Source organism: Pseudoalteromonas sp. SCSIO 43201 (assembly GCF_023716725.1).
GTDB lineage: Bacteria > Pseudomonadota > Gammaproteobacteria > Enterobacterales > Alteromonadaceae > Pseudoalteromonas > Pseudoalteromonas peptidolytica.
Genome location: NZ_CP072683.1, coordinates 93,516 through 151,186 on the forward strand (window position 1 = coordinate 93,516; position 57,671 = coordinate 151,186).

A 57,671-nucleotide genomic window follows, 5' to 3' on the forward strand; every position below is an offset into this window, starting at 1 on the left:
CAAGTTGCTAATGAGCGTCAAGCCGCATTAAATGAGGGGCGTAATTACTTTATCTTTCAGCATCAAGTCGCCGATGGCAGCATAAAAACGGTGAGCGTGCATTCCACACCTTTTGAAGACTTAAATGGCAACCCCAAGTTACTGTCAATCATTCAAGACATGAGCGAGCAGCGCAAATTACAACAAGACCTATGGCACTATCAAGCTAACCTTGAGCAACAAGTCCTGTTGCAGACGGAGAAGATCAAGAAAGCCAATATGGTACAAGTGGTGCTGCTAACAGCCGTAATTGCGGTTTTGATCCTCTCTATGGCGGTGTTGATGGCAGTATTGGTGAGGCTTAAGCGTTCTAATCAGCGCTCACAAGCGCAAGGGGCAAAGCTTAGTGCTATCTTCGATAGCATTAACGCCTACTTGGTTTTTACTGATGAAACCCATCACATAGAGGCCGTGAATGGCGCGGTACTAAAAGAGTTGGGAGAGTTTGATAGTTTAAAATCCCAATCTATCTATACCTTATTTGACGTGCTGGATTCCGAGCGCCTATTAGAAGAAGGCACGATAGAGTGTAAGTTAGATGAGCGCTTTGACTATTTAAACGTAAGGGTATTGTGTGCACCTGTTGTGAGTGAAAATCAGGCTAGGCTCGGGTTTATCTACGTTATACAAGATATTACCCTAGAGCTTGAGAATGAACGTGAGCAACGCTTAGCCAGCACAGTATTTGCCACAACATCAGAAGGTGTGCTGGTATCCGACAAACACAATCATATTCAGATGGTAAATCGTGCCTTTACTGAGATCACCGGCTACAGCGTAGACGAAGTTATCGGCCAGACACCGTCATTATTAAATTCAGGCAGGCATGATGATAGATTTTTCAACGGATTGTATGAAGACTTAATTCATAAAGGTCATTGGGAAGGGGAAATTTGGAACAAGCGTAAAAACGGCGAAATTTATCCAAGTTGGCTACAAGTGTCTTCTGTATTTAACGAAGCGCGAGAAATTGATATGTATGTTGCGCTTTTCAGTGATATTACGTCTAGAAAGCGCAATGAGCAGCTAATGTGGCAGCAGGCTAACTTTGATAGTTTGACGGGGCTGGCCAATCGTCATCATTTTCATGTGAAGTTTGACCTAGCGCTAAAGCGCGCTGCGCAATTAGACGAACGGATTGCGATTTGCTTTATCGATCTCGATCGATTCAAAGCTGTTAATGATACCCTTGGTCATCATATCGGTGATTTATTGCTAAAAGAAGCAGCAAGTCGTATCCATAAGTGCGTCCGCAGTTCTGACACGGTAGCGCGTCTCGGTGGCGATGAGTTTGCATTGCTACTGCAAGATGTCAGCTCAATTAGTGACTTGGAGCATATCGCGACAAAAATATTGCGGGCATTGGCAAACCCATTCCATTTGGAGGGACATGAGGCCTATGTGTCCGGCAGTATGGGGATCACTTTGTACCCTGATGACGGGGCTGATCGTAAAGTGCTATTGCGCAATGCCGACAGTGCGATGTATAAAGCAAAAGATCATGGTCGTGACTGCTTCCAATTTTATACCTCGGCTATGCACCAACATGCAAAGGCAAGAAGTGTGCTGGAAAGCGCCTTACACAAAGCGCTGTCAAACAGAGAGTTATCATTAGTATACCAACCGATTTTCGCCCAACTAGGCAGCGCAGAAGTAGTGGGCTGCGAGGTATTACTGAGGTGGAAAAGTGAATTATTAGGACATGTTTCTCCTGAGCAGTTTATTCCGGTATGCGAGGAATTAGGACTTATTTTACCCATCGGTGAATGGGTGCTTTATCATGCTTGTTCACAGGCTAAAGCATGGCAAGACAATTATGGCAATCCTCTTTTTATTGCGGTTAATGTGTCCAGCATTCAATTTAAACGTCAAGATATGGTTGAGCTTGTCAAAAAAGTATTGAGAGACACAAAACTGGAAGCAAAGTATCTGACATTAGAAATTACCGAATCGGTGTTAGTTGATAATTCAGATAAAATATTGGCACAGTTAAAGGCGCTGCGAGCGTTGGGAGTTGAGCTGGCCATTGACGACTTTGGAACGGGGTACTCCTCTTTGAGCTATTTAAAGCGATTCCCCTTATCTAAGTTGAAGATAGATAGAACTTTTATCCGCGATCTGCCTGAAGACGAAGAGGACAAAGCGTTAGTTAGTGCTATTATTTTGATGGCACATAAACTCAATCTGAAAGTCATCGCTGAAGGGGTCGAAACTCCAGCTCAGTGCATGTTCTTAAAAGGGTTGCTATGTGATATGACACAAGGATATTTTCACTCTAAGCCGTTAAACCAGTCGGACTTTGAAGAAAATATACTGACAACTGCCTATCATAAGCAAAACCACAACTAGTTATTCGTAGTCTGGCAGTGATGGGTTTTACACAGCGTATCTAACGCAGCTTTGGCCTTGTGATTTCCTTGCTTTGCGGAAAGCTGTAACCAATGGATTGCCGCTGGAATGTCTTTAACACCTCCTTCACCATCACGTAGCATAGTTGCGTAGTTATATTGTCCCCATGGATTGCCAGATTTAGCTGTATCGGCAAACCCCTGTCTTGCGGCTTCAAATTCTTCTCGATGATAAGCTCGAATCGCATCTTGGTTTTGTGCCGAAATGTTTGGCCCATGGTAAAGCGGTTTAGGCTTTTTAAATCTTGGCCTGACTACGCCGCCTAAAACATGAATACCAACAGGGCGATAGACTGACATTATCGTTTCATTATCTAGTAAATCCAGTAATTTACTTTTTTCTAGAGTCTGCTTTTGTGGTTTAAAGTAGCGGTCTGTCATTAGCATACTGACACGAATATCACGGGTAATATTGCGCATGGTACGGTAGGTAAATGCACCTGCTTTTACTTCTATATGGTCATCGGATAATGCGGTAACTTGCAGCACTTGGAAAGCTGGTTCATAAAGGTGCTTAGACCGCTTTGCAGTATCAAAGATAATAATATCATCCACCTCAGGTGCGTTTAATAAAGAACGATAACTAGAGATTTCCTGTTGCTGTCGGTGGTAAAAGTAAAGGCAAACAGTTAAAGCGATAAACACGGTGACAACCAGCTTATTGCGACTGATAAAGTCGAAGAGTGTGTCATAAACCGAAAATAATAAGTTTTTGATTTCCATATACTAATTATAATTGCATCAAAAGGTGTTGTTAAAATAGACAATAGATGAGAAAGGAACAAGCCTACTTGTCCCTTATAAGTGTAAAAATTTATTTCCCCGCCATCTTGGTTTTGGCATCTGCCGCCATCAAAGCAAAAACGGCGTAAGTCGCAGTATTCTGTTTCAACTTGGCTGGATCGACCTTATCAAGTGTGTCGTCTGCGGTATGATGGTAATCAAAATAATCTGTGCCATCTTGATGCAGTGCAAAAATAGGCGCCGAGGTGCTATTTTTTAGCGGGATAAGATCAGGCCCACCATGTGCGCTATTTTTACCTATGTATTTCACACCTAAAGGTGCTAGCTGCGCTGCGATTTCTCGTACCACTGGTAATGACGCTGCATTCACATTGGACTCAAACGCATACACCACATCCGCCCCAAAGTCGGACTCAGCTGCTGCAACAATGTTATCTAGGTCTGCTTTATGTTTTTTAAAGTATGCTTTTGCACCCCAAAGGCCTAGCTCTTCAGCGGCAAATAACACGACACGAATACTACGTTTTGGACGCTTAACATCGGCAATATGCTTGGCAGCAGCCATGGTAAGCGCAACACCTGCACCATCATCCAAAGCGCCAGTGCCCAAATCCCAAGAATCCAAGTGACCACCGATCAGCACATATTGTGCAGGAAATTCAGTCCCGGTAAACTCACCAATGACGTTGTAACTAGTACCTTGTCCCAGATCTTCAGTTTGAATATTCAGTGATACCTTCACGTCGTGACCGGCATTAATAAGTCGTGCTAATTGATCTGCATCTGGATTGGCAACAGCCGTTGCAGGGATCTTGGTTACCCCAGTCTTATAGTGGCTACCTCCGGTGTGAGCAAAGCGATGGTGGCTAGTACTTACGGAACGCATCATATACGCAATGGCACCTTTTTTTGCAGCTTCAACAGCACCACTATTACGGGCTCTGACAGCAGGGCCGTAACCGTTGCCATCTATATCGCGGTTCATACGGTAGTTAATGAAGGCTATTTTCCCATTTAGGCTGCCAGCGGGTGCTGCAATGAGTTCATCTAATGTTTCAAACAGTACCACCTCAGCGCTTAACCCCTCAGTTGGCGTGCTAATGCTATTTCCCAGTGCTGTAAGGTGTAGTGGTTGCTCACTTGGTAGAAGAATTTTTGCTGACTCATGGTAGCGACGCCACTCTGGGAAAGTCGCTTCTTCGACCCAAACCTTGTCAAAGCCTAGTTGCTCCAAATGTTTCTTTGCCCAGGCAACTGCTTTTTTATCGTTTTCAGTACCTGGTAATCTTGGTCCAACTTCCGTAGTCAGCGACGTTAACAGTTGCCAGCTCAGATTGCTTTGACTTGCCGCTTCTCTAACTTGCTTAACCTGCGCCAGTTGCTGTTCGCTGAACTCTTGGGCTTGAAGTGCCGAGCTTAAGCTCATCGTCAAGACAGCTACCAGTAGTGATCTAAACTTCATGATGATCCTTGATAAAATGAAATGTGCGCAAGAATTAAAGCATATATTGGCGTATAAATCCGATTATTACGGTGATGAAATTGGCAGCAATGGCAATAAGCGATTAGAGAATCTATGTAATTGGTATAAAATGCTAGATTAAGATAGCGAATAGGAAAGCACAGTGTCGATAACCTCTTTTTCTCAACTTCCTTTAAACCCAGCCTTAGCAAAACGCCTTATCGATCTTAACTATGTCATACCAACGGCCGTGCAATCTGCTAGCTTACAGCCGGTGCTTGAAGGGCAAGACTTGGTTGTTAAAGGGAAGACGGGTTCAGGTAAAACGTTGGTTTTTGCATTAGCTATATTAAATAAGCTACAGCTACAGACCAGTGATGTGCAAGCACTCGTTCTGTGCCCAACCAGAGAGCTGGCCGATCAGGTAGCACAAGAGATTAAAAGTGTGGCAGCAATGATCGGTAACGTGAAAGTACAAACGCTATGTGGTGGGGTGTCTATTGAACCACAAATGAGGTCACTGCAGCATGGTGCTCATATTATCGTTGGTACGCCTGGTCGAGTGGAAGAGCATGTACTGAACGGCTCACTCATACTGACAGAAGTGCAGACCCTAGTGTTTGATGAAGCTGACCAAATGCTGGATATGGGCTTTACTGAAACGTTAGAAAGCATAGCAATGTACCTGCCGCAAATGCGACAAACTCTGATGTTTAGTGCAACTTATCCAGATAAAATCATGAAGTTGGCGACGCAATATATGCGCTCGCCGGAGCTGGTTGAAGCACAAGAAGAACAGGTGCATCACAGTATTAAGCAAACCTTCTATCGATTAGATAATAATAAAATGCGCTTTAACGCCCTGAGAGTTTTATTGATGCAGCACCAACCTCAGAGCTGTATTGTGTTTTGTAATACTAAAGCTGAGACTAAGCGATTATTTGAAGAACTGCGTCAGACCGGGCTCGCATGTGTTGAATTACATGGAGACTTAGACCAAGGAGAACGAGAGTGGTCTTTGCTTACCTTTGCAAATAAAAGTGCCAATATACTGGTGGCAACGGATGTAGCAGCCAGAGGGCTAGATGTAGATGAAGTTGAACTGGTCATTAATTATCATTTGGCACTAGAACCTCAAACACATGTGCACCGAGTGGGGCGCACAGGTCGAGGAGAGCATAAAGGCGTCGCACTGTCACTGTATGGTGAAAAAGAGACGTTTAAAGTGGATCAGCTTATTGAGCTCTATGGTCAGGCACTAAAGCATGGCACTTTACCGAGTCATTCACTGTTAGAAAAATCAGCTTATAAATCTAATATGGTTACCTTAATGATTGAGGGGGGCAAGCAGCAGAAACTGAGAAAAGCAGATATTGTTGGTTGTTTAACTGGTGAAGACGGCATAAGCTTTAAGCAAATAGGTAAAATTAATATATATGACGTTCAGGCATTTGTCGCGGTAAAACGTGAAGCTGCAAAGCCTGCACTGCGCAAGCTTAATAACAGTAAGATCAAGAATAAGCGTTATAAGGCACTACGTGCTTAGGGCGTGCTTAAGTATTTCGTATTCATTCATTAAGCATTTAAACGTTTCCTCATCACCTGACTTATCTGGGTGGTGAGCAAATGCTAACTTTCTCCATGTTCTACTTAGTTGTTTACGGTCATAATCTTTTGGTAATTGCCACTTGATGATGATGCCTGCCAGTTCATGACTAGAGACTGCGTATGGCTGCCCAGCATTTGTAGATGCAAATTTGCGCCAGAAGCTATCTAGGAGTTGACTCACCTCTTCACTGCTTGTTTCATAGTGCTGCCAATCTAAATAGTAGCTCCTGAGAGGGTCATGTTGTGCGAGTTGATGGCTATCGCAAAGTGGTGAGAGGTGAATATTCAGCGCTTCAATATGCAAGTACTGGCCGTCCTTAATAAGCTCTTGCTGCAATTGATACAGTGCATTCATAATTAGGAAGTTTCGTTTAAACAAGTCTTTACTATCATCTTTATCCAAGCGAGGAAGTACCTGTTGTGATAACAGTTCTGCTGCAATGGTATGGACTTTCCAAGACCTCTTTTGACAAATTAGTCTAAAAATAACATCTGTAAGCGGATTGAACATTGTCGCCTCATGAGTCTTGGTGTATCTTCACACTACCACGCAGAGTAAATGATAAGCAATGGAGAGCAGCAATGAATTTATTGGGGCAGATTACGTCTTGGTCTGCGATCGCCTATTTCGTTTGTTTCTCCGCTACATTCAATGCACAAGCAACTTTAAATAATGCCAGCCTATCTGAGCGAATTATTGAAATGAAGCGCAGTGCAGATTGGCAACACATGCAAATATTAGGTATGGAGTTGCTTCGTGAGCCGACTTTAAATGGTGCGGCCAAAATAGACGTACTTTTAAGCTTAAGTAAAGCTGCTTATGATAGCAATCAATTTAAAGACGCTCTAAATTACTTATCTCAATTGGAACTTGCTACTAGAACAAAAGTACTGAGTGACAATCACTTCAAAGCGGTTAAGCTACAAGGTATCAGTAATTTTTACCTCGGCCATTACCAACAAGCTATTGATTTTTATACTCGTGCTTTGGCATTAGCAGAGCAAAGAGATATGCCAATAGAAACTGCTAACTTACACAGTAACCTTGGCTTAGCTTATTTCAAAAACTTTTCACTAGACTTGGCATTGCAGCACTATTTGAAAGCGGATGAGCTGTATCAAGAATTTGGAAGTGCACAAGATCATGCTGATATTTTGCTAAATATATCAGGTGTCTATATTCGCCAAGCTGCTTATGAAAAAGCTGAAAGCATGCTACTTACAGCACTTCAAGCCTTTAACCAATTAAACGATGAATATGGTGCAGCATTGGCTCATGCTGATTTGGGCGTGTTGTATACCGAAACTAAGCGGCCTGAAATGGCTCAAGCCTCCTATCTAGCAGCGATTGATTACTATGAGGCCAAGAATGATGTCAGACATTTATCCTATGAGTATGTCAATCTTGCATTGCTAAGTTATTCACTAGGGCAGCTGGAAGAGGGTGAAAAGAACGCCAATTTTGCGCTTTATTATGCGGAAAAAGCAAAAAATCCAGCAAACCTAATGGAAGCACAGTTTGTATTGGCGAAGATATTGTTTGCTCAAGGTAAGTTGGAAGATGCTTTCACGAATGCCGAGCAGAGTTTGATAGCAAGTCGAACCATGCATGAACAAGAAAAAGAACGCACAGCATTGCGACTACTCGCGTTAATTGAAGCTGCTAGAGGTAATATCGATAAGGCAAGAAACTATGACTCGCAAAATATAGAAGCACAAAAGCGTTTGATGAATGAAGATGTGCTCAAACGCTTAAATGACTATCGGGCTAAATATGAAGCCAGTGAACTGAGTCGTGAAGTCGAAGTGCTAAAACAAGAGCAAAGGCTACAACGACTTAAAGAAGAGCAGCGCAGTCAGTTGCTATTACTCGGTGGTATTATTGCTGTACTTACTCTGCTCACTGCTTTTGCACTATATCGTCGTAAAGTAGAACAAAAAGCAAAGTTGGAACTCAGTCAAAAAGTGGCGCTTAGGACGTCAGAGCTGCAACAAAAGGCAGATGAGCTTAGAGCTGCGAACCAAGTTAAAAGCCAGTTTTTAGCTAATATGAGTCATGAGATTAGAACGCCACTGACTACAGTGCTGGGTCACGCTGAAGACTTACTTGCAGAGCAGGATCTCGGTACTCAGGTGCAAGCATCCGTGCAAACTATCTACAATCAAGGCCTCCACTTAAGAGATTTAGTCAATGATATTTTAGATCTAAGCCGTATCGAGGCTGAACGGTTGGCGCTTGAGGCGACTGAATTTTCAGTCTCAAGCTTAGTGGCTGATTTATGTGATATGTTTCAACAGAACATCCACAGTAAGCAACTGGAGTTTATTGTCTGCGATCAAGTGAGAAGTAAGGCTTATGTCAGGCTGGATTATATTCGAGTAAAACAGATATTAATAAATCTGTTGAGCAATGCACTGAAATTTACAGAGCAAGGTCGCATAGAGTTTAGCGTTTCGGAAGTGCCGCATGGATTGCAGTTTAAGGTTGTAGATACTGGGATAGGCATGAGTGAGCAGCAAATAGCGCGAATTTTTGAGAGCTTTCAGCAAGCAGACAATAGTATAACTAGACGTTTTGGTGGTTCTGGCCTCGGATTGAGTTTATCTAGCCAGCTGGCCAACATGATGAATGGTGAAATCACAGTGCAAAGTGCACTAGAGCTTGGTAGTACCTTCTCATTCTTTGTCCCCTGTACTGTTTATCTTAACTCGACAGTCACTGATATTCAGCAGCCACAACAGGCACAACCTCTACTGTCAGGGAACGTGTTGGTAGTTGAAGATCATGCAGAAAATCGACAGTTATTTTCACGTATGATTGAGCGTACAGGTGCTACGGTGACGGTAGCAGAAAATGGCGCGAGGGCGGTTGAGCAGTGCTTAAGCGACTTTCCAGATCTTGTGCTAATGGATATTCAGATGCCGAGGATGGATGGGGTGGAAGCGTTAAATATTATTCGTTCAGCGGGATACTCAGGGCCCATTTATGCGCTAACGGCAAATGTGCTCACAGAGGAAGTAAAGTCATATATTGATTCGGGCTTTAACGGCCATATTGGCAAACCAATTAATAAAAACGAGCTATTAAGCATACTTAATATTCATCTAAGTAGCGATCATGCGAGCAGTACACAGCAATCGATTAATATTGATCTCACCGATCTGCGCGATAGCTTTGCCAGTACTTTTGAACAAGAGCGGTATTTATTGATTGATGCTTGGCAAAATAAAGACTTTGTTGCGCTGCAAGCGAGTTGCCATAAGTTAGCGGGAGCCGCTTCTATGTTCGAATTCCCAGAATTGGCAAGCATTGCAATTGAGTTTGAAAAGGCACTTAAGCACCAAAGTGAATCACAGTATCAATCCCTATTCTTGGCGCTGTGTGATCAGCTCAAGTCTCAAGAATCGTTAGCGTCTTAAAATAACTCAATGTCGCCAGAGTCATCTTCTGGTGTATCCTTGTTATGCTTGTCGCCAACTGTGGTGAGTCGAGAGGTATCTTTTCTTAGGTCAAGCTCGGGGGTAAAGTCAGAGATTTTAAAAATTGACAACTTTTCATGGATGCTTTGTGACAGAGCAATAAGATCTTGATTAGAAACTGCTTGTATCTTTGTGCTGGATAGTGCATCTGAGTTGAGTAACACAACGGACTCTATACTTTCTTGTGCGGCATCTGATGCTTGTTTTTGTTCACCTACTTGCTGATGAATATCGTGAGACATCTCATTGATAAACAACATCGCATTTTCGATTTCATCCACCTCTTTTGTCGAAGCTTCGCTGAGCTTGACGGTGTTGTCTGTCTCTTTGAGTGCGGCCTGCATTAAAGCATAGACAGAATCTGTCCCGGATTGGATTTTACTAATAACTTGGCTAACCTCCCTTGTAGAGTGGCTGGTTCTTGCTGCAAGATTTCTAACTTCATCAGCTACTACGGCAAAGCCTCGGCCAAGCTCGCCTGCCCGAGCAGCCTCTATTGCAGCGTTTAGGGCTAGCAGGTTTGTCTGCTCAGCAATACCATTTATGACTTCAAGAACAGAGCTTATTTCATTACTATCAGTTTTGAGGATCTCAATTTGTTCACTGGTTTTTTTTATATTTTCAGCGAGGATAAGCAAGCTATCTTGGCTTTTGTCTGTATCTACTCGGGTTTTCTTCACCGCTATAGTGGCATTTTCAACAGACGTATAAATTTGCTCTAAACTGGTATCTAAACGTGCCGATATCTCCAGCATGGACTGAATCGAAGTGGCTAAATATTCACCGTGCGTATGCTGTAAGGTGGCTTTTTGTGTCATCGACGCATACGTGTCTCGTAAACTATCTGCCATCGGGTGCAGTCGAGCTGAAGATGCGTAAACCTCACTGATAATGTGCTCAATTACAGCAAAGCAGTCATTCATTAACAAGCAGGACTTGGGCGTTTTTTGGCTTTTTTCATCAAATCGATAAGTTAAGTCAACGCAGTTGTCATGCATGAAATTGCTGACAAGGTGATCCATATGCTGCTCAGCCGAGGCAATGTTTTTGAGTAACTGAAGCTGGACAAAAGCACTGCACAGCAGCGCAGAAAATATCACCATAATTTGCATGATTGTAGAGGTGAGCAGTGTCATTGCCAGGCTGACAGAAACGAGATTAAACGCTGTTATAGCTGCAATAGTACGACCAAGCTTCATGTTTGTCCCTAGATAATACCAATTTGCTTAATTAAGTGGTTTGTTCTAAATGAGAAATTTTTAACGCTGTTAGCGTCAGATTTACTCCTTCAAATTGAGCAAGTATTAAGTCAAATTGGTATAGTCACGCCGATAAATTTTTATAGCATGTGGTAGGTATAGAACAAAAACAGGAAGTTGGCGAACCAGAAACGTAAAAAGCCAGCATAAGCTGGCTTTTCAAAAACAAGACTACGAGTCTACTTACTTACGACGCATTGAGTCAAAAAACTCATCGTTTGTTTTGCTCATGGAAAGTTTATCAATAAGGAATTCCATGGCATCGATCTCGCTCATTTCATGCACAATCTTACGCAAGATCCACATTTTTTGAAGCTCATCAGTTTTCGTCAGCAACTCTTCACGACGAGTACCAGAGCGGTTGAAGTCGATAGCTGGGAATACGCGCTTTTCCGCAATCTTACGGTTTAAGTGTAGTTCCATGTTACCTGTACCTTTAAACTCTTCGTAGATAACTTCATCCATCTTAGAGCCGGTATCGATAAGCGCTGTTGCGATGATGGTTAAGCTACCGCCTTCCTCAACATTACGCGCAGCACCAAAGAAACGCTTAGGTTTGTGTAGAGCATTGGCATCAACACCACCAGTTAATACTTTACCTGATGAAGGGATAACAGTGTTGTACGCGCGGGCAAGACGTGTAATTGAATCAAGTAGAATGATGACATCCTTCTTATGTTCAACTAAGCGTTTTGCTTTTTCGATTACCATTTCTGCTACTTGAACGTGACGGTTAGCAGGCTCATCGAAGGTAGAGGCAATAACTTCACCTTGAACAAGACGCTGCATCTCAGTAACTTCTTCTGGACGCTCATCAATGAGCAGTACCATCAATGTCGCATCAGGATTGTTGTATGTGATTGACTGTGCAATGTTTTGTAGCAACATTGTCTTACCCGCTTTCGGTGGAGCAACGATAAGTGCGCGCTGGCCTTTACCGATTGGAGACGCAAGGTCTAGTACTCGAGCGGTAATGTCTTCTGTACTACCATTACCTCTTTCCATCACCATACGCTCGTTGGCATGGATAGGGGTTAGGTTTTCGAACAGGATCTTAGTACGAGAGTTTTCAGGCTTATCGAAGTTAACTTCATTAACTTTCAATAATGCAAAATATCTTTCGCCATCTTTTGGTGGTCTGATTAAACCACTGATGGTGTCACCGGTACGCAGGCTGAAACGTCTAATCTGGCTTGGAGAAACATAAATATCATCAGGGCCAGCTAGGTAAGATGCTTCTGAAGAACGTAAAAAGCCGAAGCCATCTTGTAAAATTTCTAAAACACCGCCGCCGTATATATTTTCGCCGCTTTTCGCGTGCGCTTTCAAAATAGCAAAGATAATATCTTGTTTTCTTAAACGAGCTACGTTTTCAAGTCCCATGGACTCAGCAAGTTTTACAAGTTCATTGATTGACTTGTCTTTTAATTCGCGTAAATGCATATTGGTGGGTTCTTTATTACAGTTGTCATTCTCGTTAGTTTTACGAGAGAGGTTGATTTGATAAAGCTTAAAGGTTTGTGGCTTTATAAGTTAGCAGCTAGGCGTCGGGTCGTCCAGTGTTTATACAAATTTTATTCTATTTAAAATGATACAGATCAGGCCGACAACTGCGGCAGTTACGCCGCAGAATGTCTAACAACCTGAATTATAGGTTGTTTTCTAGGAACTCAATAAGTTGAGTCTTAGATAGAGCACCAACTTTAGTTGCAGCCACCGCACCATCTTTGAATAGTAATAACGTTGGAATACCACGAATACCAAACTTAGGTGGAGTCGTACCGTTTTGATCGATGTTTAGTTTACCAATCGCTACACGGTCGCCATGTGACTCTGCAACTTCATCAAGGATAGGCGCAATCATCTTACAAGGACCACACCATTCAGCCCAGAAATCTACCAGTACAGGTTTATCAGATTTGATTACGTCAGCCTCAAAGCTGTCATCAGTTAGTTGGATAATTTTGTCGCTCATTACGCTCTCCGTTAGAATTAGGCGAAATATTTAATGCGTATTTAAACACTCTTGTTTCTTATTGCAAGTTTAAACGTTATGCTTTATTGCTATGACTAAGACACATTTGACCAATAAAAAATTCAATGACTTTGCTTTAGCACCGGAAGTGGTCGCCGGTTTGCAGGAAAATGGCTTCGAATTTTGTACGCCAATCCAAGCAAAGTGTATACCTTACATCTGTGAAGGCCGCGATATAGCAGGCCAAGCACAAACTGGTACGGGCAAAACCCTTGCGTTTTTGACCGCGACCTGTCATCGCTTATTGCAGACCAAGAAGGATAAAAAAACGCAACCTCGTGCAATTATTATGGCACCAACACGAGAGTTGGCTATTCAAATACACAAGGACGCGCAAGTCATTGCGCCACGTTGTAATCTTAAACTCGCTCTTGTATATGGTGGCGAAGATTATGAAAAACAACGGGGGCAATTGGAAAAAGGCGCGGATATATTAATTGGAACAACAGGGCGTTTGATCGATTTTTATAAGCAAGGTGCTTATAACCTCAATGATATCGAAGTGGTTGTGCTCGATGAAGCAGACCGAATGTTTGATTTGGGCTTTATTAAAGACATTCGTTATTTGTTCAATCGCATGCCAGGTCGTGAAGAGCGATTAAACCTACTATTTTCAGCAACCCTGTCATATCGAGTGCAAGAGTTGGCATTCGAGCACATGACAAATCCCATCCATGTACAAATTGAACCGGATGTCAAAACGGGTAAACGTATTCAAGAAGAGTTATTCCATCCTTCAACTGAGGACAAAATACCTTTACTACTTACGCTGATTGAGGAAGAGTGGCCAGAGAAAGCGATTATTTTTGCTAATACTAAACACAGCTGCGAAAACGTATATGAATGGCTAAAAGCAGATGGTCATCGAGCGGGCTTGTTGACCGGTGATGTAAATCAAAAGAAACGTCAGTCAATCCTTGCGCAATTTACACGTGGTGATGTTGATCTTTTAGTTGCAACGGATGTTGCTGCTCGTGGATTACATATTCCAGAGGTTAGTCATGTTTTCAATTTTGACTTGCCAGATGATAGAGAAGACTATGTACACCGTATCGGTCGGACGGGTCGAGCAGGTGCATCTGGTCATGCTATCAGCTTCGCCTGTGAGCAGTATGCGTACAACTTACATGAGATAGAAGAATACATAGAGCATGCAATTCCTGTGTCTCATTATGACAAAACAGCACTATTGAGCGATTTACGAGCTCCGCAAGTAAATAAACGCCGCCACTCAGGGCACGGCAACAATGGTAATAAACAACGTGGTGGTCGCCGAAATGGTGGCTATAGAAAGCCACAAGCCAAGTAAACTTGGACGGTAAAGTAGTAAGCGCTTAAAGCGATTTATTGAGGTTTTAAAAGTGGCAAAGACTGCTTCGAAGGAAGATATTTACGCTGTAATAGACTTAGGCTCTAACAGCTTTCATATGTTGATAGCAAAGCATATGGCGGGCGGTATCCATACGATCGGTCGTGTGAAAAGGAAAGTACGGCTGGCATCAGGGCTGAATGACCAAAATGAATTATCGTTGGAAGCAATGCAAAGAGGGTGGGAATGTCTAGCCCTATTTGCAGAGCGTTTACAGGACATCCCAACAAAAAATGTGAGTATTGTCGCGACAGCGACGCTGCGTTTAGCTGTTAACGCTAATGTTTTTATCGAAAAAGCACAGCAGATCCTTAACCATCAGGTAAATGTGATAAGCGGTGAAGCAGAAGCTAAAACTATTTATAAAGGTGTAGCTCACACTTCAGCATGCCAAGGGAAGCAGTTGGTGATTGATATCGGTGGTGCGAGCACTGAAGTTGTCATTGGCAAAGGCTTCAATGCTTTACTTTATAAAAGCTTGAATATGGGGTGTGTGACATACCTTGATAGATACTTCAGTGACGGCTTATTAAGTATAGAAAACTTTGATGCAGCAGAGCGAGCTGCAAAGCAGGTAATACAACCAATTCAAGCAGAGTATAAGCAACTAGGTTGGGAGCTGGCTATCGGCGCCTCTGGTACTGTTCAAGCGATCCAAGAGATTTTCGCTGCTATGGGCGAAAATGAACAGTTGACTCTCAGTAAACTTGAAGAAGTAAAGCTCAAAGCGATTACATGTAAAACCGTTGCGGCGCTTAGCTTGCCAGGGTTAATCGAAGAGCGTCGCTTGGTCTTTGTCTCGGGCCTGGCAATTTTGATTGCACTATTCAAATCATTGGATATTCAATCAATGGGCCTTGCCGGTGGGGCGCTTCGTGAAGGAGTGCTTTATAGTATGATCCCTGACTTTCAGGCTGTTGATATCTGCCAACGTACATTAGATGGTTTTACTCAACGTTATCATGTTGACACCGAGCAGGCGCAGCGCGTTTACGAAGTGGTATCTGAGATCATTGCTCAAGTATCGTCGAGCTGGAAGCTCGATGAGCAAGCTTGCCTTCATTTAGCAAAGGCTATCGCATTCCTTCACGAAATAGGCTTGTTGATTGACTATAAACAGTATCATAGACATAGCGGTTATATTTTGGCCAATACCTCAATGCCTGGATACAGTAAAGCGCAAAAGGATATTATTGTGGCTATAGTCAAAAATCATAGAGCCGATCTGGTTGCTAAAGATTTTGAGCAGCTAAGTTGTCATCTTGAGTATACTAAGCTGCTATGTGTCATAGTGCGCTTGGGGGTTCTACTCTCTATGCGCAGAAAAGATGATGTGCTACCCAAGGTGACAGTGCAAGCCAGTAGTAAAGAGAAAAAGTCTTTGGTTATGCAAATGCCTGATCCATGGTTATCCCTTCACCCCTTGATGCTAGCAGAGCTTGTCCAAGAAGCAGCTTACCTATCCCAATTTGGCTGGGAATTAAAAATAGAGCGCGTTTAGCGCTCTTTTTGTATGTGAAACATACAAAAACAACAGTGATAGAGTGATTTTTGTGCGAACAACGTATTTTTTGCAATTTTCTTCAAAAAAAGGGTTGCACTTAAATCGGATCTCCCTATAATGCGCATCCACCGACACGGGGAGCAGCGCTGAAAAGCAACGAGCCAACGAGTCGGGAGTCAAATAAAACTTGAGTTTGAATACTTCGAAAGAAAATCAAAATTAAGTGTTGACAACAAATGGGAAATGCTTAGAATGCACAACCCTCAGCGCTAACAGCGCAGCGATGATGAGTCATCGCACCGGGTAACCGGAACTGTTCTTTAACAATATGAAGCAATCATCTGTGTGGGCACTCGTACAGATTGAGTTCTAACAGCAGAGTCTAGTTCGCTAGATGACGCAAACAAATTTAGAGTCTCAATTGAACTGAGTGACCAACAGAATAAACATAGTTTATTCAGCACAGTCAATTCGATACCGAAAGGTATCAAAATCAGAATTCAATGAGCATGAAACTTAGGTTTCAAAAAACTTTTAATTGAAGAGTTTGATCATGGCTCAGATTGAACGCTGGCGGCAGGCCTAACACATGCAAGTCGAGCGGTAACATTTCTAGCTTGCTAGAAGATGACGAGCGGCGGACGGGTGAGTAATGCTTGGGAACATGCCTTGAGGTGGGGGACAACCATTGGAAACGATGGCTAATACCGCATAATGTCTACGGACCAAAGGGGGCTTCGGCTCTCGCCTTTAGATTGGCCCAAGTGGGATTAGCTAGTTGGTGAGGTAACGGCTCACCAAGGCGACGATCCCTAGCTGGTTTGAGAGGATGATCAGCCACACTGGAACTGAGACACGGTCCAGACTCCTACGGGAGGCAGCAGTGGGGAATATTGCACAATGGGCGCAAGCCTGATGCAGCCATGCCGCGTGTGTGAAGAAGGCCTTAGGGTTGTAAAGCACTTTCAGTCAGGAGGAAAGGTTAGTAGTTAATACCTGCTAGCTGTGACGTTACTGACAGAAGAAGCACCGGCTAACTCCGTGCCAGCAGCCGCGGTAATACGGAGGGTGCGAGCGTTAATCGGAATTACTGGGCGTAAAGCGTACGCAGGCGGTTTGTTAAGCGAGATGTGAAAGCCCCGGGCTTAACCTGGGAACTGCATTTCGAACTGGCAAACTAGAGTGTGATAGAGGGTGGTAGAATTTCAGGTGTAGCGGTGAAATGCGTAGAGATCTGAAGGAATACCGATGGCGAAGGCAGCCACCTGGGTCAACACTGACGCTCATGTACGAAAGCGTGGGGAGCAAACAGGATTAGATACCCTGGTAGTCCACGCCGTAAACGATGTCTACTAGGAGCTGGGGTCTTCGGACAACTTTTCCAAAGCTAACGCATTAAGTAGACCGCCTGGGGAGTACGGCCGCAAGGTTAAAACTCAAATGAATTGACGGGGGCCCGCACAAGCGGTGGAGCATGTGGTTTAATTCGATGCAACGCGAAGAACCTTACCTACACTTGACATACAGAGAACTTACCAGAGATGGTTTGGTGCCTTCGGGAGCTCTGATACAGGTGCTGCATGGCTGTCGTCAGCTCGTGTTGTGAGATGTTGGGTTAAGTCCCGCAACGAGCGCAACCCCTATCCTTAGTTGCCAGCGATTTGGTCGGGAACTCTAAGGAGACTGCCGGTGATAAACCGGAGGAAGGTGGGGACGACGTCAAGTCATCATGGCCCTTACGTGTAGGGCTACACACGTGCTACAATGGCAGGTACAGAGAGCAGCGAGCTAGCGATAGTGAGCGAATCCCTTAAAGCCTGTCGTAGTCCGGATTGGAGTCTGCAACTCGACTCCATGAAGTCGGAATCGCTAGTAATCGCGAATCAGAATGTCGCGGTGAATACGTTCCCGGGCCTTGTACACACCGCCCGTCACACCATGGGAGTGGGTTGCTCCAGAAGTGGATAGTCTAACCTTCGGGGGGACGTTCACCACGGAGTGATTCATGACTGGGGTGAAGTCGTAACAAGGTAGCCCTAGGGGAACCTGGGGCTGGATCACCTCCTTATACGATTTAGAACTTATTTGTTCGAAGTGTCCACACAGATGATTGTTGCTTGGCCTGATGGCTAAGTAATATTTGCTCTTTAAAAATTTGGAAAAGCTGAAAAATTAAATTCTGATAGATAACGTAAAGTTATTTATCGAGTTTTCGAAAGAAAATGCCGATTAATCATTTATTTGATTAATTAGCGTCTACTTTAGTATTCAATATTAACTTCTGGCGAAGTTAAACTGTCTTTAGCAGTACAACTTAAAACTATTTTGGGTTGTATGGTTAAGTGACTAAGCGTACACGGTGGATGCCTTGGCAGTTGGAGGCGATGAAGGACGTACTAACTTGCGATAAGCCTAGTCAAGCCAGTAAGAGGCGCTTGAGACTAGGATTTCCGAATGGGGAAACCCACCTGCTTGCAGGTATCGTTAACTGAATACATAGGTTAACGAGGCGAACGCGGAGAACTGAAACATCTAAGTACCCGTAGGAAAAGAAATCAACCGAGATTCCGAAAGTAGCGGCGAGCGAAATCGGAGCAGCCCTTAAGCTTTAGTGTAGTTAGTGGAACATGTTGGAAAGCATGACGAAACAGGGTGATAGTCCCGTACACGACAACTTATCAAAAGTGAAATCGAGTAGGTCGGAGCACGTGAAACTTTGACTGAATATGGGGGGACCATCCTCCAAGGCTAAATACTCCCAACTGACCGATAGTGAACCAGTACCGTGAGGGAAAGGCGAAAAGAACCCCTGTGAGGGGAGTGAAATAGAACCTGAAACCGTGTACGTACAAGCAGTAGGAGCCTACTTGTTGGGTGACTGCGTACCTTTTGTATAATGGGTCAGCGACTTATATTCTGTAGCGAGGTTAACCATTTAGGGGAGCCGTAGCGAAAGCGAGTCTTAACTGGGCGCTTAAGTTGCAGGGTATAGACCCGAAACCCGGTGATCTAGCCATGGGCAGGTTGAAGGTCAGGTAACACTGACTGGAGGACCGAACCCACTAACGTTGAAAAGTTAGGGGATGACCTGTGGCTAGGAGTGAAAGGCTAATCAAACCGGGAGATAGCTGGTTCTCCCCGAAATCTATTTAGGTAGAGCCTCGGACGAATACTTACGGGGGTAGAGCACTGTTAAGGCTAGGGGGTCATCCCGACTTACCAACCCTTTGCAAACTCCGAATACCGTAAAGTACTATCCGGGAGACACACGGCGGGTGCTAACGTCCGTCGTGGAGAGGGAAACAACCCAGACCGTCAGCTAAGGTCCCAAAGTGTATGTTAAGTGGGAAACGATGTGGGAAGGCTAAAACAGCTAGGAGGTTGGCTTAGAAGCAGCCACCCTTTAAAGAAAGCGTAATAGCTCACTAGTCGAGTCGGCCTGCGCGGAAGATGTAACGGGGCTAAACATACCACCGAAGCTACGGCTGCGTACGTAAGTATGCGGGGTAGGGGAGCGTTCTGTAAGTGGCTGAAGGTGTGCCGGGAGGCATGCTGGACATATCAGAAGTGCGAATGCTGACATGAGTAACGATAATGCGGGTGAAAAACCCGCACGCCGGAAGACCAAGGGTTCCTATCCCATGTTAATCAGGGTAGGGTGAGTCGACCCCTAAGGCGAGGCTGAAGAGCGTAGTCGATGGGAAACGGGTTAATATTCCCGTACTTGGTATGAATGCGATGGGGGGACGGAGCAGGCTAGGCAAGCATGGCGTTGGTTGTCCATGTGAAAGGCTGTAGGCTGGCGACTTAGGAAAATCCGGGTTGCTAAGGCTGAGAGTCGAGACGAGCCACTAAGGTGGTGAAGTTGTTGATGCCCTACTTCCAGGAAAAGCCTCTAAGCTTCAGTTCATACTGAATCGTACCCTAAACCGACACAGGTGGTCAGGTAGAGAATACTAAGGCGCTTGAGAGAACTCGGGTGAAGGAACTAGGCAAAATTGTACCGTAACTTCGGGAGAAGGTACGCTCTTACTTGTGAAGACTTCGCGTCGTAAGCAGGCGAGAGCCGCAGTGACCAGGTGGCTGGGACTGTTTATTAAAAACACAGCACTGTGCAAAATCGTAAGATGACGTATACGGTGTGACACCTGCCCGGTGCCGGAAGGTTAATTGATGGGGTTAGCTTAGGCGAAGCTCTTGATCGAAGCCCCGGTAAACGGCGGCCGTAACTATAACGGTCCTAAGGTAGCGAAATTCCTTGTCGGGTAAGTTCCGACCTGCACGAATGGTGTAACCATGGCCACGCTGTCTCCACCCGAGACTCAGTGAAATTGAAATCGCAGTGAAGATGCTGTGTACCCGCGGCTAGACGGAAAGACCCCGTGAACCTTTACTACAGCTTGGCACTGAACATTGACCCTACATGTGTAGGATAGGTGGGAGGCTTTGAAGCGCAGACGCTAGTTTGTGTGGAGCCGACCTTGAAATACCACCCTTGTAGTGTTGATGTTCTAACTTAGGCCCCTGAATCGGGGTTGAGGACAGTGCCTGGTGGGTAGTTTGACTGGGGCGGTCTCCTCCCAAAGAGTAACGGAGGAGCACGAAGGTTTGCTAAGTACGGTCGGACATCGTACGGTTAGTGTAATGGTAGAAGCAAGCTTAACTGCGAGACAGACACGTCGAGCAGGTACGAAAGTAGGTCATAGTGATCCGGTGGTTCTGAATGGAAGGGCCATCGCTCAACGGATAAAAGGTACTCCGGGGATAACAGGCTGATACCGCCCAAGAGTTCATATCGACGGCGGTGTTTGGCACCTCGATGTCGGCTCATCACATCCTGGGGCTGAAGTCGGTCCCAAGGGTATGGCTGTTCGCCATTTAAAGTGGTACGCGAGCTGGGTTTAGAACGTCGTGAGACAGTTCGGTCCCTATCTGCCGTGGGCGTTTGAGAATTGAGAGGGGCTGCTCCTAGTACGAGAGGACCGGAGTGGACGAACCGCTGGTGTTCGGGTTGTGATGCCAATTGCATTGCCCGGTAGCTACGTTCGGAATCGATAACCGCTGAAAGCATCTAAGCGGGAAGCGAGCCTCGAGATGAGTTCTCACTTTGACTTAGAGTCAACTGAAGGGCCGTTGAAGACTACAACGTTGATAGGCGAGATGTGGAAGTGCTGTGAGGCATTAAGCTAACTCGTACTAATTACCCGTGAGGCTTAACCATACAACGCCAAAGTGGTTTAGCGACAGAAGTTAATAGACTAAAGTAGACAAAAGAATTTAATAAGCTTTTTCCAGATTTATATTAATGAAGGATACTTCATTAATGAACAGAATTTCCTGGTGACTATAGCGTTTTGGAACCACCTGACCCCATGCCGAACTCAGAAGTGAAACAAAACAGCGTCGATGATAGTGTGGGCTTCCCATGTGAAAGTAGAACATCGTCAGGGCCTTATTAGAGAAACCCGTTGCAGCAATGCGACGGGTTTTTTGCATTTGTAGTAAAGTACTTCCATGTAGTATTTCCCCTTCGCGTATCCATGCGCTCACTTCCTCGAACTGGAAGCGTTGCTTCGGTTTCTTGTGACCCAAACTCAGAAGTGAAACAAAACAGCTCGAAGGCGAGCCCGCGAAGGGTCGGTCCCGGTCAATGATAGTGTGGGCTTCCCATGTGAAAGTAGAACATCCTACTTCGTAGCGAGCCAGGGCCTTATAAAAGGCCGATTAACCGCATTCATCCATGAATCTAATCGAAATTAGTGCATCCATGTACGTCAAACCTGTTGCAGCAATGCGACGTGTTTTTTGCTATGTGGGATTTGAAAAGAAACCCTTTGCAGCAATGCAGCGGGTTTTTTGCTATATGGGATTTGAAAAGAAAACCTCGCAAGATAATCAACACCTCGAAAAGCAATCAATACATTACAAAACAATCAACACCTCGCGAGGTAAACTCGCTCCCACCACAATATCAACAAAGTGCAGCACTGGTTTTACCCGCCGGAAAGAAACCCTTTGCAGCAATACAGCGGGTTTTTTGCTATGTGGGATTTGAAAATAAAACCTCACAAGATAATCAACACATCGCGAGGTAAACTCGCTCCCACCACAGCACCAACAAGGTACTGCACTGGTAGGAGGCGGTCCCGCCGAGCTGTTGGCTCTATTAAACAAAAAGAACAAAAATATCCTACATGCGCTCATCTCAATGAGCTGAGGGCTTCGTAGTTTTTAAGCTCGAACATTGCTGTAATACCAATTAGCCTTAATATTTGTTCAATTTGGAGGAATAAATCAGACGTTAACTGCGTTAAAGAGCTCTTATTTAGAAAATCTAAACAAGAGATTTTCTCGCTTCAAATTAGCAAATTAATTATCATAATTGATATAACCAGCTTCGTAGCGGTTCAAAGCGAGTTGATCGGGAAATGGAGTAGCTATTTGATTAATAGGCTCAAATAAGCAAGAATAATCAGACTGAAAGCTCTAAGTTGATTACAGTTCCTAACCCTTTTTTGATAAAGAATGTTATTAATAAATTTCAATTTGTTGCATTTTTCATCTCTCTTTCTGATGTTATAAATCTGTTGTTGTTTTATTAAAAATAAAAAAATTCATATTTTTTATAAAAAATCTTGATCTTTTCCTCGTAAAGAAATAGTTTATGTTGTTGCTTTATCGGGAACGAAGTATATAAAAAAGAATAAGGTCATAAATGAATATAACAAACCTAATAACAAAACGAACTCCTGTGTTTTTTGCCGTAAGTTGTGCCATTGCGTCAACCTCAATGAATGTGCTTGCAGAACAAAGCTCCGGAGTTGATGAAGTAGAAAAAATCCAAGTAACAGGTTCTCGCATTTTAAGAGAGGGTGCGATCGCCCCAGCCCCAGTGACAGTTATCAGTGGAGAGGCATTGTTAGCCAGCGGTGTAACAAGCATCGGTGAAGCATTAAATGATATGCCAGCGTTAGCAAACACCTACTCTCTTGCGAATGCTGGAAGAAGTATTGGTACCGCAGGTCTGAGTTTACTTGACCTACGAGGTATGGGTACTGCAAGAACATTGGTGTTGGTTGATGGTAAGCGCCATGTGTCAAGTAGTCCGGGTTCTGCATCTGTTGATGTTAATAATATTCCTTCAAACTGGATCGAGCGTGTTGAAATTATCACGGGTGGTGCGTCAGCTGTATACGGTGCTGATGCGGTAACAGGTGTAGTTAACTTCATTTTGAAAAAAGACATTCAAGGTTTTGACTTAAGTGTGTCTAAAGGTACTGCTGCGGAAGGGCCGTATGAAAATGAAAAGTTCAGCCTTTCTTACGGCCTAGACTTTGATGGCGGTAAGGGTAATGTCGGTATTTCCGTATCTCATGTGAGCCAAGATGGTATGAATGCTACCGACCGCGCTCAAACTAATAGGCTGATTAGCTCAATCACTAACCCAAATGATGGTGACATCGCCGGCGAAGATGGTAACTATATTCATGATGGGATAGCTGATAGGTTAACAATCACTAATGCCGGTTATTATGATGACTCTGTAAACGGTAACTTTTATCAGCAGGAAAATGGCGAGTTAGTTTGGTATACCTTTAACCCAGACGGCAGTGTTAGACCACAAAAACTAGGTACAACCTATGAAAATGACTGGGCAATTTGTTCTGGCGACTGTGACATCCTTGACCTAACCCGTTATCGAGAATTACAGCCAACGTTTGAAAATACAAACGTAAATATCAAAGCTAACTACGATATTACATCAGATTTGAATGTTTACGCCTCTGCAAAGTACACAAAATCAGAAGCAGATTCTATTGGTCAGCCGTCGTATTTTGAATATGGTGATAGCCGTGGGACGGGTGCATTTGTGATCAAAAGAGATAATGCTTATATGCATGAGTCTTTGGCACAGCTGATGGATAGAAATGGCGTCGATGAATTTAATATGCACCGTTTCATGGAAGATGCAGGCCGTCGCTATGAATTGAATGAGCGTGAGACAACAAGCTTTGTTGCAGGGCTGAGCGGAGTTGTAGCTGAGGACTGGGATTTTGAAGCGTCAGCTGTGTATGGTAAGACAGAGATCACGCAGACCAATGCAGGTAATACGATTAAAGCACGTATTAAGCAGTCAGCTGATGCTATTCGATTAGACAATGGTGATATTGTTTGTCGTGATGAGCAAGCTCGTGCTGCAGGGTGTGTGCCAACAAGTATGTTTGGCTATGGCGCAGTAAGTGATGAAGCCGCAGCTTGGTTCAATACAACAAGTGTCAGTAAGTCTGAGATTAAGCAAACAGTATTGAATGCCAATATCAGTAATAGCGGACTATTTGAATTACCAGCAGGTTATGTGGGCGTATCATTTGGTCTTGAGTATCGAAAAGAAGAAAGTGATTCCTTACCTGATGCCTTTGCTGCAACGGGTGCAACATTCTTGAATGCAATCCAAGAAGAGCATGGAGACTTCAGTGTAAGAGAAGCCTTTTCTGAAATTTCTGTCCCATTACTTGCCGATATGATGTTAGTGCAGGATTTATCATTAGATGTTGCAGTACGTTATGCTGATTATTCAACTATCGGAGATACCGTAAGCTGGAAAACGGGTTTAAACTGGACGGTAACAGATGAGTTACGAGTTCGAACCACTAAGTCTAGAGCGATGCGGGCACCAAATATTTCGGAACTATACGGGCCTCAAAGTGAGAACTTTTTTAGAAGTATCACTGACCCCTGTAAGCGTGGTGAAGTTCAAGATGCGAACCGCAGAGCGAACTGTGATGCACTTGGTATCCCAGAAGATTTTGACGCGGTAGCGACCAGCTCTTCTATACCGGGCGTACTTGGTGGCAACCCAGACCTTAAAGAAGAAGAATCTGATAGCCTTACATTTGGTGTAGTATATACACCAGAAGCAATATCGGGTCTTTCTATAACGCTTGACTACTGGGAAATTGAGATTGAAGATGCAATTAATAATATCTCAGGCCAGGACATTCTTGATAAATGTGTTGATTCGTTAAGTGGTATTGATAACCAGTTCTGTGCGTTGGTGACACGAGATGCGGACGGAGAGTTGACCGGTATTCGTTCAATTACGCAAAACGTTGCTAAACAGAACGCAGAAGGGATAGATTTTGAGATTGGCTATGACTTTGATTTATTCGAAGGTCGTATGACTTCCAGCCTAATAGGAACCTATCTTAAGAGTCGTGAAGAATTTCCTTTCCAGTCTGACTTATCAGACTCTGAAGAGTATGCTGGGACAACAGGTGAAGCAGAGTGGCAAGCTATGGTATCACTTGGCTATAAGGTCAATAACTGGCACTTTAGCTCGAAAACGCGTTACTTAGATGAAGTTAGCCTATATACCGATAAGTCTCTAAATAAAAACCCAGATCCTAGTAACATTATGAGCTATGGCAGCTACTTTATTACAGATATACGTGGTGGCTATCGTTTCGACAATGGCATTACGTTGGAACTTGGCGTTGATAACGTGTTTGATAGAGATCTACCAGGCTACACTACAGGCACAGGTGCAAGTAGTGCAAGTTATGACAATATCGGGCGGATGTATTACGGTGCCTTTACTTATCAATTTTAGATGTAAATCTTAGAGTGTTAAGAATAGCTCTAGAGTGACAACTTTGAAGGGTATGCAGTTGCATACCCTTTTGCTTTAACTCAACTAATAAAAAATTAAGAGGCTACTCGCTCACTTTTTTAGATATTGCCCTGGTGGTTTTCCAAATACCTTTTTAAACGCACTGCTAAATGCCGCGGTTGAGTCAAAACCTAAATACTGTGCTGCTTGTTGCTGAGAATATCCGCCTTTTAACAATTCGATTGCTTTGATTGCCCTTAATTTTTGGCGCCAGTCACTAAAGCCCATCATAAAACACTTGTGGAATAAACGGTTTAGTGTACGAGTGGATGCGCCCACTTGACCACTCCATTCCTCCAAACTTACTTTACATCCTGGGTTAGTATGCAGCTCGGTTACAATGGGTAAGATTCGAGCATCTTGTGCGCTTGGAATAAAAAAGTGGCAAGTTGCAGCTGATGTTAGCCTATCAATAAAGACCGTTATAAATCGCTCTGTTTTTTCATCTAGGTGGTAATCTTCCTGCCAAGTACAGATCTCCAAAATAAATTGTTTTAGTAGTTCATCGACAACAATCAACTTGGCTTTATTTCCCAGTAACTCAGTATATTTAGTATCAATATACACACTACGAAAGTCTCCACCGTAGCGACAATATGTCTCATGTGGCAGGCCTGGGGGGAGCCATAAAGCTTGGTCAGGAGGGATCACAAATGTGCCCTCTGGGGTCACAATAGTGATCACGCCATTACTGGTATATGCAAGCTGGCCCCAATCATGTTGATGTTGCTGGACATGTTCCCACTCTGCTTTTTTTACTGCCCTAGGAAGAATTGGTCGACCAAGTGCAGGTTTTAAAAAGCGCTTCGACTTTGGCTGAATACGCCAAGGAGAGGTTGTCTGTTTTGATAAAGAACTTGGCATAATTGTGTATATCAGAAATTAACATGTGGCCATATTATAGCCATAACTTTTAATAGTTGTGCTTTATGTGGAGATAATCATGAAGAATACTTCTCAAGGATGGCAAAGTCCTTTTAATTTCTTAGTGCTCGCAACCGTTGTTATGGCCGTTACGTTCGCAGGTTGGATGGCTATGCTCAATAACTTTGCGATTGAAGCGGCAAATTTCAATGGTGCTAATATGGGAATGTTGCAATCGCTGCGTGAGATCCCTGGGTTTTTGGCGTTTACAGCGGTATTTGTTTTATTGGTGTTAAAGGAACAAACCTTCGCACTGATCAGCTTGTGTTTGTTGTCGCTTGGCGTCGCCATTACGGGGTGGTTACCTACTATATACGGTTTGTATGCGACCACAGTATTAATGTCGATAGGTTTTCACTATTTCGAGACGCTGAATCAATCGCTCAGTTTACAATGGTTTAATAAAGATGAGGCACCGGCAAAACTGGGTATCTTGCTCTCGATTAAATCCATCGCCTCTTTAATCACCTACGCGATAATATGGCTGGGTTTTAGCTACTTCTCTGCGGACTATCAGTGGATGTATCTACTAATTGGCGGTGTTGGTTTTATTATTGCGTTACTTATGTTTATTGGCTTTCCGACGTTTGAAATACACACCAGGCAACATAAGAAGCTGATTTTAAGAAAAGAGTATAGCCTTTATTATGCGTTGATTTTCTTTTCTGGTGCGAGGCGGCAAATCTTTATGGTATTTGCGGGTTTCTTAATGGTGGAAAAGTTTGGTTTTGATGTTGCACAGATCACAGCACTGTATATGCTAAATCATTTGGTAAACATATTTATTGCACCTAAGATTGGGCAGATGATTGGTCATATAGGTGAGCGTAAAACCCTGACAATAGAATATATTGGGCTGATTGCGGTGTTTATTGGGTACGCATTAGTAGAGTCAGCAAGCTTTGCAGCAGCACTTTATGTGATTGATCATTTATTTTTTGCGATGGCGATTGCACTTAAAACTTATTTCCAAAAAATTGCTCGACCAGAAGATATCGCGGCAACGGCTGGTGTTAGCTTTACCATTAACCATATTGCTGCGGTGGTGATCCCTGCAAGTTTTGGGGTGGTATGGCTGTACGATCAATCCTTGGTATTTTACTTTGGGGCTGCACTGGCTGTATGTTCGTTAGTGCTAAGTCAGTTTGTGAATACACACAAGGGACAGGAAACGCTGGCTAAGTCAGTGTGATGTTGGTGCATCACACTGTAAAGTAGGGTGTGGCTTATATACTGCGACCACACCAAACAACACGTCCTGCAATGCCGTGACTATCGGCATTGTCAGCGGTGATCTCCCAGCTCGGGTAGTCAGGGTTGTCACTGATCACCTGGATTCGGTTCTGTCTCTGTTGCACGCGTTTTGCCATTAGGCCGTCTTGCGTTTGCACGATATAAACGGCATCTTTACTAGACTGATGTTGTGATAAATCCACAAGTACCATATCGCCGTCTAATAATGTAGGCTGCATACTGTCACCACGAATAGACACAAAAGCGAGTTTATCTGAGTACACGCCTAAATGAGAGTTTAGCCAGCGGCGATTAAGTGCAAATTGCTCTGTTACTTCCTCATTACCAATCACACTCCCCATCCCTGCACTGGCCTCAATGTCGAGTTTTGGAATGAGTGTAAGTTCATCTTGGAGCTGGCTTTGTGGCTTATCGAGAGGCTGCTCTCCTGTCAGTAGCCAATTTAAGTCAACCGCAAAGAGATTATAAAGATGTTCAAGATAAATCATAGATGGGCGGCTCAAGCCGCGACAAATACGGTAAATATGGGAAGGAGATTTACCTGTTAGTTGGGCAAATTGACGTTTATTGCCGCCTGCAAACTGCTCCACTAAAGTTACAAATCGTCTCGAAAATGCCGTACTCATTTCAGTGTTATTCTCTTTATCAGCGCCTAAACTTGCAAGCATACTGAGCTCTGTCTTATCTGTACAGCCTACGAGCATCAATTGCACATTTTATAAACGTGCTCCACTGCAAATACACGAATGGAATAGAAAGTAAGACGCTTTATCACTGTATTAGACTAAGGTCGTAGCACCGCATGTTGTACGAAATTTATCCATGCTGATAGGCTAGAATCGCAAGTTAACATTTATTTAAACTCGGCATGGCTTGCTTTAGCCGACATACAACATGGAAAAAGGTAATGAAATATACAAATCTATTGATAGCACTTCCGCTCTTAGGTGCGATGGAAGTTGCATTAGCTGTGGACTGTAGCAACTTAACGCAATGGCAATCACAGCAGGTCTATACCGGTGGAGATGCTGTCACTTATCAGTCTTCCAAATACACAGCTAAATGGTGGACACAAAACCAAAATCCAGCACAGCATTCTGAAACTTACGGAGTCTGGCAAGCAAACGGACGCTGCGATGCGACTACGCCACTTCCCATTGTGTCGGTTACTTCTCCGAGCAGCAATGCACGCGTTGTTGCTGGTTCGCCCGTTAGTCTTGCTGCAACAGTAAGCCATCCGCAAAATACTACCATTGATAATGTTGAGTTTTATCTTGATGGTACGCTTGTGGCGTCTGATAGCACTCCACCCTATGAGGCTATGTGGCAAGCGCAGGGGCTTGGTGCTCGTGCGTTAACCGTCTATGCCACTGATACATCTGGGGCGAGAGGTGAGTCGAGTTCTGTGAGCTTTAGTGTAGTTTCTGATGATACACCTCCTGGCGATCCTAATTTTAAAATTGTCGGCTACTTCCCAAGTTGGCAAGGCTCCGTGAGCGACATTCAATTTGATAAGCTCACCCATATCAATTACTCATTTTTACTTCCTAATGCTGATGGCACACTAAGACCGCTCGAAAATTTAAGCAAAATGACAGCGCTGGTAAATTCAGCTCATGCCAATAATGTGAAGGTAGGGATTGCCATTGGTGGTTGGAATGGCGGCGATGATAGTGCGTTTGAGACATTTGCTAACTCGGAGCAAGGTCGAGCGCGTTTTGTCCAAGAGGTTATTGCGTTTGTTGAGCAGCACAACCTTGATGGGGTTGATATGGACTGGGAGTATCCAGATCCTGGTGCTTCTGCAAATAACTATGCGTTACTGATGAAAGCGCTAAGCGTTGAGTTGCGTGCCAGAGGTAAATTTTTAACAGCCGCAGTGGTGGCGCTTGGGTACACAGGTGGTGGCGTGTTGGAATCTGTATTCCAAGATATCGACTTTTTAAATTTGATGGCGTATGACGCGAACAATGGCGATCATGCTTCTATGCAATATGCCAAAGATTCTATTGCTTATTGGCAAGGTCGTGGTTTGAGCAAGGAAAAAACGGTATTAGGTGTACCATTTTATGCAAGACCTACTTGGAAGGCATACCGCACCTTACTGCAAGAAAACCCAGCCAATGCGTGTCGTGATAGTGATGGCAGCAGTTACTATAATGGTATCCCGACGATCCGTGCAAAAACGCAGTACGCTAAGCTCAATGCTGGCGGCATTATGAATTGGGAGCTCTCGCACGATAGCAACGGTCCTGCATCATTGCTAACGGCGAAGTGGGAAATTGCTAAAGGATTAACCCCTAGCTATCAGTGTCAGTAATACCAGCGGTAATTTAAAATGGTGGTCGCCCTGTAGAGGGTGACCACGCGTTGTTTATAGTGCTTTAAAGCGGATCGCAACCCCGCCACCGGCAGCCAGTTTTAACATCAGCTTGTCAGTACTGGTTACTTTTTTACGGTAAATGTTCATTTCATACGGATTGTGTTTCCATTCAGCTTTGTCGCCGTCTGCGTAAATTTGTGCTTCGAAGGTTTTACCTGGTTCGAGGAAGTCCAAAGTAATAGGAATGTCTCTTGCTTCTTCATCCGTCACTGCGCCTAAGAACCAGTCGTTACCGCTGTATTGTTTATGTTTACGTTCCTTTCTGGCAAAGACAACATAATCACCCACTTCTCCCGCAAGTGCGATACTGTGTTCCCAATCAGTCGGTACATCTTTTATAAATTGAAAGGCATCTGGCTTAGCGAGGTAATTTTCTGGTAAATCGGCCGCCATTTGAATTGGGCTATAAAGTACAACATAAAGCGCTAATTGCTTAGCTAGGGTGGTTTGTGGGCGGTTAGTTTTATCACCAAGGCCATTAAAGCCCATGTCAAAAATACCCGGAGTAAAGTCCATAGGGCCTGCTAACATGCGGGTAAAAGCAAGCATTGGCACATGTTCAGGTGGGTTTGGTGGCGTGCCCCATGCGTTAAACTCTTGTCCTCTGGCGCCTTCTCGAGAAATCCAGTTTGGATAGGTGCGGCGCAGCCCTGTGTCTTTGATAGGCTCATGGGTGTTAATACTGATCTTATGTTTGGCTGCCAGTTTTATGTTGTCTAGGTACTCATTTGCCATAAATTGGCCATCATGCCACTCGAATCTGGCATTGCCCTTGGCATCAATGCGTTTGATGTTGCCGCCATCTGCAACATAGCCTGTTTTTACCTGACGTACACCGGCTTTTTCGTAGAGTGCAAAGGCCTCTTCCATTTGATTTCGATAGTTACTAACATTGCCTGAAGTCTCGTGATGGCCAATTAAGCGAGCGCCGACAGTTTCGCCATGTTTGGCTATTTCGTCTATGTTGAAATCAGGGTAGGCTTTGGTAAAGCTAAAAACATCGCCGTTGAAGAACCAGTCACCATCCCAGCCAGTGTTCCAGCCTTCAACTAATACACCATCAAAGCCATTATCGGCTGCAAAGGTTAGGTATGCTTTAGTGCGCTCAGTCGTTGCACCATGCTTTTCTCCACTTCCCCAAGTGTTTTTATTTATGTGCATTTCCCACCAAATACCGATGTATTTACCCGGTTCAACCCAAGAAACATCGCCTAGTTTGTTTGGCTCATTGAGGTTTAAAATCAAGTGGGAGTTGAGCAAATCTTTAGCCTCATCTCCTATTTGAAGCGTGCGCCAAGGTGTGTTGAACTTGCCATTGGTCTTAACTGCAATCCCATCTGACCAAGGAGTTAAATCAGCTATAAATGTGCCGGGACGGCGTTGATTTAATGTCATACCCGCATAATCTATAAGGGCGGCTTCGTGTACACTGATATGCACACCATCTTGGTTCTTTAAGGTAAATGGGGTGTGCACATGAGCAGCATCGTGCAGAGGTGTGGTGTTGTATACATATTCATAGCGATTCCATCCACGCGCTGGGATCCACCATGCGGTAATCTTATCGCTGCTAGCAAAGGTAAATTCGGTGAGCTCTTTGGTAATATAAAGGGCTTGGTTTTGAGCAACCTCATAGCGAAAGCCGACACCATCATCAAACACCTTGACGCGTACAGTATATTGCGGTGATTGGTCGGTCTGTTTGGCAAATGTGACCGCCAGCTCATTATGCTGGTCTTGGATCACGCGAGCCTCACCCCAAGGCTGCTCCCAGCTACTATCGACACTGCTACGGTGATGCGTGGTGATAGTCAACCCATCACGCATAGATGCCGCCTTCGCAAAGTCAAAACCAAGTTTAGAGGGAGCAATAATGGTTTTGTTGTTAAAGCTTATTTGGTAGGTAGGTTGGCGCTTATCGTCATTTAAAGTAAAAGTAATATTGCCATCGGGCGAGCTGACTGCTAATGATGTGGCGAAGCTTGTGCTGGTAAAAAAGCTTAAGCCAATGAGTGAAACTGATAGGGGGCGCATAGCGTTTCCTTTTTGTTGTCGACACGTCTATTCGTGTTCTTTTGCGTATAAGCTAAGCTTACTGTTGTATGCTAAAGTTCACGTAAAAGCTGCATACGTATTCATCCTGTAAATGCGATGAATGTAATATTTAATCCGCTCGGTCTACTGAAGATAAGCACAAAATAAAATAAGGATAGGACAAACCGCTTATGCAAAACCTAACTTTGCTGCGATGTCTTGCCATCGCACTAGTCGCATTACAATCAAGCGCTGTTGATGCGCTGGAAATACAAGTGTTAGACAATGATAAGCAGCCGCTAGCGAATGCAGCCGTATGGCTTGAAGGTGAAGGCGTCGCGCACTTGGCACCGGAAAATGGTTTCAAGATGGAGCAAAAGGATAAGTCATTTGTGCCGCATATTCTAATGGTACCAACAGGGGCTCAGGTCTCGTTTCCTAATTTAGATTCTATTTTGCATCATGTGTACTCTTTCTCACCAGCCAAGCCCTTTGAGCTGAAGCTCTATCGTGACGACCCAAAAAAGGTACTTTTTGATAAGGCAGGGATTGTCGAACTTGGCTGTAATATTCATGACTGGATGTTAGGGTATATCGTGGTTGTAGACAGTCCTTTATTTGCCGTAACTGATAGCAATGGTTATGTCACTCTGGATCTAGATGTGGTGCAAGCAGGCGCGTTACAGCTACATGTGTGGCACGAACGGTTTGAAAACCTAGAGCAAGTTGAGCAGCACCAGCTCTCTGGCTTGAGTAACACCAGTTCAATAACGTATCAATTAAAACAAACGTTGATTGCTCCACTGCAGGACTTTTCTGATGGCTTCGATGATTACTAAATTAAGCCCTATGTTAGCATTATTTGTCATTGGGCAAACTAATGCAGTCGAAGTGTCTGGACATGGCCAGTTACAGGCTACCTGGCAGCACGATGACAACCGTAAAGCTTGGTATCAACCAGGTTGGGGGGTAACTCGCTTTGGTCAAGCCGAGTCAGATTTGGCGTTGAGTCGCGGGGTAGTGGATTGGCGTGTTGATTTTGACAGTGCTTGGTCTTTACATGGCGTAATGCAATACGTACCAGATCCAGATGATAAGCTCGGATTTACCGAGTTATATTTACAGTATCGCACCCTTCCCAAAAATGGTCGCCGGTTGATAGTGCGTACCGGTGGTTTCTATCCCAGTTTTTCCATTGAAAACCCAGATATTGGTTGGTCATCTCCTTACCATTACCAGTATTCAGCAATTAATGCTTGGATTGGGGAAGAGGTGCGTGTATTTGGTTCAGAAGTAGCCGTGGAGCAGCCATCAACTCGTCGCAGCAGAGGTAAGGGGTATAAAGGGGTTGCTGGGATCTTTAAGGGCAATGATCCCGCAGGTACTTTGTTAGCATGGCGAGGGTTTACAGTTCATGATAGGCAGTCGGTATTTAATGAAAGTATACCCTTTGCCGCCGTTGAGTCGTTAAATACGCCGCAGTTACAGCATCAAGCGCAATATGTTGAGCCTTTCACAGAAATAGATGGTCGTTTTGGATACTACTTTGGGTATCATCATGACTTCTCGACTCGTAGCGCGGTCAATGTGTATTGGTACGATAATAATGGTGATCCGAGCAAAATTAATTATCGCACAGGCCAATATGCGTGGGATACCAAGTTTATAAGCGCTGCTTGGCGCTATAAGTTATCAACACAAACACAGCTGCTGTTCCAAGGAATGGCTGGCAATACTGCGATGGGGACTAATCGCGGTGTCGATAATGACTTCAATAGTTGGTTTCTGTTACTGACTCATAAGCGTAACGCGTGGCGCTTTAGTGTGCGAGCAGAGCAATTTAAGGTTATCGATAAAGATGACTGGCAGTTCGATCCAAACCAAAGTCATGGCCATGGTTTCACTATAACTGCAAAATATCAGTTGCATTCAAATTGGATAGTAGGAGCTGAATGGCTAGGGCTCACTACTACCGTTGCGAATCGAGAAGCCTTTAATGGTAAACCCAAACAAACAGATAGTGTCTGGCGGCTTAGCGCTGAGTATCGTTTTAGCTTATAAAAAGCGTGATGTGCTACACGTCACGCTTGTTTTAACTAATCTAGCAGGCGGTTGATCCCATTTAGCGCCGCAACACGATAGGCTTCCGCCATGGTTGGGTAGTTAAATGTGGTGTTGATAAAATACTCTATGTTATTGCCTGCACCCTTTTGTTCCATAATCGCTTGGCCGATATGAATAATTTCAGAAGCGCGCTCACCAAAGCAGTGGATGCCGAGTATTTCTTTGCTCTCAGCATGGAATAAAATTTTTAAACTACCCACTTCAGTGCCTGTTATCTGGGCGCGCGCCAAGTGTTTAAATTGTGCACGACCTACTTCATAAGGAATGCGAGCAGCAGTTAGCTCTTGCTCTGTTTTACCTACTGAGCTCATTTCTGGAATAGTATATATGCCCGTTGGAATATCAGTGATCAAACGGTCATCGCACGCTCCATGCACAATCGCATTGGCAGCAATACGCCCTTGGTCAAATGCGGCACTGGCTAGGCTTGGATAACCAATTACATCACCCACTGCAAAAATATTATCGACTTCTGTTTGGTAATGCTCATTGACTTTGAGTTGTCCACGGCTATCTGCCTTCAATCCAACGCTTTCTAGGTTTAGCGTCTCAGTGTTTCCTGAGCGACCATTGGCCCATAAGATACAATCTGCCCGAACCTTTTTTCCGGATTGCAGGTGAACAATCACGCCTTTCTCATGGGTCTCTACTTTGGCAAATTCTTCGTTGTGTCGAATGACAATACCGTTATTCCAGAAGTGATAGCTTAGCGCATCTGAAATCTCTGCATCCATAAAGGCCAAAAGGCGGTCGCGGGTATTTATCAGATCTACCTTTGCCCCAAGCCCTTTAAAAATAGAGGCATATTCACAACCGATGACGCCAGCGCCATAGATCAATACGCGCTGCGGGTTGTGCTCTAAACTTAAAATAGTATCGCTGTCATACACTCTAGGGTGGGTGAAGTCTACGCCTGGTGGGCGATATGGCCGCGAACCTGTCGCGATGACAATGGTATGAGCGGTTAATAGTTCCTGTGAGCCATCTTGGTGCAGAACTTGAACCGTGTGGGCATCGATAAAGCTGGCGTCACCTTGGAATAAATGAATACGATTACGGCCATAAAAGCTTGAGCGCAGCGTGGATTGCTTGGAAATGACATCACTCGCATGGTGCAATATGTCTTGAAACGTATGGCGCTGCGGACGCTCGGTAAAACGGTATAAGGGATTGGCTTTGTATTCAATCAGGCGGCTGACGGAGTGGCGCAGTGCCTTGGAAGGAATAGTACCCCAGTGAACACAGCCGCCACCAACAGCATGTTGACGCTCGATGACAGCGACTTTTTTGCCACTTTTTGAGAGGTTCATGGCGGCGCCCTCGCCACCTGGGCCTGTGCCTATGATTATGGCGTCATATTGATAGGAATCTGGAATACTTTTTGTTTTTTCTGTGGCTTTTTTGCTCACGGCCTCACCCTTATCATTGTTGAGGCCGCTGAGTGTTATGCCGTTTTCAGAAGCCTCGAGTTCAGTGCAATCCAAGCTTGTTTTTGACTTTCCCAAGCTTGTTCTAACTCTTTATATTGTTGCATTAATGCGGAGTGTTCGCATTGTGCACGTACGGCTGCTTTCTTTGCTTCAAGTACTTGCTTTTGCACCGCACAGTAGTTTTGAAGCTTTTTCAGAAGCAAATCATACTCTTGTTGTAACAATGTAAGCTTATCTTGCGCTAAAGGCAATTTTGCGAGGCTAACTTTCGTTTTATTTAGTAGCGTTTCTGCTTTGGCTTTCTCGATACGCTCTATCGGCGTTCGTTTTAGCTTGCTGGCAAGCCCGAGCGCCGCAAAGGCACGGATCAGCCATTTAGTCGGATCGTAGTGATACCAGCGAATACCGTTACGGTAGTCACTTGCAAAAATATGGTGAAAATTGTGGTAGCCCTCACCATAAGTAAACAATGCTAAAAAGCCGTTGTCTCTTGCGGTATTTTTCTCTGTATATGGACGGCTTCCCCAGATGTGTGCCAGTGAATTGATAAAAAAGGTAAAGTGTTGACTAAGCACTAATCTCAGCACACCTGCGAGTAGCAGCATACCGATAACATTACCTAGCAATAAGCCCAGCGTGAGCGGAATACCAATATTGGTTAGTAATACCAATTTCATATAATGTTTATGCTGCCACATAACAATCCGATTGCGCTGTAAATCGCGTGCGTTGCTGTAATCACCATAGCTGTCGCCTTGATAGTCGCGTAGCATCCAACCAATATGGCTATACCAAAAGCCTCGAGTTGCGGCATAAGGGTCTTTAACGGGATCATCAACTTGGCCGTGATGAATTCGATGATCACTACTCCAGTGTAATGCGCTGTTTTGTAGCGCAAATGCACCGCCTAGCGCAAAAATAATTTGAATAACAGGGTGTGCATCGTAGGCTTTATGTGCCCACAAGCGGTGATAACCTGCTGTAATTGATAGGCCTGCGTAGAACATGCAGGCAATAAATGCTAGCCAGTGGCTGGTGGTATAACCGTATTCGAAGCCATACCAAGGAACCAAAGTAACGGCTGCCAGAAACGATAAGCTAAAAAACAGCACATTGGTCCATAAAATGGGAGGTTTTTTCATCAGTCAGTCTCAAAATCTTATTTCAGCGTACAACTGTACGCTAAAATAGTATTTCATTCTTGCTGCGTCAAGGTTTAGACTGCGCTTTATTGTTCTTATTTTCGAAGCGAATTGGGGAAAGTCCATGACAGGTGTCCGTGCCCAACAAAAACAGAAGACTCGTCAAGCGCTTATCGAAGCGGCATTTAACCAGCTGAGTGCGGAGCATAGTTTCTCTAATTTGAGCCTGCGTGAGGTTGCAAGAGAGGCTGGTATCGCACCTACTTCTTTTTACCGCCACTTTAAAGATATGAACGAGCTTGGCTTAACTATGGTGGATGAAGCTGGCTTAACCCTGCGGCAATTAATGCGACAGGCAAGACGCCGCATTGCCAAAGGCGGTAGCGTTATTAATACGTCTGTTTATACTTTTATGGAGTTTATTGAGCAGTCGAGTAACCAGTTCCGGTTGTTACTACGTGAACGCTCTGGCACCTCACCGGCATTCCGTGCTGCGGTGGCACGAGAGATAAAGCACTTTATACTTGAGCTTGCACATTACTTAGAGACTGAGACTAGGGTGGATGCGCATCACGCTCATATGCAAGCTGAGGCTATGGTCACTTTGGTATTTAGCTCAGGTGCAGAGGCCTTAGATCAAGACTCACAACAACGTGCAGAACTTACCGAGCGCCTGAAGTGGCAACTGAGGTATATCGCAAAAGGTGCTTCAGGATATGCGAAGCACCCAGAGCCGCCCAAAAAATAGCCTTGCATAGGCTATTTTTTTGCTTGTAATTAAAATTCAAAATTACCCTGTTCATTTCATATACTATCTGTATTTCTCTCTTAAATTGAAAGATATTGTCTATTAAATACTTTTTTTAGACTTAAATTTTTATTTTATATATTTTAAAGTCAGTTTTGATGGATAATTTATGCTTGATTGTCACTTTTGAAGCATGTTAAAACATAACTAATTCATCAACAGGAACACCTAGCTCATGAAACTAACAGCGCGTTTGTCACTCCTTCTTAACCTCCTACTGGTAAACCACAGGGGTGGGGTGTAATTGCGCGAATTGAGCGACATTTACTGTAGACACCCCGCACTTGCGGGGTTTTTTTTGGCTGAGGATAAGGGTATGCAAGATAAAGTTTGGATTTTCGATACAACGTTAAGGGATGGTGAGCAGGCACTAAAGGCCAGCTTAACCGAAGAAGATAAAATACAACTGGCGCATACCATTAGTCGGCTCAATGTGGATGTGATGGAAGTGGGTTTTCCGGTATCCAGCCCCGCGGATTTTCGTGCCGTACAGCGCATCGCCAAAGAAGTAAGAGGACCTGCAATTTGCGGCCTAGCCCGTGCTGTGGCAAAAGACATTGACGCCTGTGGTGAAGCCTTAAAAGGCGCAGAGCAGCGTCGTATCCATACGTTTATTGCAACCAGCCCACTGCATCTAGAGCATAAGTTAAGAATGAGCTTAGATGACGCGACTAACATGGCGATTAACGCCATTTCTCAGGCCAGAAAGTACACCGATGATGTTGAGTTTTCTTGTGAGGATGCTGGCCGTACCCCTTATCCAGATCTGTGTCGGATTGTTGAAGCTGCAATAAATGCTGGCGCCTCTACGATTAACTTGCCTGATACCGTTGGTTACGTGACGCCCGATGAGTATGCCGCGATGATCCACCATATTCGCCATAATGTACCTAACATAGACAAAGCAAGATTAAGTGTACATTGCCATAACGATTTGGGGCTTGCGGTAGCAAACTCTATCGCTGCGGTACAAGCAGGTGCAAGGCAAATTGAATGTACTATCAATGGTATTGGTGAGCGTGCGGGGAACTGTTCACTAGAAGAGGTGGCGATGATCATGAAGATGCGTCAAGACCACCTAAAAGTTCATACCGATATTCGTAGTGAAGAAATCTACCGGGCATCACGTCAGGTCGCTAAAATTTGCAATATGCCGGTACAACCGAATAAAGCAATTGTCGGTGAAAATGCGTTTGCACACAGCTCCGGTATTCATCAAGACGGCGTGCTAAAAGCACAAAATACATACGAAATCATGGCACCTGAAACGGTAGGCGTACCGAGTAACCAGCTAAATATGACGTCTCGCTCGGGTCGTCACGTGATTGAACACCGCCTCAATGAACTTGGTTATCAACAGTCAGACTACGATATGGATAGCCTATATGACAGCTTCTTAGCGTTAGCTGACCAAAAGGGTACGGTTTATGACTATGACCTAGAAGCGATGATTTACTTCAATCAGATCAAAGATAAAGATGAACGCTACCAATTGCAGTTCGTTAACGCTTCATCTAACTCGCAATCTATCGCCAGCGCCACGGTTGGAGTCACAATCAATGGGGAGCTTAAGCAAGAAGCGGCAACAGGTAACGGTCCGGTGGAAGCGGCATTTTTGGCTATTGAACGGATCACAAATATGGCGATTGAAGTTGTGGAATATAACTTAGACGCAACTAGTCAGGGCGCCAGTGCACTAGGCCAAGTGAATATCATTGCGAAATTTGATGGCAAGCAGTATCACGGCGTAGGGCTTGCTTCTGACATCGTAGAGGCATCGGTAAGAGCGATGATCCGAGTATATAACCTAATCGATAGAGCACAAAAAGTGTCAAGTCTTAAACAACAAAGGAAAGCAGGATGAGTCAAGCAAGCTATAAAGTAGCAGTACTGGCAGGTGATGGAATCGGTCCAGAGGTGATGCAAGCCGCTGAGCTAGTATTGGATAAAGTGGCGACTAAGTTCAACTTTACTTTAGATAAGTCGGCGCAAGCGATTGGTGGCGCGGCTATTGATGCGTTTGGCGAAGCCTTACCAGCAGCAACATTAGCTGCATGTGAAGCCGCTGATGCTATTTTATTTGGTTCTGTCGGTGGGCCAAAGTGGGAGCATCTGCCACCGAATGAGCAGCCAGAGCGGGCATCTTTATTACCGCTTAGAAAGCACTTCCAGCTTTTTTGTAACCTGCGCCCTGCGCAGCTATTACCCGCATTGAGCGCTGCCTCGCCACTGCGCAGTGACATTAGCCAACAAGGTTTTGATATTTTATGCGTCCGTGAGCTTACTGGCGGGATTTATTTTGGCGACAAAGGTCGCCAAGGTAAAGGCGAAGACGAATCAGCGTTTGATACGCAAACCTACTCGCGCAAAGAAATCGAACGCATCGCCCGTTTTGCGTTTGATGCTGCAAGGCTCAGAAATAATCATGTGACGTCGGTGGATAAAGCGAATGTACTTGCAACTAGTGTGTTGTGGCGTGAAGTGGTCAATGACGTGGCGAAAGAATACCCAGATGTGGCGCTTGATCACATTTATATCGACAATGCCGCGATGCAGCTAGTCAAGCAACCTAGCCAGTTTGATGTCCTATTGTGCGATAACCTGTTCGGTGACATCCTTTCTGATGAATGTGCAATGATCACGGGTTCCATGGGGCTGTTACCATCGGCCAGTTTAAACCAGTCAGGCTATGGTTTATATGAACCTGCGGGTGGATCAGCGCCAGATATCGCCGGTAAAGGCGTGGCTAATCCTATTGCACAAATCTTAAGTGCTGCGTTGATGCTGCGTTATTCCTTGGGGCAGGACGAAGCCGCGCGGGCAATTGAAAAGGCGGTAGCAGAGGCAGTGAAAGATGGTGTGGGCACACCTGACATCTACCCGCAAGGTGGGTTTACTACAATGGATGTCGCACAAGCGATCGTCGATAGGGTCTAATAAGGGTAAGAGCAAGTGGCAAAAACATTATACGATAAAATTTGGCAATCCCATGTAGTTGCCAATTTAAATGAACAAACGGATCTGCTGTACATCGACCGTCACCTTGTACACGAAGTTACTTCACCGCAGGCGTTCGCTGGATTGAAGGAGCAGAACCGCTCCGTGCGTTGTCCACATAAAACTTTTGCAACGATGGATCATAACGTATCCACTAAAAGTCGCTCACTTGAGGCAGCCAGTGATGTGAGTAAAAACCAGCTACAAGCCTTGGCACAAAACTGTGAAGAGTTTGGTATTGTACTGTATGACTTAAACTCGATTAACCAAGGCATAGTACACGTAATGGGGCCGGAGCAAGGGATCACTTTGCCAGGCACAACCATAGTGTGTGGTGATAGTCATACTTCAACACATGGCGCATTTGGGGCGCTGGCTCATGGTATTGGTACATCAGAAGTTGAACACGTGCTGGCAACACAAACATTACAACAGAAAAAAGCCAAATCGTTAAAGATCCAGGTGAACGGTGTATTGCGCCCGACCGTGACTGCAAAAGACTTGATCCTCGCTGTGATTGGGCAATTAGGCACAGCTGGTGGCACGGGTTATGTGGCTGAATTTTGTGGCACAGGCATTGAAGCACTGTCAATGGAAGCGCGAATGACGCTCTGTAATATGAGTATTGAAATGGGGGCGAAGGCAGGGCTCATCGCACCTGATGAAAAGACATTTGAATATTTACGTGGGCGTCCATTTTCACCTCAAGGCAAAGACTTTGATGCTGCGGTGCGCTACTGGCAAACGTTGCATAGTGACCCGGAGGCCGAATTTGATCGTGTCGTGGAGTTAGACGCTGATAGCGTGCAACCTCAAGTAACGTGGGGAACAAGCCCAGAGCAAGTCATTGGGATTAATGACTTAGTCCCAAACCCTGACGATGAACCTAATTTAGTTAAAGCAGATGCGATGCGCAGCGCGCTGAAATATATGGGCCTCACAGCAGGGCAAAAGCTAAGCGATGCCAAAGTTGATACTGTATTTATTGGCTCTTGCACCAATAGCCGGATTGAAGACTTACGCGCTGCGGCACAAGTGGTAGCGGGTAAACGCGTAGCAGCAGGTGTTGAAGCGCTTATTGTCCCGGGATCTGGCTTGGTAAAGCAGCAAGCCGAACAAGAGGGCTTAGCCGATATTTTTAAAGCGGCGGGATTTGAGTGGCGCGAACCGGGCTGCTCGATGTGCTTGGCGATGAATGACGATCGCCTTGGTGCAGAAAAGCGCTGTGCTTCAACCTCAAACCGTAACTTTGAAGGGCGCCAAGGGCGAGGCGGTCGTACGCACTTGGTGAGTCCAGCAATGGCTGCCGCAGCAGCAATTGCAGGTCACTTTACTGATATTCGAGGAGAGGCGTCATGAGCGTGTTTCACAAGGGCCTAGTTGCGCCACTAGACAAAAATAATGTTGATACGGACCAAATTATTCCCAAGCAGTTTTTAACTTCAACCAGTCGTGACGGCTTCGACAAAGCGCTATTTTATGACTGGCGCTATCTTGATGAAGGTCAGCCAGATCCCAACTTTGTGTTAAATTACCCACAGTATCAAGGGGCATCAATTTTATTAACACGCGATAACTTTGGTTGTGGCTCATCTCGTGAGCATGCTCCTTGGGCACTTAAGCAATATGGCTTTACTGTGATCTTAGCCGAGAGCTTTGCAGATATTTTCTTTAACAACTGTGGCAATAATCAGATGCTTTGCATTGCGCTACCAGCCAGTACGCTAGATACGCTTTTCGACGCATGTGAGCAACAATCACAAGTGCATTTGAGTATTGACCTCGAAGCGCAGCAGATAAGCGGAACAGGTATTACGCCAATTGACTTTGAGGTGCGAGAAGACATTAAAGCGCGGCTCTTGAGTGGCCTTGATTTTATTGGTGAGACCGAATTATTAAATGCCCAAATTGATGCGTTTGAGCAGCAGCTGGCTACGACAAGACCTTGGCAATAATACTTGTTTACTCAATTTGGTCGAATAATTTTGCCACCAAGCCAGAAGCTGATTAAGCTCTGGCTTTATTTGTTTTAGGTGTCTCCAATGAAAAAATTAACTTTCGCGCTACTCACGACCTTGAGTTGCGCAGCTTTTGCGCGTCCAGCCCCGCTGGTTTCAATTCCTAGTCATGATGCGTTTTTCGATAGTATCAAAGCGCATTGTGGCAAAGCTTATGAAGGTAAAGTAACAGTAGATAATCAAGGTCCCAGCAGCTTTAGCGATGCGCGCCTTGTGATGCACGTACGCAAATGCAGTGATACTGAGCTTCAGGTACCGTTTCATGTAGGTAAAGATGCGTCAAGGACGTGGATCATCACCAAAACAGGCAGCGGTTTGAGCCTAAAGCACGACCACCGTCATGAAGATGGTAGCGATGATGTTTCTACTATGTATGGTGGACATACCTTAGATGCAGGGTATAACACAGTGCAGTCGTTCCCAGCGGATGAATACTCAAAACAGTTATTCATCCAGCAAGGGATCCCTCAATCCGTAGGGAATACATGGCAAATGTATATTTACCCAGAGCAGTTCACCTATCGCTTAGTTCGTGAGGGAAGAGAGTTTCGTGTCGACTTTGATTTAACGAAGCCGGTGACTGCACCAAAAGCACCATGGGGATATAAAGACTAAGTTCAGCGCTGAGTTGTAATACTAACTATTCGAAGATTAGGTTAACTATGCAATAAAGCGTTGAAAGTAAAGTGTGTGATTACCTTGCCACACACTTTATTTCAACTGTTAAATCATTTTGATAGGGTCTTGGCTCTAATGGGAGCCTGTCAAAATCTTGTACACCACTGAGTAATGTCACTTGTGGATGAGCACCTTGGCATAAGCGCTTTGCGTGACGTAGCAAGAACACACTTTGCTGCCTGAAGTGTGCATAACTATCAGGCTTTATAGCCAGTTTAAAGTAGGTATCACTATAAGTGATTTGCTCATAATGGACTTTATGGTCAAAATCATAGTGTTTCTCAGCCTCACCTTTTGGCACCTGAGTGTATTGACATGCGCTAAGTAATGCTACACCCACTGTTAGAGAACTTAGCTTTAACGCGCTTGGTCTTAATGATAACTTAGGCATAACTATCCTTTTAATCTGCTACATTCATAGTATATCACATAGGAGATGAGCAACTTGCTTAACCAACTAAAAAAGCTGTTCCAAAGCTTGCAAGAAACCGCTTCAAAAGAAGAGCTCGATTTTAATACTGCTTTAGCTGCGTTATTGGTGGAGGTAATGCGAGCGGACGGTAAGTTGCAGCAATCAGAGTTCGATAAAATCGCAGAGCTGCTAAAAACGCGTTGTGAATTACCACAGGCTCAAGTCACAACCCTTATTGATGAGGCGCAGCAGTTGGTCGAGCATGCAGTGGACATGTACTCATTTGCTAAACAGATAAACAACCATACCAATGATGTAGAGCGCATCGAGGTAATAGAGCTGCTGTGGCATGTGGCATATGCAGATGGCGAGCTAGACAGTCATGAAGACCATATTATTCGTAAAATTGCCGGTTTATTTTACGTTGCACATGCCGATTTTATTGCCGCTAAGCTCAGAGCTAAACCTTAGGCTAATTCGCTGCTTTTGCCATTAATGACTGACTAACTCTGTTTGGCAGCTGCTGATTGCCTCTTTGATCATAAAGTTGACTAAAGTTGGAGAGATTTTATAAAGGCTGGCAATCTCTTTCTGCTTTAGCCGACCATTACGATAAAAGGAGAGAATGTTTTGGTGGCGTCTTGAGAGCTTTCCAATCGTTTCGTTGATTTTTCCGCTCAGCTGTTCATTCTCATATTTTGCTTCAAGATCGACCTGCTGATCGGTAAGTTGCTCTAGATGACCTGCCTCAATATCCACAATATTTTCACGGTTAAACTTTCTGAGCATATCAATGGCGATATTTCTTGCTACTTGATAACAAAAGCTTGTTGCATTTTTAACTGCTAGGTTTTGACAATTAGACATACCAGCCAATCTAATATAAGTATCCTGCAGGGCATCTTCTGCCAAATATGGACAGCGCAAAATACTGCTTAGGTACACAAGTAATTTTGATTCGTTTTCAGAAATAACACGCGACCATTTTAGCGCAAATTGAGACACAGCGACTTACTCCTTAAGTATTCCAAAAATAACAACAATGCAAATGATAATAATTATCAGTTATTCTATTTTTTATCTGGGAGCCATGTCAAGTGAAAAGTTTACTTTTTGTGTATTGTTTTTTCTTCAAATTAACAAAAGTATTTGTTTTGGGTATTCAGCTGGGGAGGTAGATAAATTAATTTCTAACTTATTGTTTTTAAAGCAGGTAAGTGAATTTTTTTATCCATTATGGCCCGTGAGTCATAGAGAAAATAGTGGGTTATTCGCCGTGAATGCAGTGCGATTAATACTAAAAGTTAATGTTATTAATGTGTTTTTTATTTTGATTTAAGGTTTCTATTTGAGCTTTTGTGTTAACTGGGCTGTGAGGCTGCACAGTATTAACGAATAAATAAAACTAAATAATTTTGTCCGTGAGGCGTCATTGCTAGCAACTTAGTTTATTTACAGTCTGGGTGAAAAGTTATGAGCTTTGATAATGAGAATTGCACATTTAAAGTATTGATAAATCATGAGGAGCAGTACTCTTTATGGCCAAGTTATAAAACTATCCCTGGAGGATGGCAAGAAGCTGGCTGCGAAGGAGATAAGCAGACTTGCCTTGATTTTATCAACGAACACTGGGTGGATATGAGACCGCTGAGCTTGCGTCAGGCATCTTCTAGTTAATCATCCGCATTCTTTTTTAATCTATTTAATGTCGATGGGTTTATGGAATTTAGGTTTCATCACTGAGCCCATATTGTCCAATTTTGTTCGTTAGCAAGCGTTTTCAATTAGCCATGTGCTGCTATAAACATCGGAGATCCTCGGAGTAATCTATGTCTGCCATTACCATTACAGACTACCTTGCGCGCCATGCCGAAGCTCAACCTGAGCAACTTGCGTTAGTATGTGTCGAACGCAAAGCAACCACACAGTGGAGTTATCAAACATTACTAGATAAGGTAATGTCTCTTGCAGGTCACTTTCAACATCATGCAAAGATAGGCGACAGAGCGCTAATCTTGATGGAAACCGGCATTGAATATGTAGCCAGCTTTTTAGCGTGCCAATACTGTGGGATCACCGCTATTCCCAGTTTTCCTCCAGAGTCAACAAAACCACAACACCTAGCGCGAACGATAGGGATTGCTAAAGACGCCAGTGCGACCTTGATCCTGACCACATCACGTTTTAGCGACACGGTGCAAGCGCTGACATCACAAACTCCCGATGCTTCTATGTTGAGTGTTGATACGCTTGCGCCATTTGATGGCAAAGCCGAGCGCGCTGACGTTGCACCAAGTGACATTGCTTTTTTGCAATATACCTCAGGCTCTACTGCTGCTCCGAAAGGCGTTATGGTCAGCCATGAAAACTTGATTGCCAATGAGCGCGTTATTTGCGAGCGAATGGCCACAACCGCTGATGACGTCATGATTAGTTGGTTACCGCTGTTTCATGATATGGGACTAATCGGCGGCCTGCTACAGCCACTCTTTGTTGGTTATCCGCTGGTATTGACGTCACCTCGTTACTTTATGGAACGACCAGTGAGATGGTTGCAGTTACTGAGTCAATACAAAGGAACGATTTCTGGCGGGCCAGACTTTTCATTTCGCTTATGCTTAGAGCGCATCAAACCACAGGTAATGGAAACGTTAGATCTTAGTCATTGGCGGGTTGCTTTTTCAGGCGCTGAGCCTATCCGGCATGACACCTTGATTGATTTTGCAGAGCGCTTTGCTGTATGTGGGTTGGACAAGCAAGCCGTTTACCCTTGCTACGGTCTTGCCGAGGGTACCCTGATGGTAACAGGTAGTCACGCAGGACAGGGGGCATATGTTGCTGCATTTGATAGCGAAGCACTGGCAGCAGGAAAAGCAACTGAGGTGCCGAGTCAGGATTGGCGAAATACCGCGCAATACCGCCATCAGGTTGGATGTGGTGTGGTTGCCAGCGAGCATTTTTTGCGTATTAGCGACCCGCATACACAGCAGCGTCTTGATGATGGTGAAATTGGCGAAATATGGACCGCAGGCCCAAGCATCGCTGTAGGGTATTGGCAAAATGAAGCTGCGACACAAGCAACATTTGTAGAATTGGACGGTAAGCGTTGGTTAAGAACCGGTGATGTCGGTTACATCTATGATGGTCAGTTGTTTATTTCTGGACGAGAAAAAGACCTGATCATTATGAATGGTCACAACGTTTATCCGCAAGATATAGAAAGGATCATTGAGGCGGAACTAAACTTTGTACGCAAAGGTCGAGTCTCAGCGTTTCCGGTACCCAGTGCCCAAACGGGTGAAGGGATCGGTCTTGCGATTGAAACCAGTAATAGTTACCGCAACTCAGTTGCGGCTGAACACACCGCAGAAGTTATCAGAAACTTTGTAAGTACCCAATTCGGACATAGTCCCGAGTTAGTGCTGTTGCTAGATCAAGGCACGTTACCGAAAACCTCCAGTGGCAAACTACAACGTAGCGCCTGTCTCAAACTGTATCAACGTGAACGGTTGGTACCGTATGGGGCATTTGATAGCGAAGCGCTGCGCAATCTCACTATGGCGGAGTGTGGCACTGAAAAGTGGTCTGATTTTGAATTGACCATTGCCCAACTGTGGCAGCAAGTGCTCAACTATCCAGTCACAAGCGATAAAGCAAATTTTTTCTCGTTGGGCGGGAACTCACTCAAAGCGGTGCGCTTAATTGCTGCGATACAAACCCAGCTTGATTGTCAATTAGACACCACTTGTTTGTTCACCGCACCAGAATTTGGTGCATTTTGCGAGTTCGTAAAACAAAACAAAGCGCAACTCAGCACGCAAATACAATTGCAGCCGTCTCAACAAACAGATTATCCATTGAGTGCTCAGCAGCAGCGGCAACTATTCCTTTGGCAATTACAGCCAGACAGTAATGCCTATCATATTGGTGCAAAAACTACGTTAACCGGCGCCTTGTCCAATGCGCATATTCAGCTGGCATGTAGTACAGTATTTGAACGCCATCCTATCTTGCGACAGCAATTTCTTAAAAGTCGTGATGGTATGTGGCGACAGTCAGCGTCTTCTCGTGAAATGGTTTGGTGTGAAGAAGATTTATCACTGTGTACGCAAGATATACAGTCGCAGTGGATAGCAAAGTGGTATCGCACACCTTTCGCACTTGCAGAGGGAGAGTGCTTCAGAGTAGCACTGATAAAAGTTGCGCCACAGCAGCATAGATTACTGATTGCAATGCACCATATCGTTGGTGATGCGTGGTCATTTGAACTGCTACTTAAACAAATCGCTGAGGCTTATCAAGCTTTGGAAGACAAGGTGGAGACAGCGCAAGCACTCCCGTTATTGCAATATGGTGATTTCGCTCAGTGGCAGCAAGATTGGCTTGAAAGCGCAGAAGCTTTGCAGCAAAAAGCATACTGGCTGGCTCAGTTGTCAGGTGATGGGGATGAGGAACTTATTACACCGCAGTATGGCAATAGCTTAGCAGAACCTGCGTCGGCGCTACTTGGCGAACGAGTCGGGTATCGTCAGGTGCAGCAACTTCAGGCTTTCGCTCATCAACAAGGTGCCAGTTTGTATATGCTGTTGTTGGCGTCCTTGCAAGTCACGTTTTATCGCCTATACGCCAAGGCCAAGCCAAGAATTGGCGTCCCGATTGCAAACCGTCGTAGTGCCGCTACTCAAGAAATGTTGGGCTTTTTTGTCAACACCCAAGTGATCAGTGCACATATTCAGCCTGCGATGTCATTCACTGAAGTGCTAGCACAGGTTAAACAGCGCGCCCTTGAGGCGCAGCAACATCAAGACTATCCGTTTGAAAAGTTAGTTGAAGTGCTAAACCCAGAGCGCCAATTGGGGAAAAACCCATTATTCCAGTTCATGCTGAACCATGTGGAATACCAAGCGAACCCATGGGGTGCATGTACATCACTGCGTGCTGAAGGTGTAGAGGCACTCAATCAGCAAGCGCAGTTTGACTTTAGTGTAGACTCAAAATTGTTTGATGACGGTCACCTTGATATCGAGCTGCAATACAACAGTGCGCTATTTTCAGACGCGCAAATGCAGACCTTTATACAAAGTTGGTTGACGGTACTTGAGCATGCTACTCAAGCGCCACAAAAAGCAATCGCGGAGCTGACGACGGTAAAACAGCCCACTGAGTTATTAGCGTTGGGTCAAGGTAAAGCGAGCAGCGAAGCAACACCTTCGTGGCTGGCACAATTGGCACATCATGCCAACACCAATCCAGACGCAACAGCCATTATTTATCGAGACCAAAATTATAGCTACAGTTGGTTGTGGCAACGGGCACATGCCGTAGCTCGTCAGCTTAATACAGCTGGCCGTGACGAAGAGCTGGTCGTTGGTATTTTGTTACCACGAACACCAGAGATGTTAGCCTGTACCTTAGGATGTCTGCTTGCCGGCGCGGGTTATTTACCATTAGATGTCAACTTCCCAGATGCTAAATTGGCGTTCATGCTGAAGGATGCAAACTGTGGCAAGCTCATCAGTGATGGTAGCAAAGTCAATATAACTTGTGCGGGTGGCGTTTACACTCCTGCTGAGTTATTTGAGACTTTGGATAGCGATAACAGCAATGAAATTAGCGCTACAAATCCGCATACCGTGGCGTATTTGAACTATACCTCGGGCTCTACGGGCACACCAAAAGGTATCGCGATAGCGCATGACGCATTGGCAAAATATATTGAATCGGCCATCGACTTTATTGGCTTAACAGTGAATGACGTGGTGCTGCAATTTGCAACCGCCAATTTCGATGCCTTTGTTGAGCAGGTATTCCCAACTTGGACTGTCGGCGCAACAGTAGTGCTCAGAGAAGACGCACTGTGGGATGCACAAACCTTATATCATCAAGCAAAGCGTCATCATATTAGCGTGATGGATCTCAGTGCTGCTTATTGGCGTTCAATTGCTGCATCATGGGCACAGCAAGCTAAGCGTGATGGCGCGCTGGTATTGCCTCACCTACGCCAAGTTCACTCTGGTGGTGAAGCCATGTCTGTTAGCGGCATTGCGGATTGGCGTGCCGCTGGATTGGCCGATGTGAAATTATTAAATACCTATGGACCAACAGAAATAGTGGTTGAAGCCAGTGTGTTTGATTGTCGCACACTTGGCTCATCGAAGACTGTACCTGTAGGTACGGCAATTCAGGGGCGGCAGCTTTATGTTTTAGATTCGGCATTACAGTTAGTGCCCCATGGTGAAGTTGGTGAGCTTTACATTGGTGGTGACATTCTTGCTCGCGGATACTGGCAGCAAAGTGCACTTACCGCTTGTAAGTTCATTGCTGATCCATTTAGAGACGATGGTGCTCGCATGTATGCCACGGGCGACTTAGTGCGTTGGCAAGGTGATCAGTTAGCATATATTGGTCGTCGCGATCATCAAGTGAAAATCAGAGGTTTTCGCGTCGAGCTTTCAGAAGTCGAATCACAACTAAGTAAGTTGCCTCAGGTCAATCACGCCGTGGTTCAACTTAGAGAAGGTCAAGACACTGCTAGCCTCGTCGCATTTGTTGAGGCTGAGCACACTTGTGAGTCTGAGTTAAAGCAAGCATTGCAACAGCATTTACCTCATTACATGATCCCAGATGTGATTCAAGTGCTTGATAAGTTACCGCTTTCTGATAGCGGGAAATTAGAGCGTCATAAGCTTCCCAACATCGAATCGACACCTGTTGAACCGCTGTTATCACAACAAACAGGAAGTGCACTAGAGCAACAGTTGCTGCAAGTATTTGCGCGCCATCTACAGCGCGATGCCATTGCCATGGAGCAAAACTTCTTTGACTTAGGCGGTCACTCATTGATGTTAATGGCTATCTTTGATGAGCTAAAACAAGATCACCCATCATTAGTCTTAACGGATCTATTCCAATACCCCAGTATTGCCAGCTTGGCGGCTCATTTAACCAGTCAGTCAAGCACCCAAGTTGCGTCGTCAAACGCGCCAAATAGTAAAAAACAAAAGCAAGCCATGAATGCCTTTGCTGCCAAGAAGCGAAAATCAAGAGAAGCATAAACGATGACAGAGCAAACATTTAACCCTTTAGATATTGCCGTGGTAGGTATGGCAGGCCGCTTTCCTGATGCGGATAATGTTGACGCATTATGGCACAACGTTCGTAGTGGCCACTGCGCGATTAACACCCTCACTGATGACGAGCTTGCAGCTGCGGGGGTAAGCGAAGCACAGCGTGAACATGCGGATTATGTGAAGGCAGCTATCCCATTTGCCAATAAAGATCAGTTTGATGCTGAATTTTTTGGTTACACACCAAAAGAAGCTACCCAGTTAGATCCGCAGCAGCGACTATTTTTGCAAACCTGCTGGCATGCGTTAGAGCAGGCAGGCCTAATGGAAGCAGGCCAGTTTACCGGCGTATTTGCAGGATGTGGTGTGCCTGCATATTTGCTGAAACACCTACTTCCCCAGCAGCAAGATAATGATATTACTAGCTTATTGGCGCTCACCAATGGTAATGAAAAAGACGCACTGGCAACTCGGATCAGTTATGAATTAGATTTAACTGGGCCGGCGGTAACGGTGCAAACTGCTTGCTCAACTTCTTTGGTGGCAGTGCACATGGCCTGCCGCGCGTTGCAAAACTATGAATGTGATAGTGCGCTTGCAGGTGGGGTGTGGCTCAATCTACTAGATGACCAAGGCTACCTTGCCCCAGTAGGTGGAAGTTTATCGACTAGCGGTAAATTAAGCGCGTTTGGTGAGCACGCGGATGGCATTTTAATTGGTAGTGGTAGCGCTGCTGTGGTACTCAAGCGTGTTGAGGAAGCCATAGAGGATGGCGATCATATCTTAGCGGTGATCAAAGGTTCGGCGGTTAATAATGACGGTAGAGACAAAGTAGGCTACACCGCACCGAGTGTCACAGGGCAGGCGGGTGCAATACGTGCGGCGCTCGAGTTTGCTGATGTTGATCCCCGCTCAATTGGCTACATAGAAACCCACGGTACAGGCACTAAGCTTGGCGATCCTATCGAAGTTGCCGCCTTATCGCAGGCATATCAACACACTGAAAAACAATACTGCGCGCTTGGCTCAATCAAGGCGAATATTGGTCACTTAGACTCAGCGGCTGGCGTAACAGGTTTAATTAAAGCAATACAAGCTTTACGCCATAAAGAGATCCCACCGAGTATCCACTGCACGCCACTCAATAGTAAAATCGACTTTGAGGCGAGCCCTTTTTATTTACCCCAGCAGGTGCAAACGTGGCACAGTGATGTTCCTCGCAGGGCTGCGGTCAGCTCGCTTGGTATGGGTGGAACAAACGCACATGTGATTGTTGAAGAGTATCAAGCGCCCGAGGGTAAGGGGACAAGTACCTCCGCGCCTTGGCATATCTTGCCTATATCGGCGGCTAACCCAGACAGTATTAAAAAACAGTGCCAGCAGCTGGCTAAAGTTATAGAGCAGCACCCGCAGCAGCTATCTCTGGTTGCGGCGCAGTTACAACACAAGAAGCGTCGCTTGTCAGCCTGCCATGCCATTGCGGTGAAAGATGCGACTCATGCGCTCGAGATATTAAGTCGTGAGCAGATTGATTGTACCACCACGAAAGCAGAACCGGTTGGTTTGTTGTTTTCAGGTCAAGGCTCGCAATATGTCACGATGGCACAGCCTTTATATCAGCATATCACTGCATTTAAAACGCACTTTGATGATGTAATGGCGCGCGTGCCGAGCCAACTCCAGTCAGAGCTACAAGCCGTGTTTTTCCCATCAGATGAGCAGATTTTGGCAGCCAATCAGCTCTTAAATCAAACTCGAGTTACACAACCTGCACTCTTTATTGTGGCGTATGCGATGGCTAAATGTTATCAGACGCATGGTGTGCAAATACATGCAATGTTAGGCCACAGCATTGGCGAATATGTTGCTGCGTGTTTGGCTGGCGTTATGTCGGTAGATGATGCCATTACACTGGTCATCGCACGCGGTGAAGCACTACAGCAAATGTCAGAAGGGGCGATGTTATCGGTGATGGCAAGCGCGGAGCAAGTACAAACTTATCTGCATTCTGAGTTAGATATTGCTGCGCAAAATAGCCCTCAAAATACGGTGGTGGCAGGGACAAAAGCAGCTATCAAAGCGCTGCAAAGCACCTTAAAAGAGCAGCAAATAAGCTGTACACGTTTACACGTTTCTCACGCATTTCATAGTCACCTGACAGAACCCGTGTTGGCAACGTTTGCAGAGGCACTAGCAAAGGTTGAGCTACATACCCCAACACTGCCATTTGTCTCTAATGTTACCGGAGAGTGGATCACGGCGACTCAGGCAACGTCAACACAGTATTGGCTGGATCATATCCGCAAGCCAGTTAAGTTTGCCCAAGGTGTACAAACGCTAGCGCAATCATGCCCAGTGCTAATAGAAGCAGGCCCTGGCGATACATTGCAAAAACTCAGCATGCAGAATCTTGGTGAGCAAGCACTCGCGCTACACTCGATTGCACATGTAAGAGATCTGAAAGCGGCCATACCTCCTTTTATCAACACGCTTGCGGCACTTTGGCAGCGCGGTCATGAGATTAGCTGGCAGCAAGTCACTGACTATCCACGTGGTCAAATGATGATCACACCAGAGTATGTATTTGCAGATACGCGTTTTTGGCAAGAGGCACAGCAGTTACAAGCACAGGTTGTTGGATCGCAAGACACTCCCCCTGAGTTACTTACGCCAATCTGGCAACAAACGCCACTGCTACCAAGCGCAAGCCAAGTGCCGAGTGCAGAGCAATGGCTGGTGATTTGTGATGATAGCCCACTTTGCGGTGTGCTAGTGAACGCACTTCAAGCTCAGCAAGTTGCAGTACTTCAACTGTGGCATAGTCGTGATTTTGAGCAGCAGCAGGCGCGAGTATACCGTGGCGATACGCAACAAGCTGAAACCCTAGAAGCGATTGCGGCACAATCTGGCGGTATCGACAGAGTCCTTGATTTAAGATTACTCGGTGATGATGTATTGGCATTTTCGAGCCACTTAGCACTGTTTCAATGGGCGGTGGCTAACAAAACCGCGGTAAGCCTTGTGACCACTGGGCTATTTTCGGTGTTGGGAAATGAAGCCATATCACCGCAAAAAGCGACACTTTTAGGTGCAACGCGGGCATTGCGCCACGAAGCATCAGAGTTAGCAATACAAGTACTTGATGTTGATGAAGCGATTGCCAACGCCGCGAACAATAGGCTCAATTCGACGTTACTTCAGCATTTACTTTACGATCAGAGCGTGGAAGTGGCTATCCGTGGTAAAAACGCCTTTAGCTTGTCACAACAGACACTGGCGGAGGTGACAACAGTGCCAGCTTGCACTGAGCAAGCCGTTACCTTTATTACCGGCGGCCTAGGCGGTGTAGCCCTTGTTCTTGCCGAGCAACTTGCACAGCAAGGACATAAACTTGCTCTACTCAGTCGCAGAGCAATACCAGATCCAACACAATGGCAGCGACTGGCAGCGAACGCTGACACAGAAGATGAAAGGGCGTTGTTTACGCAGTTGTGTGCATTACAAACCACAGCAGCTGATTTAATGGTATTACAAGGTGATGTTACTGATTTAACCGAGTTGAGCGATGCGGTCTATAAAGCTGAGACCAACTTAGGCAGTATTACGCATGTTGTGCATGCCGCAGGAGTTGCTGGAGGTGGCGTTCTGCCACAGCTAACCGCTGAGCAGGTGACGATGACATTGGCCGCAAAAGTCTCAGGTGCGGACAATTTACTGACCGTATTTGCACAGCACTCGTTAACAAAAATGATACTGTGCTCTTCGCTCGCTTCCGTACTCGGGGCGTTTGCGCAAAGTGACTATTGTGCTGCGAATGCCTATCTTGATGCCGTCACTTATCGCGCGTTACCATTTCCCGTTTGCACTATTAACTGGGATGGATGGGACAACATAGGCATGGCCGCAGGGCAGCAAGTGGCAAGTGGACTTGGTTTAAGTCGTGAACAAGGCGCAGCATTATTCAAGCAGGCGCTTACAAGTGATGTTCCACATATTTATGCCGCAGCCATGAGTTGGGCGCAGCGTGAAATCAAACTTCAAGCATTACTTGAGACCCTGGGTAGCGTTGACTCTGCGCAGCCGCTGACGTCACAAGGTAAAGCGCGACCATCTTTGGATGTTGAGTTTGAAGCACCCGAAAGCGAGCTGGAGCAGCGCTTAGCTAACTTGTGGTGTGAGTCTCTTGGTTATACAGAAGTTGGTATCTTCGATAACTTTTTTGCGTTAGGTGGAGACTCTCTGATAGCGATACAGATGATAGCAAAAGCAAAGCAAATCTTTGCTGTTGAAATCACACCAGCTGCCTTTTTTGAAGATCCCACGATTGATAACTTGGCATTTCTAGTTGAGGAAGCGCTGGTCGCAGAGCTAGAAAATCAATAACTGAAACGGGTGATAATCACCCGTTTTTTATATCTCACCTCATCTTAAACAAGTGATTTATTCCCCCTCGAAACCAATTGCAGCACGACTTCGATTGGTTTTATTACCCAGTAACAAGAAAAGGATAGGTATGAACTCTAATACACTGCTCATTCCATTATTATTATTTGGCTCCGTAGCATGTCAGGCCGACTACTCGTCAATTCAAAGTAATAACAAACAAGACGACAGCAAGCTTAAAGCGAAGATCACGCGTACTGAGTTTGGTATTGCGCATGTTACAGCGCATGATCTGCGCTCTTTGGCTTTTGGCTCCGGCTATGCACAAGCACAAGATCATGCTTGTGTCTTAGCGGATAGTTACTTGCGAGTACGTGGTGAGCGCGCTAAATATTTGGGTGCTGACTTGCATCATGCGGGCGACAACCGTCATGTAATGTCTGATTACCTGTTTAAGATTGCCGATATTCACCAGCAAGCTAAGTTAGCCTTTCCTCACCTTTCTGAAGATACACAAGCAGCAGCAGAGGGCTTTGCGGCGGGCTTTAACTTGTATCTCGCAGAGGTAGAAGAGGGTAAAGCGAGTCTAGAGCCGACCTGCCAAGGGCAAAACTGGGTGCAACCAATCACGGCAATTGACGTACTTGCCAATATCGCCGCGGCAGGTAGTGGAGCCAGTCTTGGGCAGTTTGCAACGGCTATTTTACAAGCACATCCTGGACAGGCTAATGAGTGGCTGCCAAGTGCAGCAAAGCCAGTCTCGCTGACCGCTCCCCTTGCTGCTGTCCCAAGTGCAGATACGCTTGTTACTCAAGGCTCTAATGCTTGGGCAATTGGTGGTGCACTGAGTGATGATGGCAAAGGGTTATTGATGGCAAATCCGCACTTTCCTATGACCGGGCAAATGCGTTTTTGGGCGTATCATGCCAACATTCCAGGTCAGCTAGATGTAATGGGGGCATCGTTACTTGGCTTCCCCGCAGCGGTAAATATTGGTTTTAACCACAATATCGCGTGGAGCCATACCTATTCAGCCTCAACACAGAGCGTAATTTATCGTTTAACGCTCGATGCAACTGATCCATTAAAATATGTTGTTGACGGCGAAACGAAGCAGATAGCGGTCAAGGATGTCTCAATTGAAGTGCTTAGTGATTCAGGTGAAATATACAGACTACACAAACCTGTGTATAAAGCTGAAGGTGGCATGCTGGTCGAAATCCCTAAAGTGTTAGAGTGGAGTGAGCAACATGCCTATGTATTAAAAAATACCAATATAAATAGCTTTGCGGCAATCGATCATTGGTTGGCACTGAATAAAGCGCAAACACTCGCTGAGTTCCAACAAACTTTTAAAGATCACAATGGCTTGATGTTTAATAATGTGATTTATACCGATAAAGACGGACAAGCATTTTATATCGATGCTGCCAATGTGCCAGACCTTCCGCCAATTGCATTACAGTATCTCAATGATAACGCGCAGGCGAAGCAGTACTTTGCAAAGTTCAGAGTCCCAGTGCTGCCAGGTGACTCGGCGGCGTATTATTATCAGCAAAGTGTACCGTATGAAGCAAAACCAAAGCTAACACGTACAGATTACGTGCAAAATGCAAATGACTCATATTGGCTCGCCAATGCGAGTGCACCGATAGCTAAAGTTTCTCCACTTTATGGTCAACACAGTGTATTGCAAAGTCGCAGAACACGACACTCCCTAGCTAAAGTGAGTCACCCAGTCGGGGCTGATAATAAATTCAGTGCTGATGAAGTGGCGACCATTTTGTTATCGAATACTGCGCTTATAACTCCAATAATTGACGATGTCATTGCCGCTTGTAAACAAGGTTGGCAACGCAAAACCATCACGATTGATGAGCAATCAATTGCGCTCGCGCCAAGCTGTGCAGCCTTGCAAAAATGGGATGGGCACTTCAATCAAACATCGATTGCGGCGCATCTAGTGCGGGAATTTGTTGCAAGAGTCAATGATAGGGAAGACTTTGAAGTCAGTTTTGATGCGCGAGATCCCGTGAATACGCCGCGCAATATTCGGATTGATGAAGCGTTATTTAAAGAGCTGGCTATCGCGGGTGAAATTATTCGCCATGCAGGCTTTACACTGGAGGCATCGCTTGGAGAGCTACAATTCTTTGAGCAGCATGGGCAGCGTTTTGCGTGGCAGGGTAATATGAACGTTGAGGGTGGGCTAAATGTATTTGCAACGCAAAATCGCCTTGATCAAACCATATTTGCACCTGTGGCAACGCCATCTGTAACAACGCCATACAATAACAGGCCACTGTGGAGTGGGTTGTCACAACGTGGATACGAGCTCCACTTTGGTTCTAGTTGGATGATGGTTGTGGACTTTGAGCAAACGGGAGTGAAGGCACAGGGCCTGTTAACCTATTCTCAATCACAACATCCAGATGCAGA

The 57,671-nt window shown here is 45.0% G+C and carries 35 protein-coding genes and 3 rRNA genes (2 of these 38 cut by a window edge); 25 read left to right on the forward strand and 13 right to left on the reverse strand.

Annotation, left to right across the window (positions count from 1 at the left end; translation table 11 throughout):
• Positions 1–2,388 carry the 3' portion of a sensor domain-containing protein gene (locus tag J8Z24_RS00475; RefSeq protein WP_502934630.1) on the forward strand. It extends 225 nt beyond the left edge of the window, so only the last 2,388 of its 2,613 coding nucleotides appear in the window; its start codon lies off the left edge, out of view; the stop codon is at positions 2,386–2,388.
• Here J8Z24_RS00475 and J8Z24_RS00480 read toward each other — a convergent pair.
• Positions 2,385–3,170, reverse strand: coding sequence for a tetratricopeptide repeat protein (locus J8Z24_RS00480; RefSeq protein WP_176033713.1), 786 nt, complete (start codon positions 3,168–3,170; stop codon positions 2,385–2,387). The two genes, J8Z24_RS00475 and J8Z24_RS00480, sit on opposite strands and share 4 nt — an antisense overlap.
• 91 nt (positions 3,171–3,261) lie before the next feature.
• The gene (locus J8Z24_RS00485; protein ID WP_176033712.1) at positions 3,262–4,653 is read right to left on the reverse strand and encodes a M20/M25/M40 family metallo-hydrolase; all 1,392 of its coding nucleotides are present in this window, start codon (positions 4,651–4,653) and stop codon (positions 3,262–3,264) included.
• Positions 4,654–4,816: 163 nt separating this feature from the next.
• On the opposite strand from J8Z24_RS00485, the gene dbpA reads away from it, so the two are divergent.
• Entirely contained in the window at positions 4,817–6,199 is a 1,383-nt protein-coding gene (gene dbpA / locus J8Z24_RS00490) for an ATP-dependent RNA helicase DbpA (protein WP_176033711.1), read from the forward strand.
• Here the strand turns inward: dbpA and J8Z24_RS00495 are convergent.
• The gene (locus tag J8Z24_RS00495) at positions 6,188–6,772 is read right to left on the reverse strand and encodes a DNA-J related domain-containing protein (RefSeq protein ID WP_176033710.1); all 585 of its coding nucleotides are present in this window, start codon (positions 6,770–6,772) and stop codon (positions 6,188–6,190) included. The two genes, dbpA and J8Z24_RS00495, sit on opposite strands and share 12 nt — an antisense overlap.
• A 71-nt stretch (positions 6,773–6,843) precedes the next feature.
• Between J8Z24_RS00495 and J8Z24_RS00500 the strand changes: the two genes are divergently transcribed.
• Positions 6,844–9,681: a response regulator gene (locus J8Z24_RS00500; RefSeq protein WP_176033709.1), complete on the forward strand. Its 2,838-nt coding sequence runs from the start codon at positions 6,844–6,846 to the stop codon at positions 9,679–9,681.
• On the opposite strand, the gene J8Z24_RS00505 is transcribed toward J8Z24_RS00500, so the two are convergent.
• From J8Z24_RS00505 to trxA, 3 genes are all read right to left on the reverse strand, one after another.
• Positions 9,678–10,940, reverse strand: a complete 1,263-nt coding sequence (locus J8Z24_RS00505) for a methyl-accepting chemotaxis protein (protein ID WP_128731211.1) — start codon at positions 10,938–10,940, stop codon at positions 9,678–9,680. The two genes, J8Z24_RS00500 and J8Z24_RS00505, sit on opposite strands and share 4 nt — an antisense overlap.
• Positions 10,941–11,183: 243 nt before the next feature.
• Positions 11,184–12,443 carry a transcription termination factor Rho gene (gene rho, locus J8Z24_RS00510; protein ID WP_010604247.1) on the reverse strand — a complete coding sequence of 420 codons (1,260 nt, stop codon included), beginning with the start codon at positions 12,441–12,443 and terminating at the stop codon, positions 11,184–11,186.
• Positions 12,444–12,648: 205 nt separating this feature from the next.
• Positions 12,649–12,975 carry a thioredoxin TrxA gene (gene trxA, locus J8Z24_RS00515; RefSeq protein ID WP_125253634.1) on the reverse strand — a complete coding sequence of 109 codons (327 nt, stop codon included), beginning with the start codon at positions 12,973–12,975 and terminating at the stop codon, positions 12,649–12,651.
• 91 nt (positions 12,976–13,066) lie between these two features.
• On the opposite strand from trxA, the gene rhlB reads away from it, so the two are divergent.
• The 7 genes from rhlB to J8Z24_RS00550 all read left to right on the forward strand — a co-directional run bounded on the left by rhlB (position 13,067) and on the right by J8Z24_RS00550 (position 25,518).
• Positions 13,067–14,344: an ATP-dependent RNA helicase RhlB gene (rhlB, locus tag J8Z24_RS00520; protein ID WP_125253635.1), complete on the forward strand. Its 1,278-nt coding sequence runs from the start codon at positions 13,067–13,069 to the stop codon at positions 14,342–14,344.
• 52 nt (positions 14,345–14,396) lie between these two features.
• Entirely contained in the window at positions 14,397–15,905 is a 1,509-nt protein-coding gene (gppA, locus tag J8Z24_RS00525) for a guanosine-5'-triphosphate,3'-diphosphate diphosphatase (protein WP_147391396.1), read from the forward strand.
• 538 nt (positions 15,906–16,443) lie between these two features.
• A 16S ribosomal RNA gene (locus J8Z24_RS00530) occupies positions 16,444–17,976 on the forward strand.
• Between the two features lie 268 nt (positions 17,977–18,244).
• A 23S ribosomal RNA gene (locus J8Z24_RS00535) occupies positions 18,245–21,129 on the forward strand.
• Positions 21,130–21,244: 115 nt separating this feature from the next.
• A 5S ribosomal RNA gene (gene rrf / locus J8Z24_RS00540) occupies positions 21,245–21,358 on the forward strand.
• The 16S, 23S and 5S rRNA genes sit together here, the layout of an rRNA operon.
• A 290-nt stretch (positions 21,359–21,648) precedes the next feature.
• Positions 21,649–21,963 carry a hypothetical protein gene (locus tag J8Z24_RS00545; protein WP_252095096.1) on the forward strand — a complete coding sequence of 105 codons (315 nt, stop codon included), beginning with the start codon at positions 21,649–21,651 and terminating at the stop codon, positions 21,961–21,963.
• A 660-nt stretch (positions 21,964–22,623) separates the two neighbouring features.
• Positions 22,624–25,518 (forward strand): TonB-dependent receptor, encoded by a 2,895-nt coding sequence (locus tag J8Z24_RS00550; RefSeq protein ID WP_128729804.1) that lies wholly within the window; start codon positions 22,624–22,626, stop codon positions 25,516–25,518.
• Positions 25,519–25,629: 111 nt separating this feature from the next.
• Here the strand turns inward: J8Z24_RS00550 and J8Z24_RS00555 are convergent, their stop codons facing one another.
• Positions 25,630–26,442: an AraC family transcriptional regulator gene (locus tag J8Z24_RS00555; RefSeq protein ID WP_128729803.1), complete on the reverse strand. Its 813-nt coding sequence runs from the start codon at positions 26,440–26,442 to the stop codon at positions 25,630–25,632.
• A gap of 79 nt (positions 26,443–26,521) precedes the next feature.
• Here J8Z24_RS00555 and J8Z24_RS00560 point away from each other — a divergent pair, with 79 nt between their 5' ends.
• Positions 26,522–27,694: an MFS transporter gene (locus tag J8Z24_RS00560; protein ID WP_176032942.1), complete on the forward strand. Its 1,173-nt coding sequence runs from the start codon at positions 26,522–26,524 to the stop codon at positions 27,692–27,694.
• Positions 27,695–27,728: 34 nt separating this feature from the next.
• Here J8Z24_RS00560 and J8Z24_RS00565 read toward each other — a convergent pair whose 3' ends face one another.
• Positions 27,729–28,424 (reverse strand): XRE family transcriptional regulator, encoded by a 696-nt coding sequence (locus J8Z24_RS00565; protein ID WP_252095097.1) that lies wholly within the window; start codon positions 28,422–28,424, stop codon positions 27,729–27,731.
• A 239-nt stretch (positions 28,425–28,663) separates the two neighbouring features.
• Between J8Z24_RS00565 and J8Z24_RS00570 the strand changes: the two genes are divergently transcribed.
• A complete protein-coding gene (locus J8Z24_RS00570; protein WP_252095098.1) occupies positions 28,664–30,076 on the forward strand; it encodes a glycosyl hydrolase family 18 protein in 1,413 nt (470 codons plus the stop codon).
• 54 nt (positions 30,077–30,130) lie between these two features.
• On the opposite strand, the gene J8Z24_RS00575 is transcribed toward J8Z24_RS00570, so the two are convergent.
• Positions 30,131–32,173, reverse strand: a complete 2,043-nt coding sequence (locus J8Z24_RS00575; RefSeq protein ID WP_252095099.1) for a glycoside hydrolase family 97 protein — start codon at positions 32,171–32,173, stop codon at positions 30,131–30,133.
• Positions 32,174–32,364: 191 nt separating this feature from the next.
• On the opposite strand from J8Z24_RS00575, the gene J8Z24_RS00580 reads away from it, so the two are divergent.
• Both J8Z24_RS00580 and J8Z24_RS00585 read left to right on the forward strand, forming a co-directional pair.
• A complete protein-coding gene (locus J8Z24_RS00580; protein ID WP_252095100.1) occupies positions 32,365–33,012 on the forward strand; it encodes a methylamine utilization protein in 648 nt (215 codons plus the stop codon).
• Positions 32,993–34,234, forward strand: coding sequence for a hypothetical protein (locus tag J8Z24_RS00585; protein WP_252095101.1), 1,242 nt, complete (start codon positions 32,993–32,995; stop codon positions 34,232–34,234). The genes J8Z24_RS00580 and J8Z24_RS00585 overlap by 20 nt, the downstream gene beginning before the upstream one ends.
• Positions 34,235–34,269: 35 nt before the next feature.
• Here the strand turns inward: J8Z24_RS00585 and sthA are convergent, their stop codons facing one another.
• Both sthA and J8Z24_RS00595 read right to left on the reverse strand, forming a co-directional pair.
• Complete coding sequence (gene sthA / locus J8Z24_RS00590; protein WP_125251316.1) at positions 34,270–35,706, reverse strand: Si-specific NAD(P)(+) transhydrogenase; 1,437 nt, start codon at positions 35,704–35,706, stop codon at positions 34,270–34,272.
• Positions 35,707–35,741: 35 nt separating this feature from the next.
• Positions 35,742–36,869: an acyl-CoA desaturase gene (locus J8Z24_RS00595; RefSeq protein WP_176032937.1), complete on the reverse strand. Its 1,128-nt coding sequence runs from the start codon at positions 36,867–36,869 to the stop codon at positions 35,742–35,744.
• A gap of 124 nt (positions 36,870–36,993) precedes the next feature.
• Between J8Z24_RS00595 and fabR the strand changes: the two genes are divergently transcribed.
• From fabR to J8Z24_RS00625, 6 genes are all read left to right on the forward strand, one after another.
• The gene (gene fabR / locus J8Z24_RS00600) at positions 36,994–37,617 is read left to right on the forward strand and encodes an HTH-type transcriptional repressor FabR (RefSeq protein ID WP_125251318.1); all 624 of its coding nucleotides are present in this window, start codon (positions 36,994–36,996) and stop codon (positions 37,615–37,617) included.
• A gap of 376 nt (positions 37,618–37,993) precedes the next feature.
• A complete protein-coding gene (gene leuA / locus J8Z24_RS00605) occupies positions 37,994–39,541 on the forward strand; it encodes a 2-isopropylmalate synthase (protein WP_147389767.1) in 1,548 nt (515 codons plus the stop codon).
• Positions 39,538–40,614: a 3-isopropylmalate dehydrogenase gene (gene leuB, locus J8Z24_RS00610; protein ID WP_252095102.1), complete on the forward strand. Its 1,077-nt coding sequence runs from the start codon at positions 39,538–39,540 to the stop codon at positions 40,612–40,614. The genes leuA and leuB overlap by 4 nt, the downstream gene beginning before the upstream one ends.
• A 15-nt stretch (positions 40,615–40,629) precedes the next feature.
• Positions 40,630–42,033, forward strand: a complete 1,404-nt coding sequence (gene leuC / locus J8Z24_RS00615; protein WP_176032935.1) for a 3-isopropylmalate dehydratase large subunit — start codon at positions 40,630–40,632, stop codon at positions 42,031–42,033.
• A complete protein-coding gene (leuD, locus tag J8Z24_RS00620) occupies positions 42,030–42,629 on the forward strand; it encodes a 3-isopropylmalate dehydratase small subunit (RefSeq protein ID WP_125251322.1) in 600 nt (199 codons plus the stop codon). Before leuC ends, leuD begins: the two co-directional genes overlap by 4 nt.
• 87 nt (positions 42,630–42,716) lie before the next feature.
• Positions 42,717–43,307 carry a hypothetical protein gene (locus J8Z24_RS00625; protein ID WP_125251323.1) on the forward strand — a complete coding sequence of 197 codons (591 nt, stop codon included), beginning with the start codon at positions 42,717–42,719 and terminating at the stop codon, positions 43,305–43,307.
• A gap of 79 nt (positions 43,308–43,386) precedes the next feature.
• Here the strand turns inward: J8Z24_RS00625 and J8Z24_RS00630 are convergent, their stop codons facing one another.
• Positions 43,387–43,761, reverse strand: coding sequence for a hypothetical protein (locus J8Z24_RS00630; protein ID WP_176032934.1), 375 nt, complete (start codon positions 43,759–43,761; stop codon positions 43,387–43,389).
• Positions 43,762–43,815: 54 nt separating this feature from the next.
• On the opposite strand from J8Z24_RS00630, the gene J8Z24_RS00635 reads away from it, so the two are divergent.
• Positions 43,816–44,253, forward strand: a complete 438-nt coding sequence (locus J8Z24_RS00635; RefSeq protein WP_128729806.1) for a tellurite resistance TerB family protein — start codon at positions 43,816–43,818, stop codon at positions 44,251–44,253.
• Between the two features lie 21 nt (positions 44,254–44,274).
• Here J8Z24_RS00635 and J8Z24_RS00640 read toward each other — a convergent pair whose 3' ends face one another.
• On the reverse strand, positions 44,275–44,787 hold the full coding sequence (locus J8Z24_RS00640; protein ID WP_125251325.1) for an RNA polymerase sigma factor: 513 nt from the start codon (positions 44,785–44,787) through the stop codon (positions 44,275–44,277).
• Between the two features lie 468 nt (positions 44,788–45,255).
• Between J8Z24_RS00640 and J8Z24_RS00645 the strand changes: the two genes are divergently transcribed.
• The 4 genes from J8Z24_RS00645 to J8Z24_RS00660 form a co-directional block, all read left to right on the forward strand.
• Positions 45,256–45,459, forward strand: a complete 204-nt coding sequence (locus J8Z24_RS00645; RefSeq protein ID WP_125251326.1) for an MbtH family protein — start codon at positions 45,256–45,258, stop codon at positions 45,457–45,459.
• 152 nt (positions 45,460–45,611) lie between these two features.
• Positions 45,612–50,837 (forward strand): non-ribosomal peptide synthetase, encoded by a 5,226-nt coding sequence (locus tag J8Z24_RS00650; protein ID WP_176032933.1) that lies wholly within the window; start codon positions 45,612–45,614, stop codon positions 50,835–50,837.
• Between the two features lie 3 nt (positions 50,838–50,840).
• Positions 50,841–55,232, forward strand: a complete 4,392-nt coding sequence (locus tag J8Z24_RS00655; RefSeq protein WP_252095103.1) for a type I polyketide synthase — start codon at positions 50,841–50,843, stop codon at positions 55,230–55,232.
• A 130-nt stretch (positions 55,233–55,362) separates the two neighbouring features.
• Positions 55,363–57,671, forward strand: partial view of a penicillin acylase family protein gene (locus J8Z24_RS00660; protein WP_252095104.1) — the 5' portion only. 115 nt of this gene lie beyond the right edge of the window; the window shows 2,309 of its 2,424 coding nt (coding positions 1–2,309); its start codon is at positions 55,363–55,365; the stop codon falls past the right edge of the window.

Coding starts and splice junctions, on each gene's coding strand:
- J8Z24_RS00480 (WP_176033713.1), bottom strand. CDS start 3,170: ATGGAAATCAAAAACTTATTATTTTCGGTTTATGACACACTCTTCGAC.
- J8Z24_RS00485 (WP_176033712.1), bottom strand. CDS start 4,653: ATGAAGTTTAGATCACTACTGGTAGCTGTCTTGACGATGAGCTTAAGC.
- J8Z24_RS00495 (WP_176033710.1), bottom strand. CDS start 6,772: ATGTTCAATCCGCTTACAGATGTTATTTTTAGACTAATTTGTCAAAAG.
- J8Z24_RS00500 (WP_176033709.1), top strand. CDS start 6,844: ATGAATTTATTGGGGCAGATTACGTCTTGGTCTGCGATCGCCTATTTC.
- J8Z24_RS00505 (WP_128731211.1), bottom strand. CDS start 10,940: ATGAAGCTTGGTCGTACTATTGCAGCTATAACAGCGTTTAATCTCGTT.
- rho (WP_010604247.1), bottom strand. CDS start 12,443: ATGCATTTACGCGAATTAAAAGACAAGTCAATCAATGAACTTGTAAAA.
- trxA (WP_125253634.1), bottom strand. CDS start 12,975: ATGAGCGACAAAATTATCCAACTAACTGATGACAGCTTTGAGGCTGAC.
- rhlB (WP_125253635.1), top strand. CDS start 13,067: ATGACTAAGACACATTTGACCAATAAAAAATTCAATGACTTTGCTTTA.
- J8Z24_RS00545 (WP_252095096.1), top strand. CDS start 21,649: ATGAATCTAATCGAAATTAGTGCATCCATGTACGTCAAACCTGTTGCA.
- J8Z24_RS00550 (WP_128729804.1), top strand. CDS start 22,624: ATGAATATAACAAACCTAATAACAAAACGAACTCCTGTGTTTTTTGCC.
- J8Z24_RS00555 (WP_128729803.1), bottom strand. CDS start 26,442: ATGCCAAGTTCTTTATCAAAACAGACAACCTCTCCTTGGCGTATTCAG.
- J8Z24_RS00560 (WP_176032942.1), top strand. CDS start 26,522: ATGAAGAATACTTCTCAAGGATGGCAAAGTCCTTTTAATTTCTTAGTG.
- J8Z24_RS00565 (WP_252095097.1), bottom strand. CDS start 28,424: ATGCTTGCAAGTTTAGGCGCTGATAAAGAGAATAACACTGAAATGAGT.
- J8Z24_RS00570 (WP_252095098.1), top strand. CDS start 28,664: ATGAAATATACAAATCTATTGATAGCACTTCCGCTCTTAGGTGCGATG.
- J8Z24_RS00575 (WP_252095099.1), bottom strand. CDS start 32,173: ATGCGCCCCCTATCAGTTTCACTCATTGGCTTAAGCTTTTTTACCAGC.
- J8Z24_RS00580 (WP_252095100.1), top strand. CDS start 32,365: ATGCAAAACCTAACTTTGCTGCGATGTCTTGCCATCGCACTAGTCGCA.
- J8Z24_RS00585 (WP_252095101.1), top strand. CDS start 32,993: ATGGCTTCGATGATTACTAAATTAAGCCCTATGTTAGCATTATTTGTC.
- J8Z24_RS00595 (WP_176032937.1), bottom strand. CDS start 36,869: ATGAAAAAACCTCCCATTTTATGGACCAATGTGCTGTTTTTTAGCTTA.
- fabR (WP_125251318.1), top strand. CDS start 36,994: ATGACAGGTGTCCGTGCCCAACAAAAACAGAAGACTCGTCAAGCGCTT.
- leuA (WP_147389767.1), top strand. CDS start 37,994: ATGCAAGATAAAGTTTGGATTTTCGATACAACGTTAAGGGATGGTGAG.
- leuB (WP_252095102.1), top strand. CDS start 39,538: ATGAGTCAAGCAAGCTATAAAGTAGCAGTACTGGCAGGTGATGGAATC.
- leuD (WP_125251322.1), top strand. CDS start 42,030: ATGAGCGTGTTTCACAAGGGCCTAGTTGCGCCACTAGACAAAAATAAT.
- J8Z24_RS00625 (WP_125251323.1), top strand. CDS start 42,717: ATGAAAAAATTAACTTTCGCGCTACTCACGACCTTGAGTTGCGCAGCT.
- J8Z24_RS00630 (WP_176032934.1), bottom strand. CDS start 43,761: ATGCCTAAGTTATCATTAAGACCAAGCGCGTTAAAGCTAAGTTCTCTA.
- J8Z24_RS00645 (WP_125251326.1), top strand. CDS start 45,256: ATGAGCTTTGATAATGAGAATTGCACATTTAAAGTATTGATAAATCAT.
- J8Z24_RS00650 (WP_176032933.1), top strand. CDS start 45,612: ATGTCTGCCATTACCATTACAGACTACCTTGCGCGCCATGCCGAAGCT.
- J8Z24_RS00655 (WP_252095103.1), top strand. CDS start 50,841: ATGACAGAGCAAACATTTAACCCTTTAGATATTGCCGTGGTAGGTATG.